Source organism: Pseudoxanthomonas sp. F37 (genome assembly GCF_022965755.1).
Taxonomy (GTDB): domain Bacteria; phylum Pseudomonadota; class Gammaproteobacteria; order Xanthomonadales; family Xanthomonadaceae; genus Pseudoxanthomonas_A.
This window is the reverse complement of sequence record NZ_CP095187.1, coordinates 3,752,672-3,808,501: the sequence shown is the minus strand read 5'-3', so window position 1 is coordinate 3,808,501 and position 55,830 is coordinate 3,752,672. Positions and strand designations below refer to the sequence as shown.

At 69.3% G+C, this 55,830-nt stretch carries 51 protein-coding genes and 2 pseudogenes (2 of these 53 only partly in view); 28 read left to right on the top strand and 25 right to left on the bottom strand.

All coding sequences use genetic code 11. The features are described from left to right. Positions 1-92, bottom strand: the 5' end (the start) of a protein-coding gene (locus tag MUU77_RS17720) for a DegV family protein (RefSeq protein WP_245089741.1). Its footprint begins 856 nt before the window's first position; the window shows 92 of its 948 coding nt (coding positions 1-92); its start codon is at positions 90-92; the stop codon falls past the left edge of the window. A gap of 284 nt (positions 93-376) precedes the next feature. On the opposite strand from MUU77_RS17720, the gene MUU77_RS17715 reads away from it, so the two are divergent. Next, positions 377-2,041 (top strand): diguanylate cyclase, encoded by a 1,665-nt coding sequence (locus tag MUU77_RS17715; RefSeq protein WP_245089738.1) that lies wholly within the window; start codon positions 377-379, stop codon positions 2,039-2,041. Between the two features lie 15 nt (positions 2,042-2,056). Here MUU77_RS17715 and MUU77_RS17710 read toward each other — a convergent pair. Together MUU77_RS17710 and MUU77_RS17705 are read right to left on the bottom strand one after the other, a co-directional pair. After that, positions 2,057-3,288 (bottom strand): annotated as a pseudogene (locus tag MUU77_RS17710) (amidohydrolase family protein). 1,119 nt (positions 3,289-4,407) lie between these two features. Further along, positions 4,408-5,829: an amidohydrolase gene (locus tag MUU77_RS17705; RefSeq protein ID WP_245089736.1), complete on the bottom strand. Its 1,422-nt coding sequence runs from the start codon at positions 5,827-5,829 to the stop codon at positions 4,408-4,410. 114 nt (positions 5,830-5,943) lie between these two features. Here MUU77_RS17705 and MUU77_RS17700 point away from each other — a divergent pair, with 114 nt between their 5' ends. Next, a complete protein-coding gene (locus MUU77_RS17700; protein WP_245089733.1) occupies positions 5,944-6,720 on the top strand; it encodes an AMP nucleosidase in 777 nt (258 codons plus the stop codon). 156 nt (positions 6,721-6,876) lie between these two features. Beyond that, on the top strand, positions 6,877-7,416 hold the full coding sequence (locus tag MUU77_RS17695) for a DUF924 family protein (protein ID WP_245089730.1): 540 nt from the start codon (positions 6,877-6,879) through the stop codon (positions 7,414-7,416). Between the two features lie 182 nt (positions 7,417-7,598). Here the strand turns inward: MUU77_RS17695 and grxD are convergent, their stop codons facing one another. Continuing rightward, complete coding sequence (gene grxD, locus MUU77_RS17690; protein WP_245089728.1) at positions 7,599-8,528, bottom strand: Grx4 family monothiol glutaredoxin; 930 nt, start codon at positions 8,526-8,528, stop codon at positions 7,599-7,601. Positions 8,529-8,582: 54 nt separating this feature from the next. Here grxD and MUU77_RS17685 point away from each other — a divergent pair, with 54 nt between their 5' ends. Beyond that, positions 8,583-9,395: a polysaccharide deacetylase family protein gene (locus MUU77_RS17685; protein WP_245089726.1), complete on the top strand. Its 813-nt coding sequence runs from the start codon at positions 8,583-8,585 to the stop codon at positions 9,393-9,395. Positions 9,396-9,453: 58 nt separating this feature from the next. Here MUU77_RS17685 and MUU77_RS17680 read toward each other — a convergent pair whose 3' ends face one another. Together MUU77_RS17680 and MUU77_RS17675 are read right to left on the bottom strand one after the other, a co-directional pair. Then, on the bottom strand, positions 9,454-10,101 hold the full coding sequence (locus tag MUU77_RS17680; protein ID WP_245089724.1) for an SGNH/GDSL hydrolase family protein: 648 nt from the start codon (positions 10,099-10,101) through the stop codon (positions 9,454-9,456). A gap of 95 nt (positions 10,102-10,196) precedes the next feature. Continuing rightward, positions 10,197-11,477: a pyridoxal phosphate-dependent aminotransferase gene (locus MUU77_RS17675; RefSeq protein WP_245089722.1), complete on the bottom strand. Its 1,281-nt coding sequence runs from the start codon at positions 11,475-11,477 to the stop codon at positions 10,197-10,199. 92 nt (positions 11,478-11,569) lie between these two features. Here MUU77_RS17675 and rsgA point away from each other — a divergent pair, with 92 nt between their 5' ends. After that, positions 11,570-12,703: a ribosome small subunit-dependent GTPase A gene (gene rsgA / locus MUU77_RS17670; protein WP_245089721.1), complete on the top strand. Its 1,134-nt coding sequence runs from the start codon at positions 11,570-11,572 to the stop codon at positions 12,701-12,703. An 81-nt stretch (positions 12,704-12,784) separates the two neighbouring features. On the opposite strand, the gene gltS is transcribed toward rsgA, so the two are convergent. Beyond that, positions 12,785-13,987 (bottom strand): sodium/glutamate symporter, encoded by a 1,203-nt coding sequence (gene gltS / locus MUU77_RS17665; RefSeq protein ID WP_245089719.1) that lies wholly within the window; start codon positions 13,985-13,987, stop codon positions 12,785-12,787. 102 nt (positions 13,988-14,089) lie between these two features. On the opposite strand from gltS, the gene MUU77_RS17660 reads away from it, so the two are divergent. Further along, entirely contained in the window at positions 14,090-15,334 is a 1,245-nt protein-coding gene (locus MUU77_RS17660; protein WP_245089717.1) for a flavohemoglobin expression-modulating QEGLA motif protein, read from the top strand. Positions 15,335-15,346: 12 nt separating this feature from the next. Here MUU77_RS17660 and MUU77_RS17655 read toward each other — a convergent pair whose 3' ends face one another. Then, positions 15,347-16,576 (bottom strand): porin, encoded by a 1,230-nt coding sequence (locus tag MUU77_RS17655; protein WP_245089714.1) that lies wholly within the window; start codon positions 16,574-16,576, stop codon positions 15,347-15,349. 89 nt (positions 16,577-16,665) lie between these two features. Here MUU77_RS17655 and MUU77_RS17650 point away from each other — a divergent pair, with 89 nt between their 5' ends. Then, positions 16,666-17,310 (top strand): response regulator transcription factor, encoded by a 645-nt coding sequence (locus MUU77_RS17650; protein ID WP_245089711.1) that lies wholly within the window; start codon positions 16,666-16,668, stop codon positions 17,308-17,310. Positions 17,311-17,332: 22 nt separating this feature from the next. On the opposite strand, the gene MUU77_RS17645 is transcribed toward MUU77_RS17650, so the two are convergent. Continuing rightward, positions 17,333-19,975 carry a PAS-domain containing protein gene (locus MUU77_RS17645; RefSeq protein ID WP_245094651.1) on the bottom strand — a complete coding sequence of 881 codons (2,643 nt, stop codon included), beginning with the start codon at positions 19,973-19,975 and terminating at the stop codon, positions 17,333-17,335. Between the two features lie 135 nt (positions 19,976-20,110). On the opposite strand from MUU77_RS17645, the gene MUU77_RS17640 reads away from it, so the two are divergent. From MUU77_RS17640 to MUU77_RS17625, 4 genes are all read left to right on the top strand, one after another. Further along, positions 20,111-21,466: a dicarboxylate/amino acid:cation symporter gene (locus MUU77_RS17640; RefSeq protein WP_245089707.1), complete on the top strand. Its 1,356-nt coding sequence runs from the start codon at positions 20,111-20,113 to the stop codon at positions 21,464-21,466. 177 nt (positions 21,467-21,643) lie between these two features. Beyond that, positions 21,644-23,941 carry an NADP-dependent malic enzyme gene (locus MUU77_RS17635; RefSeq protein ID WP_245089705.1) on the top strand — a complete coding sequence of 766 codons (2,298 nt, stop codon included), beginning with the start codon at positions 21,644-21,646 and terminating at the stop codon, positions 23,939-23,941. 425 nt (positions 23,942-24,366) lie between these two features. Then, positions 24,367-24,561 (top strand): hypothetical protein, encoded by a 195-nt coding sequence (locus MUU77_RS17630; RefSeq protein WP_245089702.1) that lies wholly within the window; start codon positions 24,367-24,369, stop codon positions 24,559-24,561. Positions 24,562-24,705: 144 nt separating this feature from the next. Next, on the top strand, positions 24,706-25,230 hold the full coding sequence (locus MUU77_RS17625) for a CPBP family glutamic-type intramembrane protease (RefSeq protein WP_245089700.1): 525 nt from the start codon (positions 24,706-24,708) through the stop codon (positions 25,228-25,230). A 6-nt stretch (positions 25,231-25,236) separates the two neighbouring features. Here the strand turns inward: MUU77_RS17625 and MUU77_RS17620 are convergent, their stop codons facing one another. From MUU77_RS17620 to MUU77_RS17605, 4 genes are all read right to left on the bottom strand, one after another. Then, positions 25,237-25,620, bottom strand: a complete 384-nt coding sequence (locus tag MUU77_RS17620) for an STAS domain-containing protein (protein WP_245089697.1) — start codon at positions 25,618-25,620, stop codon at positions 25,237-25,239. 101 nt (positions 25,621-25,721) lie between these two features. After that, positions 25,722-26,108 (bottom strand): STAS domain-containing protein, encoded by a 387-nt coding sequence (locus MUU77_RS17615; protein WP_245089694.1) that lies wholly within the window; start codon positions 26,106-26,108, stop codon positions 25,722-25,724. Next, complete coding sequence (locus MUU77_RS17610) at positions 26,105-26,542, bottom strand: ATP-binding protein (protein WP_245089691.1); 438 nt, start codon at positions 26,540-26,542, stop codon at positions 26,105-26,107. Before MUU77_RS17610 ends, MUU77_RS17615 begins: the two co-directional genes overlap by 4 nt. Continuing rightward, entirely contained in the window at positions 26,514-28,544 is a 2,031-nt protein-coding gene (locus MUU77_RS17605) for a SpoIIE family protein phosphatase (protein WP_245089689.1), read from the bottom strand. The genes MUU77_RS17610 and MUU77_RS17605 overlap by 29 nt, the downstream gene beginning before the upstream one ends. Positions 28,545-28,776: 232 nt before the next feature. Between MUU77_RS17605 and aceE the strand changes: the two genes are divergently transcribed. The 4 genes from aceE to MUU77_RS17585 all read left to right on the top strand — a co-directional run bounded on the left by aceE (position 28,777) and on the right by MUU77_RS17585 (position 33,109). Next, entirely contained in the window at positions 28,777-31,470 is a 2,694-nt protein-coding gene (aceE, locus tag MUU77_RS17600; RefSeq protein ID WP_245089687.1) for a pyruvate dehydrogenase (acetyl-transferring), homodimeric type, read from the top strand. Between the two features lie 92 nt (positions 31,471-31,562). After that, on the top strand, positions 31,563-31,757 hold the full coding sequence (locus MUU77_RS17595) for a type II toxin-antitoxin system HicA family toxin (RefSeq protein WP_245089684.1): 195 nt from the start codon (positions 31,563-31,565) through the stop codon (positions 31,755-31,757). Positions 31,758-31,762: 5 nt separating this feature from the next. After that, the gene (locus MUU77_RS17590) at positions 31,763-31,975 is read left to right on the top strand and encodes a type II toxin-antitoxin system HicB family antitoxin (protein WP_245089681.1); all 213 of its coding nucleotides are present in this window, start codon (positions 31,763-31,765) and stop codon (positions 31,973-31,975) included. 39 nt (positions 31,976-32,014) lie between these two features. Continuing rightward, a complete protein-coding gene (locus MUU77_RS17585; protein WP_245089678.1) occupies positions 32,015-33,109 on the top strand; it encodes a crosslink repair DNA glycosylase YcaQ family protein in 1,095 nt (364 codons plus the stop codon). A gap of 181 nt (positions 33,110-33,290) precedes the next feature. Here the strand turns inward: MUU77_RS17585 and MUU77_RS17580 are convergent, their stop codons facing one another. Then, positions 33,291-33,536 (bottom strand): helix-turn-helix transcriptional regulator, encoded by a 246-nt coding sequence (locus MUU77_RS17580; protein WP_245089675.1) that lies wholly within the window; start codon positions 33,534-33,536, stop codon positions 33,291-33,293. A 192-nt stretch (positions 33,537-33,728) separates the two neighbouring features. Between MUU77_RS17580 and MUU77_RS17575 the strand changes: the two genes are divergently transcribed. The 4 genes and pseudogenes from MUU77_RS17575 (at position 33,729) to MUU77_RS17560 (ending at position 35,142) form a co-directional block, all read left to right on the top strand. After that, positions 33,729-34,160 (top strand): hypothetical protein, encoded by a 432-nt coding sequence (locus tag MUU77_RS17575; protein WP_245089672.1) that lies wholly within the window; start codon positions 33,729-33,731, stop codon positions 34,158-34,160. 61 nt (positions 34,161-34,221) lie between these two features. Next, positions 34,222-34,425 (top strand): annotated as a pseudogene (locus MUU77_RS17570) (DUF3817 domain-containing protein); the annotation flags it as partial. Positions 34,426-34,523: 98 nt separating this feature from the next. Further along, the gene (locus MUU77_RS17565) at positions 34,524-34,730 is read left to right on the top strand and encodes a hypothetical protein (RefSeq protein WP_245089669.1); all 207 of its coding nucleotides are present in this window, start codon (positions 34,524-34,526) and stop codon (positions 34,728-34,730) included. Between the two features lie 94 nt (positions 34,731-34,824). Next, positions 34,825-35,142, top strand: a complete 318-nt coding sequence (locus MUU77_RS17560) for a DUF3817 domain-containing protein (protein ID WP_245089667.1) — start codon at positions 34,825-34,827, stop codon at positions 35,140-35,142. A 45-nt stretch (positions 35,143-35,187) separates the two neighbouring features. Here MUU77_RS17560 and MUU77_RS17555 read toward each other — a convergent pair whose 3' ends face one another. After that, complete coding sequence (locus tag MUU77_RS17555; protein WP_187574066.1) at positions 35,188-35,859, bottom strand: Fe2+-dependent dioxygenase; 672 nt, start codon at positions 35,857-35,859, stop codon at positions 35,188-35,190. 161 nt (positions 35,860-36,020) lie between these two features. On the opposite strand from MUU77_RS17555, the gene MUU77_RS17550 reads away from it, so the two are divergent. Further along, positions 36,021-36,974 carry an HPP family protein gene (locus MUU77_RS17550; RefSeq protein WP_245089665.1) on the top strand — a complete coding sequence of 318 codons (954 nt, stop codon included), beginning with the start codon at positions 36,021-36,023 and terminating at the stop codon, positions 36,972-36,974. 16 nt (positions 36,975-36,990) lie between these two features. Here MUU77_RS17550 and MUU77_RS18550 read toward each other — a convergent pair whose 3' ends face one another. Further along, positions 36,991-38,043 carry an alpha/beta fold hydrolase gene (locus MUU77_RS18550; protein ID WP_280640354.1) on the bottom strand — a complete coding sequence of 351 codons (1,053 nt, stop codon included), beginning with the start codon at positions 38,041-38,043 and terminating at the stop codon, positions 36,991-36,993. 188 nt (positions 38,044-38,231) lie between these two features. Here MUU77_RS18550 and mddA point away from each other — a divergent pair, with 188 nt between their 5' ends. Continuing rightward, complete coding sequence (gene mddA, locus MUU77_RS17535) at positions 38,232-38,999, top strand: methanethiol S-methyltransferase (RefSeq protein ID WP_245089662.1); 768 nt, start codon at positions 38,232-38,234, stop codon at positions 38,997-38,999. Here mddA and MUU77_RS17530 read toward each other — a convergent pair. The 3 genes from MUU77_RS17530 to MUU77_RS17520 all read right to left on the bottom strand — a co-directional run bounded on the left by MUU77_RS17530 (position 38,974) and on the right by MUU77_RS17520 (position 43,666). Further along, positions 38,974-42,105 carry a discoidin domain-containing protein gene (locus tag MUU77_RS17530; protein ID WP_245089660.1) on the bottom strand — a complete coding sequence of 1,044 codons (3,132 nt, stop codon included), beginning with the start codon at positions 42,103-42,105 and terminating at the stop codon, positions 38,974-38,976. The genes mddA and MUU77_RS17530 overlap by 26 nt on opposite strands. A 136-nt stretch (positions 42,106-42,241) precedes the next feature. After that, positions 42,242-42,619, bottom strand: coding sequence for a DUF4131 domain-containing protein (locus MUU77_RS17525; RefSeq protein WP_245089657.1), 378 nt, complete (start codon positions 42,617-42,619; stop codon positions 42,242-42,244). Between the two features lie 21 nt (positions 42,620-42,640). Next, complete coding sequence (locus MUU77_RS17520) at positions 42,641-43,666, bottom strand: DUF2272 domain-containing protein (RefSeq protein ID WP_245089654.1); 1,026 nt, start codon at positions 43,664-43,666, stop codon at positions 42,641-42,643. Between the two features lie 165 nt (positions 43,667-43,831). Here MUU77_RS17520 and MUU77_RS17515 point away from each other — a divergent pair, with 165 nt between their 5' ends. From MUU77_RS17515 to MUU77_RS17505, 3 genes are all read left to right on the top strand, one after another. Then, positions 43,832-44,671 (top strand): arylamine N-acetyltransferase, encoded by an 840-nt coding sequence (locus MUU77_RS17515; protein ID WP_245089651.1) that lies wholly within the window; start codon positions 43,832-43,834, stop codon positions 44,669-44,671. 78 nt (positions 44,672-44,749) lie between these two features. Beyond that, complete coding sequence (locus MUU77_RS17510; RefSeq protein WP_245089648.1) at positions 44,750-45,718, top strand: polysaccharide deacetylase family protein; 969 nt, start codon at positions 44,750-44,752, stop codon at positions 45,716-45,718. A 101-nt stretch (positions 45,719-45,819) separates the two neighbouring features. Continuing rightward, a complete protein-coding gene (locus MUU77_RS17505) occupies positions 45,820-46,050 on the top strand; it encodes a hypothetical protein (RefSeq protein ID WP_245089645.1) in 231 nt (76 codons plus the stop codon). On the opposite strand, the gene MUU77_RS17500 is transcribed toward MUU77_RS17505, so the two are convergent. Both MUU77_RS17500 and MUU77_RS17495 read right to left on the bottom strand, forming a co-directional pair. Further along, positions 46,047-46,826, bottom strand: a complete 780-nt coding sequence (locus MUU77_RS17500; protein ID WP_245089642.1) for a LytTR family DNA-binding domain-containing protein — start codon at positions 46,824-46,826, stop codon at positions 46,047-46,049. The two genes, MUU77_RS17505 and MUU77_RS17500, sit on opposite strands and share 4 nt — an antisense overlap. Then, positions 46,823-47,929 carry a histidine kinase gene (locus MUU77_RS17495; protein ID WP_245089639.1) on the bottom strand — a complete coding sequence of 369 codons (1,107 nt, stop codon included), beginning with the start codon at positions 47,927-47,929 and terminating at the stop codon, positions 46,823-46,825. The genes MUU77_RS17500 and MUU77_RS17495 overlap by 4 nt, the downstream gene beginning before the upstream one ends. Before the next feature lie 201 nt (positions 47,930-48,130). On the opposite strand from MUU77_RS17495, the gene MUU77_RS17490 reads away from it, so the two are divergent. After that, positions 48,131-48,529: a hypothetical protein gene (locus MUU77_RS17490; protein WP_245089636.1), complete on the top strand. Its 399-nt coding sequence runs from the start codon at positions 48,131-48,133 to the stop codon at positions 48,527-48,529. Here MUU77_RS17490 and MUU77_RS17485 read toward each other — a convergent pair whose 3' ends face one another. The 3 genes from MUU77_RS17485 to adh all read right to left on the bottom strand — a co-directional run bounded on the left by MUU77_RS17485 (position 48,530) and on the right by adh (position 51,632). Next, entirely contained in the window at positions 48,530-48,928 is a 399-nt protein-coding gene (locus MUU77_RS17485; protein ID WP_245089634.1) for a DUF779 domain-containing protein, read from the bottom strand. Between the two features lie 21 nt (positions 48,929-48,949). Beyond that, on the bottom strand, positions 48,950-49,978 hold the full coding sequence (gene adhP, locus MUU77_RS17480; RefSeq protein ID WP_245089631.1) for an alcohol dehydrogenase AdhP: 1,029 nt from the start codon (positions 49,976-49,978) through the stop codon (positions 48,950-48,952). Positions 49,979-50,102: 124 nt separating this feature from the next. Next, positions 50,103-51,632 (bottom strand): aldehyde dehydrogenase, encoded by a 1,530-nt coding sequence (gene adh / locus MUU77_RS17475; RefSeq protein WP_245089628.1) that lies wholly within the window; start codon positions 51,630-51,632, stop codon positions 50,103-50,105. A gap of 242 nt (positions 51,633-51,874) precedes the next feature. Between adh and MUU77_RS17470 the strand changes: the two genes are divergently transcribed. From MUU77_RS17470 to MUU77_RS17460, 3 genes are all read left to right on the top strand, one after another. Continuing rightward, positions 51,875-53,758: a sigma-54-dependent Fis family transcriptional regulator gene (locus MUU77_RS17470; protein WP_245089625.1), complete on the top strand. Its 1,884-nt coding sequence runs from the start codon at positions 51,875-51,877 to the stop codon at positions 53,756-53,758. A 13-nt stretch (positions 53,759-53,771) separates the two neighbouring features. Continuing rightward, positions 53,772-54,167, top strand: a complete 396-nt coding sequence (locus MUU77_RS17465) for a DUF1801 domain-containing protein (RefSeq protein ID WP_245089622.1) — start codon at positions 53,772-53,774, stop codon at positions 54,165-54,167. Between the two features lie 79 nt (positions 54,168-54,246). After that, positions 54,247-55,353, top strand: a complete 1,107-nt coding sequence (locus MUU77_RS17460; protein WP_245089619.1) for an alpha/beta hydrolase — start codon at positions 54,247-54,249, stop codon at positions 55,351-55,353. 21 nt (positions 55,354-55,374) lie between these two features. Here the strand turns inward: MUU77_RS17460 and MUU77_RS17455 are convergent, their stop codons facing one another. After that, on the bottom strand, positions 55,375-55,830 hold the final stretch of the coding sequence (locus MUU77_RS17455) for an EAL domain-containing protein (RefSeq protein ID WP_245089616.1). It continues 2,298 nt past the right edge of the window; 456 of the gene's 2,754 nt are visible here — the last part of the coding sequence; the start codon falls outside the window, past its right edge; its stop codon occupies positions 55,375-55,377.

Sequence of the window (55,830 nt, the reverse complement as noted above, 5' to 3'; positions counted from 1 at the left end):
CGCACCGTGATGGGCAGGATGACGATGTTGTTCCGTTCCAGATACTCCAGCGGCAGGTCGCACGCAGAGTCCACGACTATCCCAATGCGCATCTCAGCCCCTCCCGGCATCCGTCGCATTTGTGCTTATCTCCGCAAAACTAGCGGACAACGGCGGGCAAGTCGTCGCGTAAACGCATGAAGTGTGATACGCATCACCTTTTTGTCGCGGCGGCCCGGAGCCCGAAACCAAGCCTCCATCCCGTTTCCGGGCCGGCCTGTGCCGCAATCTCGATGTGATATATGTCACAAATATGATGCGCGCCGGCTTGTTCGGGGGCCGGCCGCGCCCGACACTCCCACCGAACGCATGGGGCAACATGAAACAGGGGCGGTGGATGCTGCTGCTGCTTCTGGCCTTGCCGGCGGTGGCGGGCGCACGAGGGGAAAACATCGTGCACGTCGACCGCATCCAGCCGCAGGCGCTGGAACGGCAGGCGGGACAGCGCGCCGGATTGTTCTCGGAACGCCGCTTCGAAAGCGGTGGTGCGTCCATGCGCGTGATCGGCAACGGTGAGTGGCGCATCACGCCACGTCCGGGGGTGCGCGAACCGCTGCTGGTGCTCTACCACCCCTACACGGCGCGGGTCAGCGTGCAGGACCCACGGGGCGGGACGGTGCGGCGCCAGGACATCTTCAGCCCCCATCTAGACCCGCGTTACAGCCGGCGGGCGCTGGTGTTCCCGCTGACCGGCGAAGGGCCTGTCCATGTGAAGGTCGAGGGCGCGCGCTATCCCCTGCGGGTGGCCGTGGAGTCGGGCCCGGCCTACGCGGCCGCCGACCTGTGGCACGTGCGCCTGGTGCTTCCGGCGATCGGCGTGGTGTTGGGCGTCTCGCTGGCGGTGCTGCTGTTCTGGGCCATGCTGCGCGATCGCGTCTACCTGCTGTATGCGGGGGCGATGCTGTTCCAGCTGCTGTACGCCTTGTGCTCGTACGGCGAGGCGTACGCGTGGCCAGGGCTCTCGGTGCTGGCGCGTTTCGGTGCCCAGGGCATCTGGGCCGTCGGCACGCTGGCCACCATCCTGCTGGTATACCTGTGGCTGGACTACGCCGGCCTGCGCAAGGTCACGCCGCGGCTGGCGTCGGCCGTGCGTGCCGTCGGCGCCTATGGATGCGGCCTGACGCTGGTGTTGCTGCTGTCGCCGTGGCCCGCCGACAAGGCGTGGTTTCCCGACATCGCCAACGCCCTGTTCCTGCTGACCAATGCGATCGCCCTGGTGACCCTGGTGGTGGCCTGGCGCCGCGGCCAGCGGCATGCCGCCTACGTGCTGATCGCCTGGGTGCCGTTGCTGGCCTTCACCATGGCGCGGGCGCTGCGTTTCAGCGTGGGCGAACGCGCCGAGCCCTGGCTCGAATACGGCCTGCCGTGGGTGCAGGCGTTCACCGCGGTGGTGCTGGCGCTGGGCCTGGCCGACCGCATGCTGACCTTCCGGCGCGAACGCGATCGCGCCAAGGCGCATGCCGAACGCGACGGCCTGACCGGCGTGCTCAACCGCGGCGGCATCGAGCACCGGCTCGACTGGGCGCTGATCGAGCGCGAGCGCGAGCGCATTCCGGTGTCGCTGCTGTTCATCGATCTGGACAACTTCAAGCAGGTCAACGACCGCCATGGGCATGCGCTGGGCGATGCCTGCCTGCGCGCGGTGACGCGCGCGGTGAGCGAGCAGTTCCAGTACGGCGACCAGCTCGGCCGGCTGGGTGGCGAGGAGTTCGTGCTGGTGCTGTCGGGGGTGGAACTGCCGGCGGCCATGCGCATCGCCGAACAGGTGGGCGCGCGCATCCGGCGCGACTGCGCCCGGGTGGATGGCGTGGAGGTGGGTGTCACCGCCAGCATCGGTGCCGCGCAGGCGCGCGACGGGGATTCGGTGGCGTCGCTGATCGCGCGCGCCGACCAGGCCATGTACGTGGCCAAGCGTGCCGGCGGCGACCGGGTGGTGAGGGAAGACGCCCCGGAGCGCGTCCCCGGAAACACGAAGGCGCCCGAGGGCGCCTCCGTGGACTGAACCCAGGCGGGCGGGTTACTTCGAATAAGCGCGCGGCAGCGGGCCCGCCTGCTGCAGGTAGCGGTCGCGCAACTCGGTCTGGCGCGAGCGCATCGGCATCGCGCGCCCCCCAGCCATACCTGCTGCGCCGTGTGGGCCACGTCCAGCGGGTCGCCGCTCCATAGCACCAGGTCGGCCAGCTTGCCGGGCGCGATCGTGCCCACGCGGTCGCCTACGCCGAACGCCTCCGCCGGCACCCGGGTCAGTCCGGCCAGGCCGTCTTCCCACGAAAGCCCGTTGGCGACGGCGTTGCCCGCCAGCTGGCGGATCTTGCGCGCGTTGTGCGAGGCATCGCCGGCCTGCGAGAAGCTGACCGCCACGCCGGCCGCGTCCAGCCGCGCCGCATTCTCGAGCGTGGCGCCGATCTGGTCGAAGTCCGCCGGCAGGTCCGCCAGCGCGTCGACGAACACCGGCACCCTGGCGTGCGCCAGCTGCGGCGCCAGCTTCCAGGCCTCCGCGCCGCCCGCGATGGCGATGCGCACGTTCTCGCGCTGCGCCCAGCGCAGCAGCTGGCGGATGTCGGCGGCACGGTTCACCGCCACCACGATGCGGCCGTTGCCGGCCAGGTAGCGCGCCAGCGTGGCGCGGCCTGCCGGCGTCAGCAGCGCGTGCGGCGAATCCACCGGCACCCGGCCGCGGGCCTCGGCGACCATCTGGTCCAGCAACATCCACTGCGCCGCGCGCGATTTGCCGCTCAGCTCGGACGCGCCGCCGCCCAGGCGTACGAACAGCGCGCGCGGGCCGACCGGGTCGGCGCTGCCGTCCAGCCGCACCACGCCGCCCTGGCCGGCGATGAAGGAGCCGCCGGTCGAGGCCGCCAGCAGGGTGAAGCCGATGCCTTCCACGCGCGCCACCGGGATCACCACCGACGCGGGGTTGTACGCCAGCGTCACGTCGAACTCAGGACGCATGGGCTGGTCCTGCAGCGTCACCGCCGCGTCCACCGTCGAGGATTCGCCGGAGACCTCCTCGATGCCGATCTCGGTGATGCCGCCGAAGAAGGCCGGCGTCAGCGGACGGCCGTTGGCCTCCACCACCGTCGCCGCAGCCGATGCCGCCAGCCCGCTGCCGACGGCCTGCACCACGCCGTTGCGCACCAGCACGTCCGCGTTCTGCAGCGTGCCCTGCGCACCGGCGGTGTGCACGGTGGCGTTGCGGATAAGGACATCCTGAGCGAGCGTGACGAACGAGGTGGACGCCAATGCCATCGCCACGGCCAGCACCTTCACCGTCGTCCCAGCGAACGCGGGGACCCATGTTGACGTTGGGCGGTTGCGGCCAAGCAAAAGCAAGATGGATCCCAGCGTACGCTGGGATGACGGCATGGACACTGGCTGCATGCGACTCACGGCAGCACCTCCTGATAGCCGAAGGCAGCGGAAGAGGCGGACGCCGGCACGGAGGCCAATCCCCACAATCTCACCGTCGTCCCAGCGAACGCTGGGACCCATGTTGACGTTGCTTTTGCACCTGCTTTGGGTTTCAAACCCGACCGCAAAGTGGATCCCAGCGTGCGCTGGGATGACGGCATGGACGCTGGCTGCATGCGGCTCACGGCAGCACCTCCTGATGGCCGAAGGCAGCGGAAGAGGCGGACGCCGGCACGGTGGCCAACCCCCACAATCTCACCGTCGTCCCAGCGAACGCTGGGACCCATGTTGACGTTGGGCTGTTGCGGCGAAGCAAAAGCAAGGTGGATCCCAGCGTGCGCTGGGATGACGGCATGGACACTGGCTGCATGCGGCTCACGGCAGCACCTCCTGATGGCCGAAGGTTGCGGAAGAGGCGGACGCCGGCACGGAGGCCAACCCCCACGATTTCACCGTCGTCCCAGCGAACGCTGGGACCCATCTTGACGTTGAGCGGTTGCGCCGAGGCAAAGGCAAGGTGGATCCCAGCGTGCGCTGGGATGACGGCATGGACGCTGGCTGCATGCGGCTCACGGCAGCACCTCCTGATGGCCGAAGGTGGCGGAAGAGGCGGACGCCGGCACGGAGGCCAACCCCCACGATTTCACCGTCGTCCCAGCGAACGCTGGGACCCATGTTGACGTTGAGCGGTTGCGGCGAAGCAAAAGCAAAGTGGATCCCAGCGTGCGCTGGGATGACGGCATGGACACTGGCTGCATGCGGCTCACGGCAGCACCTCCTGGTGGCCGAAGGCAGCGGAAGAGGCGGACGCCAACACAGTGGCCAAACCCAACGATTTCACCGTCGTCCCAGCGAACGCTGGGACCCATGTTGACGTTGGGCTGTTGCGGCGAAGCAAAAGCAAGATGGATCCCAGCTTGCGCTGGGATGACGGCATGGACGCTGGCTGCATGCGGCTCACGGCAGCACCTCCTGGCCCAGCATGAAGTCGGAGACGGGCTGCCTGCTGCGGTCGCCGCGGTCGTAGAGACGCGCGCCGTCGATATAGACCTGCTCGGCCCTGGCGTACACGCTGAAGGGGTTCTGGTTCCATACCACCACGTCGGCCATCTTGCCGGCCTCCAGCGTGCCGGTGCGCTCGGCGATGCCCAGCGACCTGGCCGCGTTGCTGGTCACCCAGCGGATGGCGCGCTCGGGTGGGATATCGCCCATGCCGGCCCGGCGCGCATTCGCCATCACCTTGGCCGCCTCCTGGTTCAGGCGCTGGATGCCCTCGTCCGAATCCGAATGCACGATGGCGCAACTGTTCGCGGGACGGTCCACCAGCGCGATGTTCTCCTGGATGCCGTCGAACGCCTCCATCTTGAAGCCCCACCAGTCGGCCCACAGCGCCCCGCATACGCCTTCCTGCGCCAGCCGGTCGGCCAGCTTGTAGGCCTCCACGCCGTGATGGAACGCCGCCACCTTGAAGCCGAACTCCTTCGCCAGGTCGAGCATCGTGGTCATCTCATCGGCGCGGTAGCAGTGGATGTGCACCAGGATCTCGCCATTGATCGCGCCCGCCAGCGTGTCCAGCTTCAGGTCCCGCTTGCCGCCGCTGTCGCCGGAGCTGTCGGCCTTGTCGTCGCCGGATGCGCGCTCCCACCAGCGCTTCTTCTTCGGTTGCTGGGGCTTGGGCGCGTTCTTCTTCAGGTATTCGCTGGCGTCGATGAAGGCGGCGCGGTAGCCGGCCACGTTGCCCATGCGCGTGGCCGGGCCGCTCTTGCCGCCGTACACCCGCTTGGGGTTCTCGCCGCAGGCCATCTTCAGGCCCCACGGCGCGCCGGGGAACTTCATGCCCTGGTAGCTGGTGGACGGCACGTTCTTCAGCGTCACGCCGCGGCCGCCGACCAGATTGGCCGAGCCGGGCAGGATCTGCAGCGAAGTCACGCCGCCGGCCAGCGCCGTGTGGAAGCCGGGGTCCTGCGCCCAGATGGAATGCTCGGCCCACACGTTGGCCGTCACCGGCGCGGTCATCTCGTTGCCGTCGCTGTGGGCCTTCACGCCCGGGCTGGGGTACACGCCCAGGTGCGAGTGCACGTCGATCAGTCCCGGCGTCACCCACTTGCCGGTGGCGTCCACGCGGGTGGCGCCCTCCGGCGCGGACAGGCCGCGACCCACGGCCACGATCCTGCCGTCGGCCAGCAGGACGTCGGCGCCGTCCAGGCGTTCGCCGGTGCCGGTCAGCACCGTCGCGTTGGCCAGCAGCACCGGCGCCGACGGGATGGCGCGGTAGGTGCTGGGGTACGGGTCCTGGGTGAAGCGGGAGGCGGGCGTGGCGGCCAGCGCGCCGCCGCCCAGCGAGGCCAGGATCAGCCCGGCCAGCAAGGTCGTTCGCATCGTGTGTTCCCCTGGAAGAGACCCGAAACCTAACCGGCGGCGCCGCGGCTTGCCAAGTGCATCGGTCGCAGTCGTGCCAGAATCGCCGTACAACAACAAGAAAAAGAGGCTTCCATGAAGGACAAGAGCGAGATCGTCGACAACTGGCTGCCGCGCTACACCGGCGTGCCGCTGGACCAGTTCGGCGAGCATATCCTGCTGACCAATTTCGGCGGCTACCTCAACGTGTTCTCGCAGCTGACGGGCGCGCCCATCGTCGGCCTGGACCGGCCGATGGCCAGCGCCACCGCCGACGGCATCACCATGATCAACTTCGGCATGGGCAGCCCCAATGCCGCCACGATGATGGACCTGCTCAGTGCGGTCTGTCCCAAGGCGGTGCTGTTCCTGGGCAAGTGCGGTGGCCTGAAGCGGAAGAACCAGTTGGGCGATCTGATCCTGCCGATCGCCGCCATCCGTGGCGAAGGCACCAGCGATGACTATCTGCCGCCCCAGGTACCGGCGCTGCCTGCGTTCGCGTTGCAGCGTGCGGTGTCCACGATGATCCGCGACCTGGGCCACGACTACTGGACCGGCACGGTGTTCACCACCAATCGCCGCGTGTGGGAACACGACATCGCGTTCAAAGAGCGCCTGCGGGCGATGCGCTGCATGGCCATCGACATGGAAACCGCCACCGTCTTCGCCGCCGGCTTCGCCAACCGCATCCCCTGCGGCGCGCTGCTGCTGGTCAGCGACCAGCCGATGATCCCCGAAGGCGTGAAGACCGAAGCCAGCGACGCCAAGGTCAGCTCCTCGTTCGTCGAGAACCACATCACCATCGGCATCGAAGCGCTCAGGCTGATCCGCCGCAACGGGAAGTCGGTGCGGCATCTGCGGTTCGACGAGTAGGCCGCCATCACCACCTGTACGAGCGCCCCATGGGCGCGATGCCGTTGTCGATATTCGAGAAGCAGAGCATCGCGCCCATGGGGCGCTCCTACATGATGTTGGGCAACGCCCCGGTGCATCGAGGTGTATCCGGCGCAGTCTCCACAGGAGAAGAACATGGACAACAGCAGCGACGTCATCGCCTTCTGGAAGAACGCCGGCTACGAGAAGTGGTTCGCCAACGACGATGCGTTCGACGCCGAGTTCGACCAGCGCTTCCGCGGCCTGCACTTCCGCGCGGCGCGGCGGGAACTCGAAGGGTGGATGGGCGATGCCGACGGCGCGCTGGCGCTGGTACTGCTGCTGGACCAGTTCCCGCGCAACTGTTTCCGCCAGAGCGCGCACTCCTATGCCACCGACGGCCTGGCCCGGCACTACGCCGCGCGGGCCGTCGAGGCGGGCTTGGACGCGCAGGTCGATCCGGCGCTGAAGATCTTCTTCTACATGCCGTTCGAGCATTCCGAGGCGCTGGACGACCAGCAGCGTTCGCTGGGCCTGTTCCGGGCCACCGGTGACGAGAACTACATCAGGTATGCGCAGCTGCACTACGACCTGATCGCGCGCTTCGGCCGCTTTCCGCACCGCAACGAGGCGCTGGGCCGCGTGTCGACGCAGGAGGAGCGCGATTACCTGGCCAGCGGCGGCTTCTCGGGATAGGCGAGCGGCGTGGGTCCGAGGGGTGCGACGCTGGGCGTGAACGAAGGCATCGCGCCCATGGGGCGCTCCTACTAAGCGGGTTCCTCTGTAGGAGCGCCCCATGGGCGCGATGCTCTTGAACAGGTGCAAAAAGAAAACGGGCCGAAGCCCGCTTTCCCGTATGCCCCGTGGAAGGTGCCGGCTCAGTACTTGCCGAGCGTACCGTCCACGTCGTCGGCCCAGGCGTTGATGCCGCCGGTGATGTTGTAGACGTTCGAGAAGCCGAGTGCGCGGAACTCTTCCGCCGCCTGCTGGCTGCGGCCGCCGCTGCGGCACAGGAAGGCCAGGGCCGTGTCCTTCGGCAGCGCTTCCAGTTCGGCGCGGCCGTTGCCGTCGAAGGTCTTGAACGGCAGCTTGACCGAGGCGATGGCGCGCTCGTCGGCCGGGCGCACGTCCACCAGCAGCACTTCGCTGGCGCGCACCTTGGCGTCGGCGTCCATCGGCGACAGCGCCTGCACGGGACGGGGCGCGTTCGGGTTGTCGATCGCCAGGCCCTTGCCGCGGATGTCGTCCACCCAGTCGATGGTGATGCCGTCGGCGCGGCGCGCGCTGGCCAGGTCGAACTGCACGCGCACGCCGTTGGATTCGCTGGCGATGGCGTTGGCGTCGAACTGCGCCAGCTGGAAGTTCGGCTGGAACTGCGCATTGATCGACAGCGCCAGCGCCGCGCCCGGGCCGGCGTCGGCCACCGCGTTCTGCAGCATCTCGGCGGCGGCCGGGGTGATGGTGATCGCCGGCGGCGTGCGGTCCGGCGCTTCCAGGCCCAGCAGCGTGGCCAGCTCGCCGGAGTTGGTCATCTGCTCGATGATGTCGCTGCCGCCGACGAGTTCGCCGTCGATGTACAGCTGCGGGATGGTCGGCCAGTCGCCGTAGACCTTGATGCCCTCGCGGATCTCCTGGTCTGCCAGCACGTTGACGTGCGCGTAGTCCACGCCCAGTGCCGACAGCGCGCCCACCGCCTTGGCCGAGAAGCCGCACTGCGGCATGGCCGGCTGGCCCTTCATGAACAGCACCACGCGGTTGGATTGCAGGAGGGATTCGATGCGCGAGCGCAGGGCGGGATCGAGGGACATGGACGGGTACCGGTCAGCGGGAGGGGAATTCTACGCCCCATGGCATCATGGGGCATGAGCACGACAGGAACACTGCATCGTCCGCCGCGCCGTCCCGGCCTGATATTGGGCCTGCTGGTGCTCTCGCAAGTGGGCGTGGCCTGCCTGTGGTGGCGGTTCGGCTGGCAGATCGGCCTGCCGGTGATGGTGGCCACCCACCTGCTGGTGGTCGCGGCCACGCTGCATCCGCGCGCCACCCTGTTCTGCCCGGCCCTGTCGCGGTTGCCGACGGCCGAGCGGGTGGTCTGGCTGACCATCGACGACGGGCCCTCTGACGAGACCGCCGCGATGCTGGAGTTGCTGGACCGCCACCGGGCCCGGGCCACGTTCTTCCTGGTGGGCGAACGGGCCCGGGCGCATCCGGCGCGGGTCCAGGCCATCCGCGACCGCGGCCATGGCATCGGCAACCACAGCGCCGATCACCCCGATACGCGCTTCTGGCGGCTGGGTCCGGCCGCCATGGAAGACCAGATCGGCCGCACGCAGTCCATCCTCACCGCGATCACCGGGCAGACGCCGCGCTGGTACCGCAGCGTGGTGGGCATGACCAACCCGTTCGTGGGGCTGTCGCTGAAACGGCACGGTCTGGCGCGCGTGGCCTGGAGCGCGCGCGGCTTCGACGGCGTGGACTGCCGGCCCGACCAGGTGCTGGCGCGCATCACCCGCGGCATCGCGCCCGGCGCCATCGTGCTGCTGCATGAGGGCGCGGCGCACGGGCACAACGTGGCGATCCTGGCACAGCTGCTGGCGTGGCTGGACGCACAGGGTTATCGCACGGTGCTGCCGGAGTCGGATGCGGCGCCGCTGGCGGCCATCGCCGCCGCGTAGCCTGCGCCATGCGCACGACGCGCGCTGACGGATTCATGGGTGGTGCGCGCAGCGCACGCTACGCCAGCAGGTGATGGGCCACCGGAAACGCGAGTCGCGTCCACTCGGCGTACATCGCGGCGGACGGATGCAGGCCGTCATCGGCCACCATCCCGGGCTGGGCACCCTGCGCCCGACTGACTGAGGTGATGTCGACGAAGGCCACGCCGCGTTGCGTGCAGGCCTGGCGCGCCGCCAGGTTGTAGGCATCCAGTTCGCGTGCGACCTGTGCGACATCGCGGCCGGACTGCGCCCCGAACGGGGTCACGCCCCAGTCGGGAATCGACAGCACCAGCACCCGTCCGGGCCGGTTGCCCGCCAGGCCGATGGCGCGCCACAACAGTGCGGCGAACTGCGTGCGGTATTCCTCCACGTCGCGGCCGCGGTACTGGTTGTTCACGCCGATCAGCAGGGTGACGAAGTCGTACTGGCCCAGCGGTTCGGCGGCGGTGATGGCGGCATCCAGTTCGTCGGTGGTCCAGCCGGTGGTGGCGATGATGCGCGGGTCGCCGAGCAGCACGCCCTCCTGCCGCAGCAGGCGGGCCAGTTGCAGGGGCCAGCGGCCGGCGTCGTCCACCGCCTCGCCGATGGTGTAGGAATCGCCCAGCGCGAGGTAGCGCAGTTCGGTGGTGAGGGCGGTGGTATGCGGGGCGGAGATCGTGGTCATTGATGCCTACCCTGTAGGTGGGAGCGACGTCAGTCGCGATAGGCCCATTGGAAAACGCTTCGCGACTTGCGTCGCTCCCCCACATGCCATCCGGCTTACGCCGCCGCCGGCCGCGGCTTGCCCTTGATCGGCACCACCTTGGTGGCCGCTTCCGCGCGGCGCGTCAGGGCCCGGTCGATGCGGGCGAAGACTTCGCGCATGGTGGCCGCATCGGGCAACAGGGTGACGCGGAAGTGGTGGCGGTAGGGCACGTTGAAGCTGGAGCCCGGCACGACCAGCACGCCTTCGGTCTCCATCAGTTCCAGCGCGAACGTGTGGTCGTCGAAGCCCTTGGCGGCATCGCCGACGACGGACGGGAACGCGTACAGCGCGCCGGCCGGGTTCACCAGCGCCAGGTGGGTGCTGGCCTCGCAGGCCTCGATCACCGCGCGGCGGGTCTCGTACAGGCGTCCGCCCGGCGCGCACAAGGCACTGATCGTATCCGGGCCGTTGACCGCCGCCTCGATGGCGTACTGGCCGGGCACGTTGGCGCACAGGCGCAGCGCGCTGAGCAGGTCCATCGCGTGCAGGAAGTCGCGCACCACGTCGCCGTGGCCGGACACCACGGCCCAGCCCACGCGCCACCCGCAGGCGCGGTGCACCTTGCTCAGGCCGCTGAAGGTGATGCAGGGCACGTCGCCGGCCAGCGGCGCCACCGGCACGAAGCCCGCGCCGTCGTACAGCACCTGGTCGTAGATCTCGTCGACCATCAGCAGCAGGCGGTGCTTGGCCGCGATGGCGACGATGCGCTCCAGCAGCTCGCGCGGATACGTCGCGCCGGTGGGGTTGTTGGGGTTGATCAGCACGATGGCGCGGGTGCGCGAGCTGACCAGCTGCTCGATCTCGACCGGATCGGGCAGGAAATCGTTGTCCGGATCGCAGCGGTAATACACCGGGCGGCCATCGTTGAGGATGGTGGCGGCCGACCACAACGGATAGTCGGGCGAGGGCACCAGCACTTCGTCGCCGGGGTTGAGCAGTGCCCGCAGCGACAGGTCGATCAGTTCCGACACGCCGTTGCCGACGAACACGCGGTCCGGGTGCGCATCCGGCGTGCCGCGCCGGGCATACACCGCGGCGATGGCGTCGCGTGCGGCGGGCAGGCCCTGCTGGTGGGTGTACGGATCGGTGCGGCCCATGTCGTCGGCGATCGCGCGCTGCAGGTGCTCCGGCGCGCGGAAACCGAAGGCGCCCGGGTTGCCGATGTTCAGCTTGATCAGCTTCTGCCCCTGGGCCTCCAGCTCGCGGGCTCGCCGTGCCAGTTCGCCCCGGATCTCGTAGCGGACTTCGGACAGGCGTTCGCGCGTGGCGAGCGGTTTGACGGGCGGGGTGGGCATGGCGGAACCGCGGAGGGGCGAATGAGTTGGGGAGGGCCAGCTTAGCGGATATTTGGGCCGTCCGGCCCCGTCGGCTTCAGGGGCCGTCTAGAATGCGCGCCATGCCCGAAACCCCCGTCCCCAGCGTGCCCGACGTCACCCTTCTGCGGTCGATCGGCTGGCCTTACACGGGGAAACCGGAGGACAGCGCCTGGCGGGCCGCGATGGAAGCCCATCCCGGCGCCACCCCGGCACGTGTCATCGAGCAGCACCGCTCGGGCTACGTGGTGGCCGATGCGCCGGGCGTGGGCGTCAAGGCCGAGTCGCTTCCCGAATGGCAGCGTCCGCGGTTCCCCGCCCACGAACGCCCCGCCGTCGGCGACTGGGTGCTGCTGGAGGGCGCCGCCTCCCGGCGCCCGCGCATCGTGGCGCTGCTGCCGCGCCATACCGGGATCAAGCGCGGGGCGGCCGGCGAGCACTACCACCAGCAGGTGATCGCCGCGAACGTGGATACGGTGTTCATCGTCTGCGGCCTGGACGCGGACTTCAATCCGCGCCGCATCGAGCGCTACCTGCTGCTGGTCGGTGGCGGCGGCGCGCAGCCGGTGGTGGTGCTGACCAAGGCCGACCGCACCGAATACGCCGAGGACGCGGTGGAGGTGCTGGCCGACCTCACCGCGCAGGGCGTGCCGGTGTTCACCGTCAATGCGAAGGATGCCGGCAGCGTCGCGCAGCTGGCCCCGTGGCTGGAACCGGGCCATACGGTGGTGCTGGTGGGGTCGTCGGGCGCGGGCAAGTCCACGCTGACCAACACCCTGCTCGGCGACGAGCGCATGAAGACCGGCGAAGTCCGCGAAAGCGACTCGCGCGGGCGCCACACCACCACGTTCCGCGCGCTCATTCCGCTGCCCGCTGGCGCCTGCCTGATCGACACCCCCGGCATGCGCGAACTCAAGCCCACCGGTGAGGAAGACCTGGCCGACGGCGGCTTCGCCGACATCGAAGCGCTGGCGGCGCAGTGCAGGTTCCGCGACTGCTCGCACCAGCGCGAACCGGGCTGCGCCGTGCGTGCGGCGATCGAGCGCGAGGAGCTGGACGAGGGCCGCTTCCTCAACTACCTCAAGCTGCGCGACGAAGTCGCCGCGGCGGCCGACAAGCTGGCCTCGCGCCTGGCCGACAAGGCCAATGCGAAAGTGCAGAACAAGGCGTTGAACAAGCGGCTGGCCGACAAATACGGCAAGCGCTAGCCGTATGCCCCTATCGTCATCCCGGCCTTCGCCGGGATGACGGTCGATGAGTATCAACGCTCGTTCAACTCCAGGGATCGATCAATCCCACAGATTGATGAACCCGGTGATGATCAGCGCGTTGGTGAAGTCGATGAAGAACGCGCCCACCAGCGGCGCCACCAGGAATGCGCGCGGCGCCATGCCATAGCGTTCCACCAGGGTGCGCATCACCGCCATCGCATTGGCCGTGGTGCCCAGCATGAAGCCGATGAAGCCGCCGCCCATCACCGCCGCGTCGTAGTCGCGGCCCATCACCCGGAACACCACGCCGCAGAACAGCGCCACCACCACCACCTGCAGCGCCAAGTTGACCAGCAGCGGCGCGGCCAGGCCGGCCAGTTCCCACAGTTTGAGGTTCATCAGCGCCACCGCCAGGAACAGCGACAGGCAGACGTTGCCGATCAGGTCGGTGGTGGCCACCGGCAGGCGGATCCAGCCGGTGCGGTCGTCGAGGTAGCGGATCAGCGCGCCCACCATCATCGCGCCGACGTAGGCGGGCAGGGTCAGGCCCGCCGCGCTCAGCCCGGCGCTGACCCCGGCGCCCAGCCACATCGCCACCAGGATCACCACGATGCTCTTCAGCGCGTTGGATTCGCGGGTGGCGAAGTCCGGCGTATCGCGCGCGCCAAGCGGTTCGGCCGCCGATTCGTCCGGCGCGCCCAGGCGCACGCCGCCATACAGCTTGTGACGGCGGATCAGCACGGTCGCCGCGGGACCGCCGAGCAGGCCGCCGCACAGGATGCCGGCCATCGCCGAGGCCACGGCGATGGATTCCGCACCGCTCACGCCGGCCTGTTCGAACAGCGGCGCGAACGCCAGGCCCGTCGCCGGCCCGCCGGTCAGCGTGGTCGAGCCGGCCAGCACGCCGAACAGCGGGTGCAGGCCGAACCCCATCGCCACCGCCATGCCCAGCAGGTTCTGCACCACCGCGAACACGCTCGCCAGCAACAGGAAGACCACCACCTGCCGGCCGCTCAGCCGCAGCAGCGCCACGCTGGCGTTGACGCCGATGGTGGTGAAGAAGGCGATCATCAGCGGCGCCTGCAGGCTGGTGTCCAGGGTGAACAGGGTGACCTCGCGGCTGCGCGCCACCAGCACGGCCAGCGCCACCACCAGGCCGCCGATCACCGGCGCCGGCAGGTTGTAGCGGTTGAACAGCGGGACCACGCGGCACAGCGCATAACCGAGGAAGAGGGCCAGGCCGGCGAAGGCCAGCGTCTGCACCGCGTCGAGTTCCAGCATGCCGCCCCCGCACCGATGGAAGAGCGCCGAGCATAGTCCAGGCGTGGGCGCTTGTGCCGGCCACCGCATGCGCTGGGCTACAGTGTGCGCCAGGGAGGATCCATGCAGCCCGACATCGCCCATCACGCCGCGCTCGACGAGCGCCTGGTCAAGGCCGTGCGCGGCATCAGGCTGCTCAGCCTGGCCAGTTGGCCGGCCGACGCCCAGACCCGCTTCCTGGCGGGCGTGGCACGCGGCCAGCCGGCGCTGCCGGCGATCGAGTACCCGCGCCTGGACTTCGGCGATGCGCGCCGGGAACTGGCCGCCATCGCCGCCGCCGCGGACCCCGCGCATCCGCTGGGATGCTACCTGCGCGATTCGGTGCACAGCTGGGACACCGCCGCGCAGTTGCTGGAGTCGCTGGGCACGCCGACGGTGACCACGCACTCGGTGGCGCTGTTCGGCACGCCGGAGGAATGCCTGCCCGGCGACGGTCCGACCACGCGCGAAGCGGCCGGGCACTTCATCGCCATCGCCAACGACCTGGACCACGAACTGCTGGCTCCGGAAGAACACATCCCGGTATCGGCCACCGCCCTGCAGCTGCAGTTGCAGGCGGACCTGGACGAGTTCTTCGACGGCCGCGTCATCACCGTCGAGCTGGACCCCACGCTGATCGCCAAGGCGGCGGCCGGCGCCACCCGCATCCGCCTGCGCCACGGCGCCGCCTTCAGCGACTACGACCGCCGGCAGTTGCTGCAGCACGAGGCGCTGGTGCATTCGCTGACCGCCTTGAACGGGCGCGAGCAGACGGTGCTGCCCAGCCTGGCGCTGGCTTCGCCGCGGGTGACCGTCACCCAGGAGGGCCTGGCGACCTTCGCCGAACAGATCACCGGCAGCATCGACATCGAGCGCATGAAGCGCATCAGCCTGCGCATCGAGGCGGTGGCCATGGCCCTGGCCGGCGCCGACTTCATCCAGGTCTTCGACTATTTCCGCGGTGCGGGGCAGAGCCAGGCGGAAAGCTTCTCCTCGGCGCAGCGGGTGTTCCGCGGCGTGCCCACCACCGGCGGGGCGGCCTTCACCAAGGACACGGTGTACCTGCGCGGCCTGATCGGCGTGCACACCTTCTTCCGCCGCTCGCTGCAGCAGGACCGGTTGCGGCTGTGCCGGCGGTTGTTCGCCGGCAAGATGACGCTGGAGGACGTTGCCGCCTTCGAGCCCCTGTTCGAGGACGGCGTGCTGGCCCCGCCGCGCTGGCTGCCGCGCTGGGTCAGCCGCGCCAACGGCCTGGCCGGCGTGCTGGCGTTTTCGCTGTTCGCCAACCGCATCCGCCTGGACCGGCTCGCCGATCCGACGGGCGGCTGAAACCCTCGTGCGTCAGAAGTCCACCTGCAGCCGTCCAGCCACGGCCCGCGTGCGGTCCAGTACCGTGCCCAGCTGCCGGTCGCGGCTGCGGCTGTCGGTGTAGTCCAGCATCAGCCGCAGGTGCGGGCGCGGATACCAGTTCACACCCGCCGTCCAGGCGTCGACGGCGCGATCGCGTTGGGTCGGCCCGCCGTCCACGCGCTGCCGCCCGCCGAGCGCGTCATAGCGCAGTGCCACTTCCCACGCGCCCCCGCGCGCGGCCGGCTGGATGCGGCCGAAGCGCCCATGCTTGGCATCGTAGGGGCGGATCTCGCCGGTCAGCATCCAGGCGGCCTGGAGGTAGGCGGCAGTCAGCCGCCCGGTCTGCTGTCCGTCGGCATACCGCGCGACGGCGGCCTCGCCCTGGTAGGAGAATGCGCCGTTCACGCCGGCCAGCTCCAGCGACGCCTTCGATACCCGGGTGTCCCGTCCGTCGGCGAAGTCGAGCACGGTGAGCCGGCTGTTGTCGGAGAACACGCCCGCCGGACGCACGCGCACGCGCAGCGCCGCAGCACCGCCGGCACCGGGATGGTCGTAGTCCTCGCGTGCCGCCGACACGCCCACGTGCAGCACGTGTCCGGCCTCGCGCCATGGCGCATGGCTGGCGCGCATCGCCGCGGCGCGGCCGCGGGTCTGCCACACGTCGATGCTTTCCAGGCTGTAGACGCCACCGCCCAGCGTGTAGCCGTCGCGTGCCGACAGCCAAGCCGCGCCCAGCCGGTAGGTGGGTGCCAGCGCCTGGCCCAGGTAGCTGCGTTCGACGAAGACGGTATGGTTGGAACTGACGCGGTCGTCCAGGGTGACGTACTGCTTGAACTGGCCCAGGGTGAGGGTGCCGGCCGCGAACTTGCGGGTGAGGTAGACATCGCGCGCGAGCACTTCGTCGCCGGCGAAGTCGGCTTCAAGCTTGTAGCCCAGGCCGTAGAACCTGCCCGACAGGTCCAGCCAGGCCGCGCGCAGGTCCGCATCGTCCGCATTGGGCGTGCCGCGCGCATCGTTGTCGAAGCGGGCGATATCCCAATGCAGGCGACCGCCCACCTTGGCGGTGACGGGCCGGTCCCCGTCGCTGTCCGCCAGCGCAGTCCCGGCAAGCAGCAGGAGGACGGCGGCGAGGGCATAGCGGGATGCGCGCGGATCGGGATGCATGGCGGAGGCGGCGTCGGTGGCGGTGCCCGGCACGATGGCAGCGGGGGTGCCGGCCACCAATAACGCATTGGTACTAGGGCGCCGACGCGCGCCGCGCCGCTGCGCGGCAGCGGCGCAACGCCGGCGTGCCGTGCCAGACTGGCGCCATGACTGCGCACAAGATCCTCATCGCCGACGACCATCCGCTGTTCCGCGCGGCGGTGGTGCATGCGCTGGACGGACTGCTGGGGCCGGTGTCCTGGCGGGAAGCGGCCAGCGCTTCGGCGCTGACCGCGGCGCTGGCCGACGACCCCGACTGCGACCTGATCCTGCTCGACCTGACCATGCCGGGGGCGCGCGGGTTTTCCTCGCTGGTGTACCTGCGCGGCGAACGCCCGGACGTGCCGGTGATCGTCATCTCGTCCAACGACCATCCGCCGGTGATCCGCCGCGCTCAGCAGTTCGGCGCGGCCGGGTTCATCCCCAAGTCCTCGCCGGTGGAGGTCATCGGGACCGCGGTGCGTGCGGTGCTGGACGGCGGTACCTGGTTCCCCCCGATCACCGCCGAACGCTCGGAAGCCGATGCGCGGCTGGCAGCGCGGCTGGCCCAGCTCACCCCGCAGCAGTTCCGCGTGCTGCTCAGCCTGGCCGATGGTCTGCTGAACAAACAGATCGCCTACGAATTCGGCCTGGCCGAGAACACGGTGAAGGTGCACGTCACCGCGATCCTCAAGAAGCTGGAATGCAACAGCCGCACCCAGGCCGCGCTGCTGGTGAAGGCACTGGAGCAGGAAGGGGGCGCCGACCGGTAGTGCGGCCCACGCCCGGGGGCGGCTACCGCTCGCGGCCGCGCAGCAGGGTCTGCATCATCAGTGCGCGCAGGGCGGCCGGCTTCACCGGCTTGGACAGGAAGCCCCAGCCATGCTGCCGGGCCAGCGCGCGCACGGCGTCGTCGCGTTCGGCGGTGACCAGGATCACCGCCACCTCGCGCTTCCAGCGCCTGGCCAGGGCCCCGTACAGCTCGGGGCCCGTGACCGCGCCCAGGCGGACATCCAGTAGCACCAGGTCGGGCACCGCATCGGCGCGCGCCGCCGCCAGCGCTTCGTCCGCGCCCGCGGCCAGGGTGACCCGGCACGACCAGCGTTCGAGCAGCGCGCGCGCCGCCTCGCGAACGCGGGGATCGTCGTCGATGCACCACACCGCGCAGCCCTGCAGCGAGGAGCCGTCGTCCGGCTCGGCAGCGGTGGGCGGAGGGGCGACCGCCGTCGCGGCGTCGCCACGCGGGACGGACACGCTGAAGACACTGCCGCGACCGGGCGAGGAACGCAGGCCGATGGGATGGCCGAGCAGCCGCGCGATGCGCTCGACGATGGCCAGGCCCAGGCCGGCGCCGCGGTCGCTGTTGACGCCATCGTCCAGCCGGCGGAATTCCTCGAAGATCTCCCGCTGGTGCGCGGCGGGAATGCCGGGCCCGGTGTCGTGCACTTCGATGCGGACGCCGTCGGCGGTGCGCCGGCAGCCCAGCACGATGCGCCCGCGCGCCGTGTAGCGGACCGCGTTGGACAGGAAGTTCTGCAGGATGCGCCGCAGCAGGGCTTCGTCGCTGCGCACGACGGCGCGCGTCGGCACGCTTTCCAGCCTCAGTCCGCGGTCGGCGGCGAGGATGCCGAACTCGCGCACCAGCGTCTCCAGCAGCGGCGCGAGCGCGAAGTCGCCCACGCGCGTGGGCAGCGCACCGGACTCCAGCCGCGCGATGTCCAGCAGGCTGTTGAGGATCGCGTCCTGGGCGACCAGCGCGTTGTCCACATGGTCGGCGATGCGACGCGCCTCGTCGTCGGGCAGGCGCCCGCGCAGCGCGGAGACGAACATGCGCGCCGCATTCAGTGGCTGCAGCAGGTCGTGCACCGCCGAGGCGACGAAGCGCGTCTTGTAGCGGTTGGCGTCCTCGGCCGCCTGGGTGGCCTGGGCCAGCGCGCGCGTGCGTTCCTCCACGCGATGCTCCAGCGCATCGGCCAGCGAGCGCAGCTCGCGGGCGGCGGTCTTGTAGCTGGTGATGTCGGCATAGCTGGTGACGAAGCCGCCGTCCGGCAACGGGTTGCCGCGGATCTCCAGCACCACGCCGTCCTCCTTCTCGCTCTCGCGCATGTGCGGCTTGCCGCTGCGCAGGTGGTCCAGCCGGCGTTGGATCGCCTCCTCTACCGGGCCCGGACCCAGCAGGCCCCGACGCGCGTTGTAGCGGAACACGTCCTCGATCCGCCGGCCGACGTGGATCAGGTCCGGCGGGAAGCGGAACAGGTCCAGGTAGCGCGAGTTCCACGCCACCAGGCGCAGGTCGGCGTCGATGATCACCACGCCCTGCGGCAGGTGTTCCAGGCTGCGGCTGAGGCCCGCATCGGCCGAGCGCGCAGCTTCGACGATGCCGTCCTGGGCCGTGCGCAGTTCCTGCGCGTGCTGCTGCAGCACGGCTTCCAGTTCGGCGCGGCTGCGCTGCCGCAGTGCGGCCAGGCGCCGCCGCTGCTGCATGAACAACGCCAGGAACGACAGCGCCAGCCAGCCGCCGCCGGCCGCGACCGCCGCTGTGCGCGCTGCCGCATCGATCGAGGCCGCGTCGTGCAGCAGGTGCAGGCGCCAGCCTTCGCCCGGGAGCGCCACCGACTGCCACAGCACCGGTCCGGCGAGCGGCGGGTCCAGCACGCGCACGCGGCGCGCGCTGTCCGGATCCGAGGACAGCGCCTGCACGCGCAGCGGTGGGAGCGGCTGATGCGCATACTGGCGCGTGGCGGCCATGTCGCGCCGGTCGCGCGCGGTGAGCGGGCGCAGCGTGCGGTAGCGCCAGGCGTCGCCGCTGGCGAGGAAGATCACGTCGTGCGCGTCGCTGACCAGCACGATGTCCGGCGTCTGCAGCCACTCCTGCTCCAGCGCGTCCAGCTCGATCTTGATGACGACCAGGCAGGCGACCCGCCCGTCGCTACCGGTGATGGCCTGGGACAGGAAGTAGCCGGGCTCGCCCGTGGTCAGGCCGATGCCGTAGAACTGGCCGCGCCCGTGGCGCAGCGCCTGCTGCACGTAGGGACGGAAGCTGTAATCCTCGCCGACGTTGCTGGAAGGTCCGCGCCAGTTGCTGGCCGCCAGCGCGATGCCGCGGCGGTCGATCAGGGTGAGCGTGGAGGAGCGGGTGACGCTGTTGGCATCCTCCAGGCGCCGGTTCAGCGCATCGCGGCGCGCGTCATCCACCGGCCCCGACAGCGCGCGGCGCAGGTCCGGATCCTGGGCCAGCACCTGCGGCAGGGTGCGGTAGCGGTCGATGCGTTGCTGCAGCGCCTGCGAGTGCAGGCCCAGCTGGCGGTGCAGCTGGGCCGTCTCGTCGCGCTGGGCGCGCGCGACGGCCCAGCGGTAGGCCATCGTCATGGCCAACACCGCGCCCCCCACGGTGAGCAGCACGATGAGCAGGGTCTGGCGGTGGCGGCGCGTGCGCAGCATGGTGGCCAGTCTACGGGCGCACCGCCGCGGCGTGGGCTAGTACCAATAGGTTATCGGTGCCGCGGCGAAGCGGGGGTACAACATCCGGGCCGCCGATCCGGGCGGCGCCCTGCCCGCACCCGGAGCCTTCCCATGCACCTGGCCGAAGCCGCCGTCCTGCCGCCATCCCGGCAGCCGCTGTACAAGCAACTCTACGTCCAGGTGGTCGTGGCCATCGTGCTGGGCGCGACGCTGGGCCATTTCGAGCCGGCGCTGGCCGAAGCGATGAAGCCGCTGGGCGATGCCTTCATCAAGCTGGTGAAGATGATCATTGCGCCGGTGATCTTCCTGACCATCGTCACCGGCATCGCCGGCATGACCCAGCTGCGCACGGTCGGCCGCGTGTTCGCCAAGACGATGGCCTACTTCCTGTTCTTCTCCACGCTGGCGCTGGTGGTCGGGATGGTCGTGGCGCACGTGGTGCAGCCCGGCGCCGGCATGAACATCAACCCGGCCGACCTGGACCAGTCCGCGGTCAACGACTACGTGCAGAAATCGCACGAACTGTCGCTGGTCGGCTTCCTGATGGACATCATCCCCAAGACCCTGGTCAGTCCGCTGGTGGGCGACAACATCCTGCAGGTGCTGTTCGTCGCCGTGCTGTTCGGCCTGTCGCTGGCGATGGTCGGCGAGAAGGGACGCCCGGTGCTGAACCTGCTGGAGGCGCTGACCACGCCGGTGTTCCGGCTGGTGCACATGCTGATGCGGGCCGCGCCGATCGGCGCCTTCGGCGCCATCGCCTTCACCATCGGCAAGTACGGCGTCGGCATGCTGGTCAACCTGGGGTGGCTGGTCGGGTCGTTCTACCTCACCTCGCTGCTGTTCGTGATCGTCATCCTCGGGCTGGTGTCGTGGTGGTGCGGCTTCTCGATCTTCCGCCTGATCCGCTACCTCAAGGCCGAGTTGCTGCTGGTGCTGGGCACTTCCTCCTCCGAATCCGCGCTGCCGTCGTTGATGGAAAAGATGGAGCGCGCCGGTGCGTCCAAATCGGTGGTCGGGCTGGTGGTGCCGACGGGCTACTCGTTCAACCTGGACGGCACCAACATCTACATGACCCTGGCCGCGCTGTTCATCGCCCAGGCCACCAACACCGAGCTGAGCTTGGGCCACCAGATCATGCTGCTGCTGGTGGCGATGCTGAGTTCCAAGGGCGCCGCCGGCGTCACCGGCGCCGGCTTCATCACCCTGGCCGCGACGCTCGCCGTGGTGCCGGAAGTGCCGGTCGCCGGCATGGCGCTGATCCTGGGCATCGACCGCTTCATGAGCGAATGCCGTTCGCTGACCAACTTCACCGGCAATGCGGTGGCCACGCTGGTGGTGGCGCGCTGGGAGAACGCGCTGGACCGCGACGCGCTGGCGCGCGCGCTGGGCGGGCCTTCCACGCCCATCGCCGCCGCGCCGGACCCCGCCGCCGGGCCGGGCGACCCGATGCGGCTCACGGCCGACTGACGCAGGCGCCGCCGCATCCGCGCAGGCACCACGGCCATGCCTGCGCGTGCGGGGCCGCGACCACCGCCGCACGCCAGACCGTGGTGTGACGTGACGCCGCACCCGCGAAATCCGGCTCTGGCGGGGACCGGTTAGAATTGCCGCTCCCCCGCCTTCACCACAGGCACCATTTCCGCGATGACGAACGACGATTTCAAGCAGGCCGCGCTGGAATACCACCGGCAATCCCCGCCCGGCAAGATCAAGGTCGCGCCGACCAAGCCGATGCTGACCCAGCGCGACCTGGCGCTGGCCTATTCGCCGGGCGTGGCCTATGCCTGCGAGGCGATCGTCGACAATCCCACCAGTGCCAGCGAGCTGACCGCGCGCGGCAACCTGGTGGCCGTGGTCACCAACGGCACCGCGGTGCTGGGCCTGGGCAACATCGGCCCGCTGGCCGGCAAGCCGGTGATGGAAGGCAAGGGCGTGCTGTTCCAGAAGTTCGCCGGCATCGACGTGTTCGACATCGAGATCGACGAGACCGACCCGGACAAGCTGGTCGACATCATCGCCTCGCTCGAACCCACCTTCGGTGGCATCAACCTGGAGGACATCAAGGCGCCGGAGTGCTTCATCGTCGAGCGCAAGCTGCGCGAGCGGATGAACATCCCGGTCTTCCACGACGACCAGCACGGCACCGCGATCATCGTCGGCGCGGCGGTGGTCAATGCGCTGGAGGTGGTGGGCAAGAAGATCGGCGAGGTGAAGCTGGCCACCAGCGGCGCCGGTGCGGCGGGCATCGCCTGCCTGGACATGCTGGTGGCGCTGGGCCTGAAACCGGAGAACATCCTGGCCTTCGACCGCGACGGCGTGATCTACACCGGTCGCCCGAACCTGGACCCGGACAAGGCGCGCTACGCGCGCGACACCGGCAAGCGTTCGCTGGCCGAGATCGTCGACGGCGCGGACATCTTCCTGGGCCTGTCGGCCGGCGGCATCCTGAAGCCGGAGATGGTCGCCACCATGGCGGACAAGCCCGTCATCCTGGCGCTGGCCAACCCCAACCCCGAGATCTCGCCGGCCGACGCCAAGGCCGTGCGCCCGGACGCCATCATCGGCACCGGCCGCAGCGACTACCCGAACCAGGTCAACAACGCGCTCTGCTTCCCGTACATCTTCCGCGGCGCGCTGGACGTGGGCGCCACCGTCATCAACGAGGCGATGAAGGTGGCCTGCGTGCATGCCATCGCCAACCTGGCGCGCCGCGAAGCGTCCGACCTGGGCAGCGCCTACGGCGACGACGTGCCCTGCTTCGGCCCCGAATACCTCATCCCGCGCCCGTTCGATCCGCGCCTGCTGGTGGAAGTGGCCGCCGCGGTGGCGCAGGCCGCCATGGATTCCGGCGTGGCCCTGCGGCCGATCGCCGACATGTGGGCCTACCGCGAGAAGCTGGGCCAGTTCGTCTACCGCACCAGCCTGATGATGAAGCCGGTGTACGACCGCGCCCGCGCCGACATCAAGCGCGTGGTGTACGCCGAAGGCGAGGAAGAGACCGTGCTGCGCGCCGTGCAGACGGTGATCGACGAAGGCCTGGCCTTCCCCATCCTGATCGGCCGCCCCGAAGTGATCGACGCGCGCATCCAGCGCCTGGGCCTGCGCATGCGCGCGGGCGTGGATTTCGAGCTGACCAACCAGAACGACGATCCGCGCTTCAACGACTACTGGCAGCACTACCACGCGCTGACCGCGCGCCGCGGCGTGACCCCGGCGGCGGCGAAGAACCTGATGCGTTCGCGGCCCACGCTGATCGCCTCGGTGATGGTGGCGCGCGGCGAGGCGGATGCGCTGATCACCGGCATCGTCGGGCGCTTCCACAAGAAGCTGGGTTATGTGCGCAGCATGATTCCGCTGGATCCGGGCGTGCAGTCCACCTCGGCCATGACCGGCGTGATCAACAACCAGGGCGCGTACTTCTTCCTGGACACGCACGTGCAGGACGACCCCACCGCCGAGCAGATCGCCGAGGCCACGCTGCAGGCGGCCTACCGGCTGAAGCTGTTCGGCATCGAGCCGCGCATCGCGCTGCTGTCGCACTCCAACTTCGGCAGCCACGAAACCCCGGGCTCGCTGAAGATGCGCAAGGTGCGCGAGCTGCTGCTCAAGCGCAAGCCGGACCTCAACGTGGACGGCGAGATGCAGGGCGACACTGCCTGGGACGAAGTGCTGCGCAACCGGATCATGCCGGGCAGCACGCTGAGCGGGCGCGCGAACCTGTTCGTGCTGCCCAACCTGGATGCGGCCAACATCGCCTACAACATGGTGCGCGTGGTCACCGATGGCGTGGCCATCGGCCCCATCCTGATGGGCATCTCCAAGCCGGTACACATCCTGACCACCAGCGCCACGCCGCGGCGGGTGATCAACATGACCGCCATCGCCGCCGTGGACGCGCAGATCCGCCAGCAACGCGAGGCCGAGCGCAGCGGGCCGGGTTGAGGCACGGCGAATCGCCGGAACGGAAAACGCCCCGCATGCGGGGCGTTTTTTATTGCGGATGCTGCAGGAGCGACATGAGTCGCGACCGTCTGCCATCAGAGGCCAGGACGCCTGATTCATGCCGTCGCGACTCACGTCATTCCTACGACAACCAGGTTTCTTCCTTGGCTCCCGGCATCCGCGGCTGCTGCGTTGATCTCGGGCGAGTGTCAGCAATTCTGACTGAACTTGTACAGTCCTGCTGACAGGGAATTCCAAGAGACTGAATTGCAAAGGGTACTTGTTGTGAGATGACACGAATTGTCACGGAATGCCATCTCGCGCGCATGGTTTTCCGAGAGGTGGACTGATACGTTTGAACGCCCGATAGATTCGGGGCGCGCCTCGCAATGGAGTGGGCGCGACTACACTGAAGGAGATTCAAGATGCGTACGCTGAAAATGAAAGAGCTGGATTGCGTCGAAGGGGGAGAGATGACCTGTACCGTGTCCGTCGGTACGGATACGTCGGTTTCATGCACGGGTACCGGAGCTGACTGGGGATACGCAGCAAAGGCTGTTTGGTCCTTTCTGGCAGTGAGCCCGATCACTGTCCCTGGCATCATCACGCGCGTCTTCTGAGTGCGTCGGAAAGGGGTGGCTCCGCTCTCCTCCTTCTTCGGTCCCGTGCGAAGCAACATGACAGTGCTTTCGAGATCGGAATCCGCTGGGCTATTCCTTGCCGGAAGCCTCGGCTCCCTGTTGTGCGGTGCCATGGTTGCACTGATGAGCCACGTCGGTGCAGTGGGTGCAAAGCCCCTCGCGGAGCTACTGGTGGCGCTGGTGTTGATGAAGCTCTATCCCGAGGTCAATATCGTTCGATGGAGCAGCAGGCTTTTCCTGCTTCTATGTGCCATCGGCGCTGCCTTGGCGCTTGCTTGGGTGGCAATATTCGCTTGGGGCAACACCCAGTTCTTCGATATTGCGAATGCAAGTGTGATCGCACTTGTAGTGGGATGTTCCAGTGCCGTGCTGACGGCGCCGATCTTCGAAGAAAAAGTGGTGCGCCATCTCCTGCTGCAGGGGGCAGTGGGGATTATCGGTCGTTGGTGGGCGTCGCTGTTTGTTTCCGCAGTTTTTGCACTGGTTCACACAGGCGCGATGATCTGGGCATTCGCCGTGTCAATGGTCCTGTGCTGGTTCGCACTGGCGAAGGGGTTCAGCTCGGCACAGAGAGCCGTAGTTCATGGTGTCGTCAACGCCATCATCATGCTGTGGTACTTCACCCGGGGCTTTGGACTTGCCGGCTAGCTAACGTCACTGGTCTTCCTCGCCATCGAGAATGCGCCGCTGCAGCGCGTCGAGGTAGGCGTCGGCGTCGGCGGTGGACTCGAAGATCTCGTCCATCGGCACGGCCTGCACGATCTCGATCACCTTGCGGATCTGTTCCTGCGGGTGCACCACCAGCAGCCGCCCCTCGTGCGGGGCCAGCGCCTTGCGTGCCTTCAGGATGCTGCGCACGCCGGCGCTGCTGATGTAGTCCAGGTGCGCCAGGTCCAGCACCAGCGCCTGCGGGCGCGCGGCCAGCATCGGGGCCAGCGCCTGGTCCAGCTGCGCGTGGCTCAGCGTGTCCAGCCGGCCGCCCAGCATCACGTACTGGTTGCCGTTCACCGGTGGGTAGACCTCAATCTCCAATGTCATCGGGCATCTCGGTGCAGCGGATGTGCCGGGTGGGGGCGGCCCGGGGAGGAGGGGGGAGGTCGGATCGTAATGGAAAAGTGAGACGGGGCGGCCGGCGTTCGTCAGTCCTCGTCTTCGCCGGCCTCCAGCACCCGGCGCTGCATCAGGTCCAGGTAGGCGTCGGCCTCGGCGGTGGACGAGAAGATTTCGTTCAACGGCACCGCCTTGACCATGTCCAGCACCTTCTGGATCTGTGGCTGCGGGTTGACCAGCAGCACCTTGCCGCCGTGCGGGGCCAGCGTCTTGCGTGCCTTGAAGATGGAGCGGATGCCCGCGCTGCTGATGTAGTCCAGCCCCGACAGGTCCAGCACCAGCGAGTGCAGTTGGCGGGTGAGCAGCGGCGCCAGTGCTTCATCCAGGTCTTCGTAGGTGTGGGTGTCCAGCCGTCCTCCCACCGCGACGCGCTGACTGCCCTTGCCCGGCGGCAGGATCTCGATGCGCAGGCTCATGCTCCGTTCTCCTCGGTGGGGATGCGCAGGGTCAGGCGCACCACGTTGTAGTTGCCGACGCGCTGGTAGGTCGCCTGTTCCGATACCTGCCGCACCAGGTGCAGGCCCAGTCCTCCGGTGGGGCGGTCCAGGATGTCGGCGTCCAGGTCCGGGGGCGGCTGCTCCAGCGGATTGAAGGCCGCGCCGCTCTCGCGGAACTCCAGCGTCAGCAGGTGTTCGCGGATGGCGATGTCCACGCACAGTTCGTGTTCTTCCGCGTCCACGCGCGCCAGGTCGCCGTGTTCGATGGCGTTGCTCGCCAGTTCTTCGACGATCAGGCGCACGTCGCCCTGGATGGCCCGGCTGACGCCGTTGTTGGCCAGCACGGCCTCGAGCGACGCATTGAGGTCGTCCACGCGGGCGTGCTCACGGGGGATGAACAGTCGCATCTGCATGTGCGGTCTCCTGTGGTGGCGGAGCTTCGGGGGAAGCGGCGGCGTTGTCCAGCCGGCGACGGAGGGCGAGCGCGGTGATGTCGTCGGACTGCGACGCGGCGCCGGTAAATGCGTGAACCTGTGCGATGAGGCCTTCGCATTGTTCGCGCGCGGTCGCGCCGGGCTGCAGGGCGCCCGGAATGCGCTCGGCGCCGAAGGCGCGGTCTTCGGCATCGAAGGCCTCGGTGATGCCATCGGTCCAGGCCAGCAGGGTGGCGCCGGAGGGAACCGTTCCGGACCACAGCGGGAACACATCGCCCACCTCGAATCCCAGCGGCGGCCCGGGCTGCACGGGCAGCGTCTCGACGCGTCCGTCCGCGTGCAGCAGCAGGGGCGCGTCATGGCCCGCGCTGGCCAGCACGCAGGCGCCCGTGCGCACGTCCACGCGCCCGCACAGCACGGTGGCGAACATGCAGGCGTCGTTGCCCTGCACCAGCCGGCGCGAGGCCTCGGCCAGTACGCGCTCGGGCGAATCGTGCGTGCTGGCCGCCACTTCCAGCACCGTCACCGTGCGCGCCATGAACAGCGCCGCCGGCACGCCCTTGTCGGACACATCGCCGATGGCGAACCACAGGCCGTCCGGATCGGTCTGGATGAAGCAGTAGAAATCGCCACCCACCGCCTTGGCCGGTTCCAGCCGTGCATAGGCTTCCAGGTGCGCGTGTTCGCGATCGATGGCCAGTCCGGGCGGCAGCATGGCCTGCTGGATCTCGCGGGCGATCGAAAGTTCGCTCTCCAGCTTCTGGCGCGCGGCCGTCATGTCGGCGATCTCGCGCAGCTGGCGCTGGATCGAACCGCGCGCATGTTCCAGCGTGCGCGCCATCTGCCCCACCTCGTCGCGCCGCGCCACGTAGGGCACCGGCATGTCGTACTCGCCGCGTCCCAGCCGCGCGGCGGCCGAGGACAGGCCTTCCACCGGCTGGCTGACGTGGCGCGCCAGCTTGCGCACCACCAGCATGCAGGCCAGCGCCAGCAGCGCGCCGACCGCGGCCAGCCGCCACAGCGCGTCGGTCAGGCGGGCCATGACCAGTTCGTAGGACTGCGCCACCAACAGGGTCCAGCCGCTGTCGCCGACCGGTTCCACCACGGTGAAGCGACGTTCCAGGCTGATGGCGTCGGTATGCGCGTACTGCAGCGGCTGGCGCTGGCGCACCGCGCGGGCCGCCTCGCCCAGGTCGTGGCGGCCGGCGCGGGCGATGTAGTCGTCCAGCGCCTCCCGCCGCTCCACGCCCACCTCGGGATTGAGCGCCAGGGTGCCGGCCGGGGCCACCAGCGAGACCCGCCAGCCCGGCAGGTGCGCCAGCGAGTCGACCATTCCGGTCAGGTTGGCCAGCGGCAGGTCCAGGCTGACCATGCCGCGCGTGAGCGCGCCGCGGCCCGGATCGCGCAGCGGCATGTTGTAAGTGACCATCCACACGCCGCCGGCGGTCTGGTTGAGGTAGGGCTCGGACCACCAGCCGCCGGGCGAGGCGACGGTGCGCTGGTACCAGCCCTGTGCGCGGAACGGGTAGCCGTCGGCGATGAAGTCACGGTCGCGGCCATCGGCGGCCACGTAGCGGGCGAACGGCAGGTCGCTGCGCGTGCGCGGCTCCAGGATCAGCAGGCCGCCGGCACAGCCGGGCGTGGCCTTCACCATGGCGCGCAGGGTGGCCGTCAGTTCGTCCGGCGACAGCTGCGCGCCCCCCACCAGGTCGGAGATGCCGTGGGTGGTGATGGTCACCACGTGCAGCGCGCCGTCCAGCCGCTGCGCGGCCTCCTGGGTGGTGGCATGGGTGTCGCGGCGGGCGTCGTCCAGGATCAGCCGGCGGGCGAACCAGGCCGTCCCCAGCACCAGCAACAGCAGCAGCGCCACGTTCACCAGGCCGGCCCACAGCGCAATGCGCGTGCGCAGGCTGCTGCGCCAGTGCGCGGCGCCGGCGGCCTCCTTCTCTGGCACGACATCGTTGGGCACTGTGTCGCGCATGCCGACCCTGATCGCAGCCTTCCCCTGGACGGCGATCATACGCCGGCGGGGCATGCTGCAATGCAATAGCGCAAAGGTCTGATTTTGGTGTGGTCGCTGTCCCGGGACAGGCACGCAATGTCCCTTCCATACGCCTGCGTAGCCGGGTTGGGCGCGGGGTGCGTGCGTTACACTTCAAGGCTCTACAAGAACGGCAACGCCGTGCCCCACGCGCGGCGCAACAGGAGTGGGAATGAACTGGTTGAACGACATGTTGCAGAGCGATCCGGATCCGCAGGAGACCCGCGAATGGATCGATTCCATGCAGGCGGTGATCGACAAGAACGGCGCCCTGCGTGCTCACCAGTTGCTCGAAGGCATGGTGGAAGTCACCCGCCGCGCCGGCGCCTACCTGCCGTTCTCGCCCACCACCGAATACGTCAACACCATCGCGCCGCAGAACGAGGCCAAGAGCCCGGGCGACGCCGCGCTGGAATGGCGCATCCGTTCGATCATCCGCTGGAACGCGATGGCCACCGTGGTGCGCGCCAACCGCAAGCCCGGCGACCTGGGCGGCCACATCGCCAGCTTCGCCTCCGGCGCCACGCTCTACGACGTGGGCTTCAACCACTTCTGGCGCGCGCCCAGCGACAACCACCCGGGCGACCTGCTGTTCATCCAGGGCCACAGCGCGCCGGGCATCTACGCGCGCTCGTTCCTGGAAGGCCGCATCAGCGAACAGCAGCTGGACAACTTCCGCATGGAAGTCGACGGCCAGGGCATCTCGTCCTACCCGCACCCGTGGCTGATGCCGGACTACTGGCAGACGCCCACCGTATCGATGGGCCTGGGCCCGCTGGCGGCCATCTACCAGGCGCAGTTCATGAAGTACCTGGAGCACCGCGGCCTGATCGAGAAGTCCGACCGCAAGGTGTGGTGCTTCATCGGCGACGGCGAGAGCGACGAGCCGGAAACCCTGGGCGCCATCGCGCTGGCCGGCCGTGAGGGCCTGGACAACCTGATCTTCGTGGTCAACTGCAACCTGCAGCGCCTGGACGGCCCGGTGCGCGGCAACGGCAAGATCATCCAGGAACTGGAAGGCGTGTTCCGCGGCGGCGGCTGGAACGTCATCAAGCTGCTGTGGGGCAGCTACTGGGATCCGCTCCTCGCCCGCGACACCGGCGGCGTGCTGAAGAAGCTGATGATGGAAACCGTCGACGGCGAGTACCAGAACTGCAAGGCGTTCGGCGGCAAGTACACGCGCGACAACTTCTTCGGCAAGTATCCGGAGACGGCGGCCATGGTCGCCAACCTGTCCGACGACGACATCTGGCGCCTCAACCGCGGCGGCCACGATCCGCACAAGGTCTACGCGGCCTACCACGAGGCGGTGAACACCCAGGGCATGCCCACGGTGATCCTGGCCAAGACGGTGAAGGGTTACGGCATGGGCTCGGCGGGCGAATCGCTCAACCCGACCCACCAGACCAAGAAGCTGGACGACGAGGCCATCCGCACGTTCCGCGACCGCTTCAACATCCCGGTCACCGACAAGCAGCTGGAAGAAGCGTCGCAGGTGCCGTTCTACCACCCGGGCGAGAACTCGCCGGAAGTGCAGTACCTGAAGGAACGCCGCGCCGCGCTGGGCGGCTACCTGCCGCAGCGCCGCCGCAAGGCCAGCCAGTCGTTCGAGACGCCCAGGCTGGAAGCCTTCGACCGCCTGCTCAAGAGCACCGGCGACCGCGAAATCTCCACCACCATGGCCTTCGTGCAGGGCCTGAACATCGCCCTGCGCGACAAGCAGGTGGGCCCGCGCCTGGTGCCGATCGTGGCCGACGAGGCGCGCACCTTCGGCATGGAAGGCATGTTCCGTCAGATCGGCATCTACGCGCCGTTCGGCCAGAAGTACAAGCCGGTCGATGCCGACCAGCTGATGTACTACCGCGAGGACCAGTCCGGCCAGGTGCTGCAGCAGGGCATCAGCGAGCCGGGTGCGATGTCGTCGTGGATGGCGGCGGGCACCAGTTATTCGGTCAGCAACGTGCCCATGCTGCCGTTCTACATCTACTACTCGATGTTCGGCTTCCAGCGCATCGGCGACATCGCCTGGCAGGCGGCGGACATGCGCACGCGCGGCTTCCTGCTGGGCGGCACCGCGGGCCGCACCACGCTCAACGGCGAAGGCCTGCAGCACGAGGACGGCTTCAGCCACGTGGTGGCCGGCGGCATCCCCAACGTGCGCAGCTACGACCCGACCTTCGGCTTCGAAGTGGCGGTGGTGCTGCAGCACGGCATGCAGAAGATGCTGCAGGAGCAGGTGGACGAGTACTACTACGTCACCCTGATGAACGAGAACTACACCCACCCGGACATGCCGGAAGGCGCGGCCGAGGGCATCATCAAGGGCATGTACCTGCTCACCGACGCCGGCAAGCCGAAGAAGGGCGAGCTGCGCGTGCAGCTGCTGGGCAGCGGCACCATCCTGCGCGAGGCGATCGCCGCGGCCGAGCTGCTGGACAAGGATTTCGGCGTGACCGCCGACATCTGGTCGTGCCCCAGCTTCAACGAGCTGCGCCGCGATGGTTTCGACGCCGAGCGCTGGAACCGCCTGAACCCGGAAGCGAAGTCGCCGCGCAAGGCCTACGTGACCGAGCTGCTGGAAGGCCGCCAGGGCCCGGCCATCGCCGCCACCGACTACGTGCGGGCGTACGCGGACCAGATCCGCGCGTTCGTGCCGATGGCGTACACGGTGCTGGGCACGGACGGCTTCGGCCGCAGCGACACCCGCGCCAACCTGCGCCGCCACTTCGAGGTGGACCGCTACTACATCGCCCACGCCGCCATCGCCGCCCTGGCGAAGGAAGGCAAGATGACCGCCAAGGACGTCTCCCGCGCGATCAAGCAGTACAAGATCGATGTGGAGAAGGCGAACCCGATTGGGGTTTGAGGTCATACACTCCCTCTCCCGCCTGCGGGGGAGGGAGTCTCGGAACGGAATGTGAGCAGGGACGATGGAATCCCTTCGCAAGGAATGCGAACGTGCCACCCAAGATTCGCGATGTGTTGCAACAACTCAAGGACGCGGGCTGGCAGCAGGTGGGCCAGACCGGCAGCCACCGGCAGTTCAAGCACCCCACGCTTCCAGGCCGCGTGACAGTCGCCGGCAAGCCGGGTGATGATGTGGCGCCCGGGACATTGGCCAGCATCCTGAAGCAGGCCGGGATCAAGAGGTGACTTCCATGCGCTACGCCATCGTCATCGAGCAAGCTGGCGGCAACTATTCCGCGTATGTCCCGGACCTGCCGGGTTGCGTGGCCACCGGTGCCACCAAGGCCGAGGTGGAAGTACTGATCCACGACGCCATTGCGTTGCATCTGGCCGGATTGCGCGAGGACGGCGTGGCCATTCCGGTGCCTTCGAGCCAGGTGGAGTACATCGACGTCGCGGCATGAGCGCGTGGCGAAGGGTGATGCGGTGATGGGCCGCGCCGCATGACGCTCACCCTCGATCACCTGCGCCGCTATGCCGTCGCCCGCAGCTTGTTCAAGCCGACCACGCTGTCGCGGGCGATCCAGCGGCTGGGCTTCGTGCAGGCTGATCCGATCCGGGCGCCGGCACGCGCGCAGGACCTGACCCTGCGCCACCGCGTCGCCGGCTATCGCGCCGGGGACCTGGAAAGGCGGTATCCGCGACTGCCGCTGGAGGAAGATTTCTTCGTCAATTACGGCTTCCTGCCGCGCGAGCATCACCAGCTGATGCATCCGCGCAAGGCGCGCGAGGTGTGGACGCCCGCGCGCTGGAAGCAGGCGCAGGCGGTACTGGCCTTCGTCGGCGAGCGCGGCACGGCGCATCCGCGCGACGTGGATGCGCACTTCGGGCATGGCAAGACGACCAACTGGTTCGGCGGTTCGTCCAACGCGAGCACGCAGCTGCTGGACGGCATGCATTACCGCGGCCTGCTGCGGGTCGCGCGCCGCGAGGGCGGTACGCGCGTGTATGCGCCGCGGATCGGTGATGCGTCACCGGTTGCGATGTCGGATGCGGAGACGCGGCTGGATGCGTTGCTGGACATCATCGTGCGCAAGTACGCGCCGTTGCCGGCGGCCAGCCTGGGCCAGTTGCTGGCCTATCTGCGCCGCGGGGTGCCGCAATGGGAAGGCCTGCGCGCGGCGGCGTTGAAGCGGGCGCGCCAGCGGCTGGGCACGGCCCGGGTGGAGGGGGTGGACTGGTACTGGCCGGCGGACGAGGATCCGCGCTCGCGGCGCTGGAAGCCGGATGACCAGGTGCGGCTGCTGACGCCGTTCGATCCGGTGGTGTGGGACCGGCGGCGGTTCGAGATGTTCTGGGGCTGGACGTACCGCTTCGAGGCGTACACGCCGGCGCCGAAGCGAAAGCTGGGGTATTACGCGTTGCCAGTGCTGTGGGGTGACCGGGTGATTGGGTGGGGGAATCTGAGTGTGGTCGAGGGGGAGTTACGGTCGACGTTTGGGTATGTCGAAGGGCATGGGTACAGGGATGCCGCTTTTCGTGCCGGGCTGCGAGAGGAGCTAGAGCGAGCTCGCCTGTTTTTATCCTTAAGCGGATGATGCTGTCGATCTTGTGGATAAAGAGAGGCAAGATTGTTGCAAGGATGTGGCTTAAGTCATTCTGCAGGGCCAAGCTCCCTAGCAGATCGCGTCGATGCTACTGGTGTATAGGCAAAGCTACAGGAATTTCTTGCCTGTGAAATGGCGCTGACCTTTGCTTCATACGCGTTCATGCGCACGCCTACTTGAGCTCCCCCTCAAGCGCTTTCACGAAACTTGGCAGCGTAGTCTCGCAGGCAAGGCAATAGTCCCTGATCTGCAACAGATCCATCCGGCGGATTCCTCGCTCCACATCACTCACATAAGACTGCGGGCGCTCCAGGGCGGCCGACAGCTCGGCCTGCGTCAGACCCGCTTTCGCACGCATCTCCCGCAGCAACCGCAGCAGGATTTGATACTCGTCTTTATGGATCGACTTGGGTGACATGCGGGTCGCATTCGCGAGACCGCACCTAAGCTATATCGGAGTTGCAGATATCTGTAAAACAGATATATTGAGAGTGCGCTTTGCTCGTGGGCCGTCGCGGTTCAAATGTGACTCGTACTGCGAAACGCATAGGCGCAGAGCTAAGGCGGCGGATCGATTCCGCTGCGGCCAATCACAACCGGAGGATTCGACATGGAAGCGAACCGCAACACAGAGGGCACACGTTATGAGCCCATGGAAGCATCGTTTGGCCGAGACGTCGGCGATGTCAGCCAGACCTCGCTGCAGCGGCTGTTGGATCTGCTGCAAGGCGAAGCGGGCACCACGCTGGCGGACGTCGGCATCGCGCCACGCGAGAGGGACGAGCTTGACCGCATCAGTCTTGCCGCTTATCACGAATCCGAGACCTGCCTGGACCGGATACGTTGCATGCTGGAACTGCTGGACGGCTACCTGGCCGGTCAAGCTACTCCGCCGGACGAGGTGGTGATCGCCGCCATTGCCGACCTGCGCCGCGTGCTGTCCGACTACGAGCGGTGGCACGCCTTGGCGGACAACGCCGCCTACTACCGAGACAACCCGGATGTCGCCCGCAGCGTTTCCCGCACGAGCCAAAGCCCGTAGCGCTGCATCGTCGGCTAAGCCCACGCGATACCAGCCCGAACTTTCCCTGCAAAACTCCCCCACGTCAGCGAGCGCCGTCAAAGTGTTTGGCCTGCTGCATGGCGGCACCTTCCTGTTCTACGCCGTCGCCACCGTGCTGTCCGCCCTGCGACTGCGCTGGCCGTGGTGGGCCACGCTGCTGGCGGTCATCGCCGCCGCGCCGCCGCTGGTGGCCGTGCCGCTGGAAATGGGGTTCCGCCGCATGGGATTGCTCAGCGCTCGCACCTGGCATGTTCCAGCTTCAACGAACTACACGGCGACGGCTTCGACGCCGAGCACTGGGACCGCCTGGACCCGGAAGCGCCGCCGCCGCGCAAGGCCCACGTGACCGAGCTGTTGGAAGGTCGCCAAGGCCCGGCCATCGCCGCCACCAACTACGTGCGGGCGTACGCGGACCAGATCCGCGCGTTCGTGCCGATGGCGTACACGGTGCTGGGCACGGACGGCTTCGGCCGCAGCGACACCCCCACGGGGCCGTGGATGGGTCGCGGCCGACCTGCATCGCATTACAAACCATGTCGGTGGGCGTGAGCGCAGCCTTCGTATCTTCCGATGTGGCTAGAATCCCCCAGCTAGCCAGCGCCGCCGCCATCGCGTCGCGGCATTCCCTCACTGGAGTTCCTCCATGTCCCGATCCCTCGCGCCCGCCGGGCGCCTGTTCGCCGTCGCTGCCTTCCTGGAAGGCTTCACCTGGGCCGGTCTGCTGATCGGCATGGCGTTCAAGTACGGCGCCACCGGCAACGACCTGGGCGTCAAGGTGTTCGGCCCGCTGCATGGCGGCGCCTTCCTGTTCTACGTGGTGGTCACCGCGCTGTCCGCCCTGCGCCTGCGCTGGCCGTGGTGGGCCACGCTGCTGGCCGTCATCGCCGCCGTGCCGCCGCTGGTGACCGTGCCGCTGGAAATGGGGTTCCGCCGCATGGGATTGCTCAGCGCCCGCCCCTGATACCCGCAGACGGCGGGCGAGCCCCCTACGCAGGATGGCCGCGTCCTAGGGCTCGGCGTTGCGCCGCAGGAGATTGGAATAGCACTTGTTGACCAACTCCAGCGAACGCTCCACCCCTTCCTTGCCCACCAGCAACTCGCGCGCCGTGGACAGATCGTGCAGCAGCTCGCGCATGCCCGGGTCGCGCACCAGGCTCTGCACCCAGCCCACGACCGCCAGCCGCTCCCCGCTTTCCACCGGCCGCACCCGGTGCAACTGCCCGGTCGAATAACAGATCGCCGACCGCGCGGGCAGCTTGAACGACACCTCGCTGCCGGCCACCTCGAACGCAAGCTCCCCGCCCTCGTACGTGTCCGGCTCGCTGAGGAACAGCGTGAACGACACATCGCTGCGCACATGGTGCGGCGCCCCCATCACCGCCGAGTCCACGTGCGACCCGTAGGCCATGCCCGGCCCGTAACGGCTCACGAGCATCGCCGCCAGCCGCCGCGGCTGGGCGGCGCTCATGAACGCATCGTGGCGCCCCAGCGCCTGCATCACCAGGTTGGTGATGTCCTTCATCACCGGATGATCCCAGGGGATCTGCTGGTTCTGCTTCTTGGCGTGCAGCAGTTCCCCCGCCGTCGCCTTGCCATCGGCGAACGGCACCGCCGCCAGCTTCTGCTTGATCAGCACGAGCTCCTCGGGCGTGATCAGATCGGGAAGCGTCAGAATCATCAGCCTGGTCCCCTGTTGCATTCGGCCCGTGCCCCCACGGCCTGCCCCGAGTGTAGGCCCCGCCGCGGCCCGGGGGAAACCCGGCCCACCGGGACCGATCCGCGCCCCGTGCCCCGGGCGGATTCGCATAGACTGCGGCGCCCCTCCCCACCCTGCTGCCCATGAGCCCCCATTCCCCCCTCACCGAGCTGCGCCTGCTGCTGGGCATCGAGCGCAACACCACGCGCCATGGCGAGAAGTGGATATCGGGCATCGGCGCGCTGCTGGGCATCCTGGCGGTGTACGGGCTGACGCGGTGGACGTTCCCCACCGAAGCCGCATCGGCCGTCGGCGGCGCGCTGATGGTCACCTCGATGGGTGCCTCCGCCGTGCTGCTGTTCGCCGTGCCCCAGGGCGCGCTGTCGCAGCCCTGGGCCGTCGTGGGCGGGCACCTGCTGTCCGCCTTCATCGGCGTGAGCTGCCAGAAACTGGTCCCCGGCCACGCCTGGACCGCCGCCGTCGCCGTGGGCCTGGCCGTGCTGGGCATGTACTACCTGCGCTGCATCCACCCGCCCGGCGGCGCCACCGCCCTGGCCGCGGTGATCGGCGGCCCGGACGTGCACGCGCTGGGCTACGGCTACCTGCTGATGCCCGTGCTGGTCAACGTGGCGGCCATCCTGTCCATGGCCATCGCCTTCAACGCGCTGTTCCCGTGGCGCCGCTACCCGGCCCACCTGCACCGCCGCCGCCAGGCCTCGCGCATCACCCAGCCCGCGCAGCGCCAGTTCGAACTGACCCAGGAAGACTTTTCCGCGGCGATGGAACAGCTCAACTCCTACGTGGACATCACCACCGAGAACCTCACCGAACTGCTGGAACTGGCCAAGCAGCACGCCGAGCGCAACATCACCCACCCGGACGCGATCATCCGCGGCCGCCACTACAGCAACGGCAAGCTCGGCCGCCTGTGGAGCGTGCGCCACGTGCTGGAAGGCGAAGGCCCGGCGTTGCAGTACCGCGTGGTCGCGGGCGAACAGGCAGGCACGGCCGGTGTCGCCAGTCCCGACGAGTTCCGGCAGTGGGCGCGCTTCGAAGTGGTGCTGCAGGACAATGGACGATGGGTGATCGCGGACTAGCGTTCCTGGTGCCGGCTCACTCCACCACCGCCCCCCGCAACAGCGCCATCGCCTGCGTCCGCGACTGCACGCCCAGCTTCTCGTAGATGCGGGTGAGGGTGTTGCGCACGGTCTTGTCGCTGATGAACAGCGAGGCCGCGATCTGCGCATTCGTCTGCCCGGACACCAGCGCGGCGACGATCTCGCGTTCGCGCGGCGTCAGCGCGGCCAGGCGGTCATCGCCGCGCGGCGCGCCGCCCAGGAACGCCAGTGTTTCCTGGCGGAAGCGCTGCCACGCCGGCTCGTGCTCCAGCAGCACATGGTTGCGCGAGTCCAGCTCGACGAAGCGCGCACCGGGAATGCCCGCGGCCAGCAGGCGACCCTCCTCCAGCGGCACCACGCAGTCCTGCCGCGCGTGCAGGACCAGGGTCGGCGCCGCGACCTGGCCCAGCAGGGCGGTGACGTTGATGTGCGCGCGGGCTTCCAGCAGGCAGCCTGCCGCCTCCGCGGTGGTGGTGAGGCGCGCGAGTTCGTTGAACCAATGCACCTGGGCCTCGCTGGCCCCGGGAATGAAGCGCGAAGTGAAGACCTGGCGGAAGACCGGGTTCTGATCGGTCCAGCCGACCCGTGCGATGTCGATGATGGCGCGGTACAGGCGCGCCGCTTCCTCATTGCCCCGCTCGTACGGGCCGCGCGCATAGGCGCCGTAGAGCAGCAGTTGGGAGACGCGCTGCGGATGCTTCACCGCGTAGGCGATGCAGGCGGCCGCGCCCTGCGAGACGCCCATCAGCGCGAAGGGTTCGCGCAGGTCGGCCGCGTCGATGACGGCTTCCAGGTCGCCCAGCCAATGGTCCAGGGTAAGGCCGCGGGCGTCGCCGCCGGTCATGCCGCAGCCGCGTTCGTCGTAGCGCAGCAGGCGGTAGTGTTCGCCGAAGAACCGGTACCAGTGGCGCCAGATCGGGCTTTCCAGGTCGTATTCCAGGTGGCTCAGCCAGTTGGCCGCCTTCACCAGCACCGGCCCGCTGCCGAGCGAAGCCCACGCCAGGCGCGTGCCGTCGCCGGTGGTCAGGTAGCGGATCGCCTGCTGCATGCGGCCGTCCCGGAGGGAACCGGTCCGCAGTGTAGCCGGGACATTGCTCCCCTGCGGTGCGTGCGCGGGGCCACACGTCGGGACATTGTTCCCCTGCCGTGGCCGGCGCAGGCGGGCGACGCTGGCGCCTCCCGTCCCGCGCAGGCAGCGCTCCCCCGGCCCTGCCGCGCATGCATCGCGAGGTTCCGATGAAACGCACACTGATCCTGCTCTACGGCGTGGTCTGCTACGCCGTGTTCTTCGCCACGTTCCTGTACGCCATCGGCTTCATCGGCAACCTGTGGGTGCCCAAGGGCATGGACTCGGCGCCGACCGCGCCCTTGGCCACCGCACTGCTGATCGACCTGGGCCTGCTGGCCCTGTTCGCCGTGCAGCACAGCGTGATGGCGCGTCCGGCGTTCAAGCGCGCGTGGACGCGGCTGATCCCCGAATCCGCCGAACGCAGCACCTACACGCTGCTGTCCAGCCTGGCGCTGATCCTGCTGTTCTGGCTGTGGAGTCCGCTGGGCGGTACGGTGTGGGAGGTGCGGGACCCGGCGGCGCGCGCCCTCCTGTACGCCCTCTATGCGTCCGGCTGGGCGCTGCTGCTGTACACCACGTTCCTGCTCAACCACTTCGACCTGTTCGGCCTGCGCCAGGTCTGGCTGCAGTTCCGGGGCAGGCCCTACACCGCGCTGCCCTTCCGCACGCCGACCGTGTACCGCTGGATCCGCCATCCGCTGTACCTGGCCTGGCTGCTGACCTTCTGGGCCACGCCGACCATGACGGTGACGCACCTGCTGTTCGCGGTGACGACGACCATCTACATCCTGCTCGCGATCCGCTGGGAAGAACGCGACCTGGTCGCCGCGCTGCCGGAGTACGAGGACTATCGCCGGCGCGTGCCCATGCTGGTGCCGGGAACGCGCCCTTCGAGCGGATCGCCGGGACTCACCAGGTCGCGACCAGTTCCTTGAACGGCGTGGCAGTGCGTAGGCCCTGATCGTCGAAGTCGGCCACGGCCTTGCCATCCACGGTCACCTGCGAAGGCTTCGTGCGGTTGGGCCAGCGGACCGTCAGCGCGGTGTCCTTGCGCAGGCCCGGGCCGAGCGTGACGCGCAGGGTCCGGCCCTGCTGGCGGGCGGTCATGGCCAGCGTGCCGTAGGCCGTCGGCAGGCCGTCCACGCGCAGGCCGTCGCCCGCCACCCACGCGGGCGGCGTGCCGGGCAGCAGCGACAGCGCCTGGTCGCCTTCGTGCATCAGCATGCCGAAGATCGCGCGTGCGTATTCCGAACCGATCCAGGTATGCGGCATGTCGCCCAGATAGATGGCATGGCGCGCGTCCGAGTACACCACCTCGGCCAGCACCTGCCACGGCGCGGGGCGACGATGGCCCAGGAAGCGCATCAGCAGCTCGTGCGCTTCCTGCGGCCGGTTGAGATGCACATAGGTCAGCACATTGCGGATCTCGTACGGCGTGTACGCGTACAGCGCGCCGGGCGTATCGCGCTTGCGCACGTCGTCCAGGTAGCGGTCGAAGGTGGTCGTCAGCGCGTCGGCCGGCATCACGTCCTGCTGCCCGGCCGGATCCAGGCCGATCGACAGGCTGGTCGGGTCGCTGCCGCCCATGTCGGCATCGGCGGGCACGGTGTCGATGCCCTTCCACTTCATGGTCGCGCGAATCGATGCGGCCATCGACGCGCGCAGCGCCGCGTACTGCCCGCGTGCCCAGGCGGCGGTCTTCGCATCGCCCCACTGCTCGGCCAGCCACGCCCCGTCGTGCCAGCCCTTCAGCGCCCAGTAGTCGTCCCAGTAGCTATGCGTGGGCACCGGATAGCCCTCGTGGCTGATCGAGGGCGCGAGGATGCCGTGGAAACGTTCCGGCGCCGGCTGGTCGGCGAGATAGCCGGGCACCATCGTGCGCTCGCGCAGTGCCTGCATGAACTTCATCGCGCGCGTCACCTTGTCCTGGTAGTCGCGCACGCTGCGCGCACCGCCGTCCAGCCGCGCCAGTTCGGCGACCAGCCAGATGAACTGCCCCTGGCTGTCGTACTCGATGTCGGAACCGAAACCGGTGTTGACCGATCCGTCATCGTTGAGGATCGGCGAGACCAGGCCGTTCTCGTGCACCGCATGGCCGGCGTACCACTGCAGGTAATCGCGCGCGGTCTTGGCCATGCCCATGCGCACCAGCGTGGCCGCCGTCGCCGCACCGTCGCGGATGAAGGAACGGTTGTAGTTGCGCGGGCCCGGCTGCATGGCGTGTCCGCTCTGGTTGATCAGCATGTACGCCGCCTGCGCCCGCAGCATGTCGACCAGCGACGCGTCCGGCAGCGACAGGCCGATGCGGCCCAGGCGCGCCTGCCATTGCGCGGCCACCTGGTCGCTGAGCGTGTCGAAGGCCTTCGGGCCGGTCAGCGCGGCAAGGTCGAGCGCGGGCGCGTCCGGCAGCGGCTTGGCCGGATCGATGCGTGCCTCACCGAGGGCGAAGGCGATGACGATGTCCTGCGTCGCGCCCGGCGCCAGCGCCACGTCGTAGCCCAGCTGGCCGGCCGCCAGGCCGCTGTCGTCGTGCGCCTGCTGCGCATCGGGCAACGCATCGGCCATCAGCAGGCCGGTGATCTCGCCCTCGCCATGGGCACCGAACGCCGACGCGGAGGCGCGCGCCACCGGCGTCAGCGACTGCAACAGCGTGCGCCCGTTGACCGTCACCTGCGCGGCATCGCCGCGGCCGACGGTGATGTCGCGGATCGGCGAGGGCCCCCCGTTCTGCCACGGCGGGCTGACCTGCATCGGCCGGGTCAGCAGATTGAAGCTGCCTGACACGGGCGTGGTACCGGTGTTGCGCAGGCGGTAGCGCACCAGCGTGACCGGCGCGCCGCGCTGCTCGATGGCGATCGCTGCGGTGGTCAGTTCCAGGCCGGGCTGCGGCGACCACTGCACGGTGGGCATCGGCATCCAGCCCTCGCGCAACGCGTGGGTGATCGGCGTGTCGGCATTGGCCGCGCTCGCTCGACCGCCGGCATCGCGCCACACCGGCTGCACCAGAGGCGCGCCCTTGAAGGCTTCCACGTGGCCGAACTCGTCCAGTACCGACTTCTGCCGGCCGGCGGGGATGCCCACCGCCGTCCAGTACACCTGCTGCTGGTGCAGCGAGGAGGGGAACAGCGCACGGTGCTCGCGCGAAGCGGCGAGTTCGTAGCGCTTTATCGCCGTCATCACCCGCGTCGGCCCGATCAGGCGCAGACGCTGCAAGGTCGGCGCCTGCAGGCCTTCACCGCGCACGCTCAGGCGCAGCGCCGACAGCGTGCGCGCCTGGCTGTCGGCGAGGAACGCGGTGCTGCCGTAGGCCTTGGGCTCTTCCGCCAGCACGATCCAGCGGTCCGAACCGGCCTGGCGGCCTTCCAGCCGCGCCGCACGGGGCGTCCGCTGCCAGGCCACTTCCAGGCCGGCGAGCGACATGGGCCTGGGCAGGTCGATCTGCAGCTGTCGCATGCCGTCCGCGGCGGGTTTGGCGTTCATCGCATGCGCCGGGCCCGCGCCGGACCACAACGCCGCGGGGTCGCCGTCGACGCCGCGGATGCGCGGTGCCTCGCTGCCCGCATAGGGACGGAACTCGAAGACCGACACGCCCCAGTCCGCCGAGCGGTCGGGCGCGGTCAGCCGCAGGTAGCGCGCCTGCACGGTGGGGAACACGTCGTACTCGATGCCGCCCACGCCATCGCGCGTTTCGAACGCGGTGCGCCAGTGCCTGCCGTCGTCGGAGGCCTGGAGGGAATACGCGCGCGCGCCGCCCCATTCCCAGTGCAGCTCCACCGCGCCGACCGATATGCGCTTGCCGAAATCCACCTGGTACCAGTGCCCGGGCGAGAACGCGCCGCCCCACTTGGTCGCCGGGTCGCCATCGATGCCCTTGGCCGGGGCCATCTCCACGGTGGTGCTGGCCGAACTGGTGGCCGTCCAGCTGGCGCGCGGCGGGAGGGCGTCTGCCGCATGGGCCAGCGGGCTGACCGCCAACCCGACCGCCAGGCCGAGCAGCGCGAAGGCCAGGGGCGGGCGGACCGCGGGCGCGAAGGGGGGCATGGCAGGGCTCCAGGGGGGCAGGCCGGGCAGGCCACGGGAGCGCCGGATACTAGGGATGAAAACGTTTACATGCTAGTTGCAGCGCACGATCCGCCGCCGCCCGCAGAGGGTGGGGCGCAGGCCCGCCCAGCCGCGCTTACGGCGCGCGGTGCAGCCCGTGCCCGGCGTGCTCGCAGACCACCAGCGTATGCGGTTCGGAGACCGTGCCGGTCGCCCGCACGCGGTCGCCGGCCTTGAGGGCCTGCACGTCGTCCGGCGGCGGTGCCTTGCACAGGTTCCAGCGCGCCGGCAGGTGCACGTCGACGTTGCCGGTCGGCGTGGCCAGCGTGACCACCGCGCTGCCGTCGTAGGTCCAGGGCGTGGTGTCGACGGTGGCCACCTGGCCTTCCACCGTGGCCTGCTGGCCCGGGACCCAGGCGGGGGCGGCCGGCGTGCTGGCGCAGGCGGCCAGCGCCAGGCAGGTGGCCAGCGTGGCGGTCAGGCGGACGATCGGTGCGGTGCGGTGTGGCTTCATCGAAGGGCTCCGGGGCGCGGCTCAGGGATGGGCGGCAGGTTCGGTGGCCTGGGGGGCCGCCGCAGGGCAGCGTGGCACGCCGGAACCGACCACGCAGTTCACGCAGCATTCCTGCTTCTCCGGCGATGCGTCGGGCGCGTCCTGCACGGGCGGCAGGTAACCCGGCAGTCGGGCAAGTGCCGCCGGCGATTTCAGGCGCAGGATCGCCGCCCAGTCCTGGCGGTTCATGTTGCAGGCCGTTTCGTTGTCGGGCGCGCACAGCGTGCCGTCGCCGATCCGCAACGGCAGCCCGCCCCAGAACTCGCCATTGCGGTTCAGCGGCAGCATCCGCATGGTCACGCTCTGCTGCACGTTGCCACCGATCGCGTACGCGGTGCTGTCGTTGCCGGGGTTCACCGCCACCACGATATCGCAATGCATGTCCAGCCCGGTGCCGTTGCGCAGCAGCGGCAGCAGGCCTTCATGGCCGAACAGGCGGTCGTACTGGCGCACGTAGCAGATCAGGTCGCCGACCATGGGCTTGGCGCGGGCCACGTCGATGACATCGAAGGCGTTGGTCGTCGGGTCCTGGTAGGCCGCCCGCACGTAGCTGAAGTGGCGGCTGGAACCACGGAAGCCCGGCACCCTGGCTTCGCGCATCACCCACGAGATGAAGGCGGCCGACCAGGGCGTGTCCACCACGAAGCCGCGGCAGGCGTCGGCCTGGGGACCGGTCGCCGACGCGTACAGGCAATCGGTCGCACCGCGGCGATGGCCGATGGCGCCCAGCAGGCCGCTGTCGCGCCAGTAGCGCGCCACCCGTTGCCAGGCACGGTCGTCGCCGATCGACAACAGCGACGATTCGGCTTCCATCATCGGTGCGTTCGCCATCCGGCCTTCGCGGTCGATGAAGGGGCGGTACCACATCAGGTGCTCGCGGCAGGCGACGGCGGCGATGCGGGTGGCGACGTCGGAGGGCGTCTGCTGCGCCAGCTGCGGGCAGGGGTCGGCCGCATGCGCGGCCAGGGAGGTCAGCAGCAGGAAGGGCAGCAACAGCCATGCACGCATCGGTGATCCTCGGAGTCGGTGGTACTTGCTTACGCATCATGCCGCAAGCGCAGGACAGTCTTCCTCACGTGGGATGAAGGTATGGAAAAGGTCTGCCCGGCATGCGTGCTTGACCTCAAGTGCCCTCGAGGTCGCAGGCTGGCGTCCCCCCTTCCAGGAGTCCACATGCCTGCCAAGCTCACCGATCCCGCGCTGTACCTGCGCCGGCTGGGCTACGACCAGCCCCCGGCGCCCACCCTGGCCACCCTGCGCGCGCTGCAGGCACGCCACACCGCCGCCTTCCCGTTCGAGACCCTGTCCACGCTGCTGCGGCAGCCGGTGCCGGTGGACCTGCCGTCGCTCGAGCGCAAGCTGTTGCACGACGGCCGCGGCGGCTATTGCTACGAACTCAACCGCCTGTTCCTGGCCCTGCTGCACACGCTGGGCTTCGACGCACGGGCGATCGCCGCCCGCGTGCTGATGGGCGAGGCGGAGGACGCCGTGCCCGCACGCACCCACCTGCTGGTGCTGGCGACGGTGGACGGCGAGCGCCATGTCGTCGATGTCGGCTTCGGCGGCATGGTGCCGACCGCGCCGCTGCGCCTGGACACCGAGGCGGTGCAGTCCACGCCGCACGAGCCGTACCGCATCACGCGCCACGGCGACCAGTACACCCTGCAGGCGCAGGTGGCCGGGCAATGGCGCCGACTGTATGTGTTCGATCTGCAGCCGCAGGCCGAGATCGACCATGTCGTCGGCAACTGGTACGTCAGCACGCATCCGGACTCGCCGTTCATGGGCCAGCTGCGGGTGGCGCGCACGGGCCCGGGCTGGCGCAGGACACTGGGCAGCGGCGGGGTTGCGCTGCATCGCACCGGCCTTGCCAGCGAGCGCTGGCCACTGGCGGATGCGCACGCGGTGGTCGCGGAACTGCAGCAGGGCTTCGGCATCCGCGTGCCGGAGCATCCCGGCCTGCATGCCGCCATCGCGGCGTGGCTGGGCAGCGCCACCTCACCGGGCGCGTGATGGGCGCGCGTTGTGCCGGTGACCGGGCCGGTGGGCGCGGGTAAGCTCGCGTTCTTCCCTCCCGACACCGGCCGACGCATGCGCCTCCCGTTCACTGCCTGGCTGCTGGTGCTGCTCGCATTCGGCGCGCACGCCGCCGAGCCCGACCGCCGCATCGCCATCACCATCGACGACCTGCCCTGGCAGCGCATGGACAAGACCCCGGCGGCGGACCTGCCGCTGCGCCATGCCCAGCTGATGGCGCAACTGAAGCAGGCCGGCGTGCCGGTGGTCGGATTCGTCAATGAAGGCAAGCTGGAGAGCGCCGGGCAGGTGCAGCCGGCGCGGGTGGCGATGCTGCGCGACTGGCGGGATGCCGGCTTCGAACTGGGCAACCACACGTACGGCCATGTCGACCTGCACGCGGTCGGGCTGCCTGCGTTCAAGCAGGACATCCTGGACGGCGAGCGCGTGCTGCGTCCGCTGTTGGCCGAACGCGGCCAGGTGCCGCGCTGGTTCCGCCATCCCTACCTGCGCGCCGGCCGCACGCCGGAAGACCGCGCCGCGCTGTCGGCCTTTCTCGGCGAGCACGGCTACCGCATCGCGCCGGTCACCATCGACAACGGCGAATGGGTCTGGGCCTTCGCCTACGCCAACGTGCTCGACGGCCCGCCCGACGCGCCAGCGCGCGCGGCCACGCTGGAGCGGCTCAAGCGCGGCTACATTCCCTACATGCTCAACAAGGTCGATTACTACCAACGGCAGTCGCAGGCCCTGCTGGGCTACGCACTGCCGCAGGTCTGGCTGCTGCATGCGAACGAACTGAACGCCGTCGCCTATGCCGACCTGGTGGCCGGCGTGCAGCGGCGCGGCTACCGCGTGGTGACGCTGGACGAAGCCATGCGCGACCCGGCCTACGCGCGTGGCGAGGACGGCTACAACGGCCGCTACGGTCCCAGTTGGCTGCACCGCTGGGCGATGGCGGAGAAGAAGCCGAAGGATTTCTACGCCGGTGAACCCGAGGTGCCGGCCTGGGTGCTGCAACTGGCAGGCGTGGCCTCGGAGTGACTGGCCCGCGTGGGCGGCTTTCCGCGTTGGCCGGAATGGACCAGGGCGGACCGGAACGCAGGCCAGGCAGGGCGCACCTTCTTTCCGCCGGGGACCCGTGCATGCAGAAGAAAGTGGACCTCTCGACCTGCCAGGGGCATCTGGTCGAAGTGGTGATCGAACGTGCCGACGACCACCAGCCCTGGTCGCTGGCGGTGCGCGTGCGCGCCCCGCAGGGCGGCGCCTGGAGCGAGGTGTGGCGCGACGGGCGGCGCGATTACTTCACCTGTTACGACGCCCTGGCCGCCGGCAAGGCGCAGGCGGCACGCATGATCGCCGGCGGGGCTGACTAGTCCCCGCGGCCCAGCGTGGCCAGCCGCAGGAAGGCCTCGTGCTGGTAACGGCTCATGCGCAGCTGCTGCCCGGTGTCCATGGTGACCACGTGGTAGCCGTTGAACCAGGGATGGATTTCCCGCACGCGACGCACGTTGATGATGGCCGAGCGGTGCACCCGCGCGAAGTGGCGCGGGTCCAGGCGCGCGGCCAGCGCGGTCATGGTCTCGCGCAGTTCGTGCACGCGGTCGGCCAGGTGCAGGCGAACGGTGTTGCCGCTGGCCTTGATCCAGACGATCTGGTCCACCTCGACCAGCACCACCCGCTCGTCCTCGCGGACCGGTATGCGCTGCAGGTAGTCCTCCCGCCGCTGCAGCGCGGCCAGGGCCTGCATGACGCGCGCCGTCGTGTCCGCATCCGCCCCGCGCGCGGCGGCCAACCGCTGCTTGGCGCGCCGCAGGGTCTCGGCGAAGCGCTCGCGGCTGAACGGCTTCACCAGGTAGTCCACCGCGTTGGCTTCGAACGCGCGCACGGCGAACTGCTCGTAGGCGGTGACGAAGATGGTGGCGGGCATGCGCGGTGCGCCGATGGTGGCCACCACGTCCAGGCCGGTGATCGCCGGCATCTGGATGTCCAGGAACACCAGGTCCGGCGACAGGTCGCGGATCGCCGCCACCGCGGACACGCCGTCCCCGCATTCGCCGGCCACGGCGATGTCCAGGTCCTCGCGCAGCAGCCGCACCACCGCGTGGCGCGCGATCGGTTCGTCGTCCACCACCAGCGCGGAGAGCTTCATGCGGGCACGTGCTCCGGTGGCAGCCCGTCGTCCAGCTCGCGGAACGGCAGCCGCAGCCGGCAGGCGACGCCGCGCGGGACCATCATGTCCAGGCGCAGGCTGGCCTGGTCGCCGTAAAGCTCGCGCATGCGCAAGCGTGTGTTGGACAGGCCGATGCCGTGGCCCCCCGCCTGGCCGCCCTCCATGAGCGTGCTGTTGTGGTTGCGGACATCGATGCACAGCATGCCGTCTTCGCGACGGCAGTCGATCTCCACGCAGTCGTCGCCGACGTGCCGGCCTATACCGTGCCGGATGGCGTTCTCCACGATCGGCTGCAGCACCAGGCTGGGCACGGCCGCGTCCAGCACGTCGGGCGCGACATGGATGCGCGTGGCCAGGCGGTCCCGGAAGCGCCGCCGCTGGATGCCCAGGTACAATTCCAGCAGTTCCAGTTCGCGGCGCAGCGGGATTTCCTGGCCGTCGTAGTCCTCCAGGAAGGCGCGCAGCAGTTCGCTCAGGCGCAGCAGCATGTCCTCGGCCGACAGCGTGTCCTCGTCCAGCAGGGTGACGATGGCGTGCAGCGTGTTGAACAGGAAGTGCGGCTGCAGCTGGGTCTTCAGCACCTGCAGGCGCGACTGCGCCAGTTCGCTCGCCAGCCGGGTCGCTTCCAGTTCGCGCCGCGACTTCTCGGCCTGGAAGTGCAGCAGTTGCTGCACGGCGAGCAGCGCCCAATACGCCAGCAGGCCGGTGGCGAAGTGCTTGCTGACGAACTGCCACAGTTGCTCGCCGAAGCCGGAGGGCTCGAACAACGACGACACCAGCGCGCCGATCACCATCGCCAGCAGGGTGACCCCGATGCTGTAGCCGATGTGCCGCAGTAGCGCGCGGAGGGGCAGGGGGAACGGGAGCGGGTGCCGCTGGCCCAGCCGGAACACCAGCGGCGCCAGCCCGGCCCACGTCAGCCACTGCACGCCGGACCAGCGCAGATAGGTGACCGGCGACCACACGCGGGCATTGACGGCGTCGTCGACGCAGCCCTGCATGGCGAACACCACCACCACCAGCGACCACAGGCCCAGATACCGGGACAGGCGGACTTCCAGCGAGCCAAGACGGATCTTCATGCGCAACTCCCGATCGGCGAGCGCATCCTAGGACGCGACGGGGAGCACGGGAAGCCGGCATGGCCGCGCACTACGATCCGCACCGCCGACACGACGATTCATCCCAGAACCGTTGCCGCGGGCGCCTGGCGGGCGCGTGATGCCGCCGCCCCGCGCACGCTCCCGTGCCGCGGCGGCGCCCTTCCTGCCGGAGATCACGCCATGTGCCGCCTGTCCGTCTTCGCCCTGTGGGCGACCGTCGTTGCCGTTCCCGCCGCCTGCGCGGGGGAACGCACCCATTACCTGTACCTGGTCAACCGTGCGCACGATGCCATCGTGTCGGTCACCGTCTCGCCGGTCGATGCCGAAAACGGGCGCGAACTGCTGGCTGGCAGCCGGCTGGCCGGCGGTGGTGATGCCGTCACCGTCCAGCTCGAGAGCGACGCCTGCGTGCACGACCTGCACATCGCCTTCGCCAATGGCCGCCGCGCCCTGTACCCGGCCTTCGACCTGTGCCGCCAGCGTGGACTGCGCGTCATGCCGTTGCCGGCCCGAAGCAGCGAAGCCAGGCTGGCTGATGGCACCAAGCGCGCGCAGGGCGAAACCGCGGCGTCGGACTGATCACACCCGCCCGGCGGCGCGCAGGGCCGCGAACTCCTCGTCGGTGAACAGCCGCGACCGCACCAGGAAGCGCACGCCTTCGCCGTTCTCCAGCGAGAACATGCCGCCGCGCCCCGGCACCACGTCGATGATCAGCTGGGTGTGCTTCCAGTACTCGAACTGCGGCCTGCTGATGTAGACGTCGGCCCCGCCGATCGCGCCCAGCCGTACGTCGTGGTCGCCGACGATGAAGTCGGCGACCGCGAAGCACATCGGCGAGGAGCCATCGCAGCACCCGCCGGACTGGTGGAACAGCACCGGTCCGTGCCGGCCGCGCAGCGTGTCGATCAGCTGCAAGGCCGGCGCCGTCGCGATCACCTGCAGGGGCGGGGCGACCGCAGGCGGCGATGCCTCGGACACGGACGCTGCCATCCGGGGCCGTCAGGCGGCGAAGTCCAGCACGATGCGGCCTTCGATGGCGCCGGCGTGCATGCGCGCGAACACGTCGTTGATGTTCTCCAGCCGGTCGGTCGCCACCGTCGCGGCCACCTTGCCCATCGCCGCGAAGGCCAGCGACTCCTGCAGGTCCAGGCGCGTGCCGACGATGGAGCCGCGCACGGTGATGCCATTGAGCACCATGCCGAAGATGTCCAGCGGGAACTGCCCCGGCGGCAGGCCGTTGAGCGACACCGTGCCGCCGCGGCGGACCATGCCGATGGCCTGTTCGAAGGCCTTCGGCGACACCGCGGTCACCAGGGCGCCGTGCGCGCCGCCGATTTCCTTCTTCAGGTACGCCACCGGGTCGGTGGTCCTGGCGTTGACGGTGACGGTGGCGCCCAGGCGGCGCGCGAGCGCCAGCTTCGCGTCGTCCACGTCCACGGCCGCCACGTTCAGGCCCATCGCCCTGGCGTACTGCACGGCCATGTGGCCCAGTCCGCCGATGCCGGAGATCACCACCCAGTCGCCGGGCTGCGTGTCGGTGACCTTCAGGCCCTTGTAGACGGTCACGCCCGCGCACAGCACCGGCGCGATCTCCACGAAGCCCACGTTGTCCGGCAGGTGGCCGACATAGCCGGCGTTGGCCAGGGCGTACTCGGCGAAGCCGCCGTTGACCGAGTAGCCGGTGTTCTGCTGCGTCTCGCACAGCGTCTCCCAGCCCCCCAGGCAGTGCTCGCAGTAGCCGCAGGCCGAATACAGCCACGGCACGCCCACGCGGTCGCCCTCCTTCACGTGGCTGACGCCGGCGCCGACGGCCACCACGTGGCCGACGCCTTCGTGGCCGGGGATGAACGGGGGATTGGGCTTCACCGGCCAGTCGCCTTCGGCGGCATGCAGGTCGGTGTGGCATACGCCACAGGCTTCGATCTTGACCAGGATGTCGCCGGCCGCGGGGCGCGGCACCGGTACTTCCTCGATCACCAGCGGCTTGCCGAATTCCCGCACGACGGCGGCCTTCATGGTGCTGTCCATCTGTTGCTCCTGTAGTGGCCCGGCAGGCCGCCAACGTACGTGGATGGCGCGCCGGGCACGTTGATTCCGATCAATTCCGCGCAAACGCGCGGCGCCGCCCGTCGGACGGCACCGCCGCCGTGGTTCAGAAGAAGCCCAAGGCCTTGGGCGAATAGCTGACCAGCAGGTTCTTGGTCTGCTGGTAGTGGTCCAGCATCATCTTGTGGTTCTCGCGGCCGATGCCCGACTGCTTGTAGCCGCCGAACGCCGCATGCGCCGGGTAGGCGTGGTAGCAGTTGGTCCACACGCGGCCGGCCTGGATCGCGCGGCCCATGCGGTACAGGCGCGATGCATCGCGGCTCCACACGCCGGCGCCCAGGCCGTACAGCGTGTCGTTGGCGATGGCCAGCGCCTCGGCTTCGTCCTTGAACGTGGTCACCGACACCACCGGCCCGAAGATCTCCTCTTGGAAGATGCGCATCCGGTTGTGGCCCTTGAACACGGTCGGTTTCACGTAGTACCCGCCGGCCAGGTCGCCGTCGAGCGCATTGCGCTCGCCGCCGGCCAGCACCTGCGCGCCTTCCTGCCGGCCGATGTCGATGTAGGACAGGATCTTTTCCAACTGCTCGCCCGAGGCCTGCGCGCCGACCATCGTGTTGGGGTCCAGCGGGTTGCCCTGCCTGATCGCGGCCACGCGCTTGAGCACTTTCTCCATGAACCTGTCGTAGATCGATTCCTGTACCAGCGCGCGCGAGGGGCAGGTGCAGACTTCGCCCTGGTTGAAGGCGAACAGCACGAAGCCTTCCACCGCCTTGTCCAGGAAGTCGTCGTCCTCGGCCATCACGTCGGCGAAGAAGATGTTGGGCGACTTGCCGCCCAGCTCCAGCGTGACCGGGATCAGGTTCTGGCTGGCGTACTGCATGATCAGCCGGCCGGTGGTGGTCTCGCCGGTGAAGGCGATCTTGGCGATGCGCGGGCTGCTGGCCAGCGGCTTGCCCGCTTCCAGGCCGAAACCGTTGACCACGTTCAGCACGCCCGGCGGCAACAGGTCGCCGATCACTTCCAGCAGCACCAGGATCGACGCCGGCGTCTGCTCGGCCGGCTTCAGCACCACGCAGTTGCCGGCGGCCAGTGCCGGCGCCAGCTTCCAGCAGGCCATCAGCAGCGGGAAGTTCCACGGGATGATCTGCCCGACCACGCCCAGCGGCTCGTGGAAGTGGTAGGCGATGGTGTCGCCGTCGATCTCCCCGATGCTTCCTTCCTGCGTGCGGATGGCGCTGGCGAAGTAGCGGAAGTGGTCCGCGCACAGCGGGATGTCGGCGTTGAGCGTCTCGCGGATCGGCTTGCCGTTGTCCCAGGTCTCGGCATGCGCCAGCAGGTCCAGGTTCTGCTCGATGCGGTCGGCGATCTTCAGCAGCACGTTGGCGCGCTCGGTGGTGGAGGCCTTGCCCCAGGCGTCCTTGGCCGCATGTGCGGCGTCCAGCGCCAGTTCGATGTCCTGCGCGTTCGAGCGCGGCACCTGGGTGAAGACCTTGCCGGTGACCGGGGTGAGGTTGTCGAAGTACTGGCCCGAGCGCGGCTCGACCCATTGCCCGCCGATGTAGTTGGCGTAGCGCCGCTTGAAGATGGCGGAAGGATCGACGGCCTGCGGGCGGGGGGTGGCGACTGCGTTCATCGGTGGCTCCGTGGAAAGTGGGACCCGGTGCGGGTGCGACCCTCCGACGCAGGCCGCGTGCCAACGATGCGTGCTGCGGTGCGCCATGGCGCGAACGCCGTTGGCAAGGCGCATGGGGTCCCGTGGCTGCGGCGTTGCAGCATGGGAGGGGGTTGCAGGGTGTCGCGGGCTGTGGTGTGTATCGGGACAGCGGGCGATCGGGCTGTCGCAAAATGCGACACGTCGCCGGCAGGGTCAGGGCGATGGCACGTGTACACGACTTCCAGGGCGGCGATCCCATCGTCGCGGCGCGGCGCGCATTCTTCGAGGGCGGGCGCACGCCGGTGGGCCAGGTGCCCGGTGCGATCCTGCAATCGTGGCGCCGCTGCCGCGGCCTGGGCCTGGCCGCGAATGCCCGGCCCGCGATCGAGCCGATCGACGCCCCGCGCCTGCGGGCCATGCGCGAGCAGCACGAGCGCCTGTGGCGGCTGGCGCGGGCGGAGGTGGAGATGCTGGCCGCCGATGCGGCCAACACCGGCAGCATCGCCATCCTCACCGATGCCGAGGGCTGGATCCTGGATGCCGAAGGCAGCGCCGCCTTCCTCGACAAGGCCGGGCGCGTGGCATTGATGCCCGGCGCCTGCTGGAGCGAGGCCCGCGTGGGCACCAACGCCATCGGCACCGCCATCGCCGACGCCCGCGCGGTGGAGGTGCGCGGCGGCGAGCACTACGCGGCACCGCACCGCATCCTCAACTGCGCGGCCTCGCCCATCTTCGACCCCTACGGACGCATGGTCGGCGTGCTGGACATCTCGGGCGATGCGTCGGTGGCGCAGGTGCATGCGCTGGGCCTGTCGCAGCTGGCGGTGGCGCACATCGAGCACCGCTACTTCGACGAAGGCATCGCCGATGCGGACCTGTTGCGCGTCCACAGCCACCGCGCGCTGCTGGGTACCGCGCGCGAAGGGCTGCTGGCGTTCCGCAACGGGCGCCTGGTCGCGGCCAACCGCGTGGGCCTGGCGCTGTTCGGCCTGGAGCGCACCGACCTGGGCCGCGCCTCGTACGACGCCCTGTTCGACGGCGCGGTCTCGCGCCTGCGCGACGACGGGGCGCTGCACGACCGCAATGGCCGGGTGCTCTACGGCCACGTGGACGAACCCACGCGCGCGCGCCGGGCCCGCGCGGCCACGCCGATCACCGTATCCCCCGCCACCTCGGCCCTGGACGCGGACGCGCCGCTGTTCGACGCCGCGCAGGCCGCGGATCTCGAACGCGCGCGCCGCGTCCTGGATGCCGGCATCCCGGTGCTGGTGCTGGGCGAGACGGGCACGGGCAAGGAGGTGTTCGCGCGCGAACTGCACCGCCGCTGCGCGCGCGCGGGCAGGGCCTTCGTCGCGGTCAACTGCGCGGCGCTGCCGGAAGGACTGATCGAAGCGGAGCTGTTCGGCTACGAGAGCGGCGCCTTCACCGGCGCGCGCAAGGAGGGCAGCACCGGCCTGCTGCGCCAGGCCGAGGGCGGCGTGCTGTTCCTCGACGAGATCGGCGACATGCCGATGGCCCTGCAGCCACGCCTGCTGCGCGTGCTGCAGGACCGCGAGCTGTCGCCGCTGGGCGGCGGCAAGCCGGTGAAGCTGGATTTCGCCTTGATCTGCGCCACCCACCGGCATCTGGAGGAGGCGGTGGCGGAGGGACGCTTCCGTGCGGACCTGTACTACCGCATCTCCCATCACATCGTCGCGCTGCCAGCACTGCGGGCCTCGGACGCGCGCGACACCCTGGTGCGCATGCTGTGGGAGCGCATCGGACAAGGGCGCCGGCTGTCGGGCGCGGTCCAGGACGCCCTGGTCGGTTACGACTGGCCGGGCAACCTGCGCCAGCTGGTGGCCAGCCTGCGCACGCTGGTGGCGTTGAGCGAGCCGGACAGCGAGATAGGCGAGGACGCCTTGCCGGCCTACCTGCGCACGCGGCTGCCCACGGCGATGCCATCGCGGCCGGCGACGGCGGCCGACCTGGATGCGATCACCCTGTCCAGCATGCGTGCGGCGGTGGAGACCTGCGACGGCAACATCGCCCGCGCGGCACGCCAGCTGGGCATCAGCCGCAGCACGTTGTACCGTCGCCTCGGCGCGGATCCGCGTGCGTCCTAGCCAGGGAGCACCGATGCCTGCGAAGAAGTCCGCCGCGCCCGCCGATGTCGACGCCTTCCTCGCCGCGTTGGCGCATCCGCAGGACGCCACCCTGCAGCGACTGCGCACCGCGATCCGCGCCACCGATCCCTGCATCGGCGAAGACATCAAGTGGAACGCACCGAGTTTCCATGTGGAGGGCCGCCATTTCGCCACGATGCAGTTGCGGCGGACGGACAGCGTGCTGCTGGTGCTGCACCTGGGCGCGGGCCGGCGCGTGCTGCCGGAGGGCGCGATCGCCGATCCGAAGGGGCTGCTGACATGGCGGGGTGCCGATCGGGCGACGCTGGCCTTCGGTCGCCCCGCGGACGTGGAGGCGCATGCAACAGCCCTGCAGGCCCTGCTGCGGCAGTGGATGGCGCACCTCTGATCGCCGACAGGGACGAACGGCACGGTCGTCTCCACCGGGCATGGCCGACAATGCCGGCGTCCCCCGGATGGAGATGAGGATGAAACACGCATTCGCCGCCTTCCTGCTGGCCTGGCTGCCGCTGGGCGTGCAGGCGCAGGAAAGCTGCCCGGACCGTTCGGCCTACGCGCCGGCACGCGAGATCATCGCCGACCTTGGCCGCATCACCGCGCCCACCGGCGTGCAGGATGAGTACGCGGTGGAGATCGGCGGCATCCGCCAGTGGGTGAACGTGCGCGGGCAGGATCGCGACAACCCGATGGTGCTGTTCGTCCACGGCGGCCCGGCCTCGCCGATCATCCCCACGCTGTGGCAGTTCCAGCGCCCGCTGGAGGAGTACTTCACGGTCGTCAACTACGACCAGCGCGGCGCCGGCAGGACGCTGCTGCTGAACGACCGCGACGCGGTCGCCGATACCCTGCACATCCAGCGCTATGTCGACGACGCCATCGCGCTGGCCGAACACCTGCGCACGCGCTACCACAAGCGCAAGCTGGTGCTTATGGCGCACAGCTGGGGCACCGTGGTGGCCATGCATGCGGCACTGCAGCGCCCGGACCTGTTCCACGCCTACGTGGGCATCGGCCAGGTGATCAACGTGCGCACCAACGAGCGGGTCAGCTTCGAGTACGGCCTGCGTACCGCGCGGGAGAAGGGCAACCTGGAGGCGGTACGGGAAATGGAGACCATCGCGCCGTATCCGGGCGACCAGCCGATCACCCGCGACCGCATCGTGATCGCGCGCAAGTGGCCGCAGTTCTATGGCGGCCTGACCGCCTACCGCGACAGTTCGGACTACTTCTACCGGGGCCCGCGCCTGTCGCCGGACTACGACGATGCCGCCCGCTGTGCCATCAATGCCGGCAACGTGTTCACGCTGGGACGCCTGCTGGACGAATTCCTGCGGGTCGATTTCGACGCGGTGGACGCGTTCCCCATCCCGGTGGTGATGTTCTTGGGCAGGCACGACTACACCACGCCCTCCGAACCTACCGCGGCCTGGCTGGCGAAGGTGCGGGCGCCCTACAAGCAGGGCGTGTGGTTCGAGCATTCGGCGCACATGATCCCGTGGGAGGAACCGGGCAAGACGCTGGTCAGCCTGCTGGAGCACGTGCGGCCGCGGGCGGTGGAGACGCCCGCGCGCTGAACCGCGCCGTGTGGGCGGCCGTCAGCGCACCACGGCCAGCCGGCGCGGGGGAGGCTGTTCGCGCTGGAACAGCACCCGCTCCGGGCGGTGCAGCGCGAAACCCTGGCCGTAGTCCACCCCCAGCGAACGCAGCGCATCGCAGATCCTGGGGCTGGCGACCCATTCGGCCACCACCTTCAGGCCGCGCTGGTGGCCGATCTGGGCGATGGCGCTGACGATGGTGCGGCTCATCGGATCGGTTTCCAGGTCGCGGATGAAGCTGCCGTCGATCTTGATCAGGTCCACCGGCAGGTTCTTCAGGTAGCCGAAGGACGACATGCCGGCGCCGAAGTCGTCCAGTGCGATGCGGCAGCCGGCACGGCGCAGGCGTTCGATCACGCCGACCACCTTCAGCAGGTTGCGCACGGCCACCGTCTCGGTGATCTCGAAGCACAGCTTGTGCGCCGGCACCGCGTATTCGGTGATGCGGGCCAGGAT

Bases quoted from the DNA above. Each gene is read 5' to 3' on its own strand.
- MUU77_RS17715 (WP_245089738.1), top strand. From the start codon at position 377: ATGCTGCTGCTGCTTCTGGCCTTGCCGGCGGTGGCGGGCGCACGAGGG.
- MUU77_RS17705 (WP_245089736.1), bottom strand. From the start codon at position 5,829: ATGCGAACGACCTTGCTGGCCGGGCTGATCCTGGCCTCGCTGGGCGGC.
- MUU77_RS17700 (WP_245089733.1), top strand. From the start codon at position 5,944: ATGAAGGACAAGAGCGAGATCGTCGACAACTGGCTGCCGCGCTACACC.
- MUU77_RS17695 (WP_245089730.1), top strand. From the start codon at position 6,877: ATGGACAACAGCAGCGACGTCATCGCCTTCTGGAAGAACGCCGGCTAC.
- grxD (WP_245089728.1), bottom strand. From the start codon at position 8,528: ATGTCCCTCGATCCCGCCCTGCGCTCGCGCATCGAATCCCTCCTGCAA.
- MUU77_RS17685 (WP_245089726.1), top strand. From the start codon at position 8,583: ATGAGCACGACAGGAACACTGCATCGTCCGCCGCGCCGTCCCGGCCTG.
- MUU77_RS17680 (WP_245089724.1), bottom strand. From the start codon at position 10,101: ATGACCACGATCTCCGCCCCGCATACCACCGCCCTCACCACCGAACTG.
- MUU77_RS17675 (WP_245089722.1), bottom strand. From the start codon at position 11,477: ATGCCCACCCCGCCCGTCAAACCGCTCGCCACGCGCGAACGCCTGTCC.
- rsgA (WP_245089721.1), top strand. From the start codon at position 11,570: ATGCGCGCCATGCCCGAAACCCCCGTCCCCAGCGTGCCCGACGTCACC.
- gltS (WP_245089719.1), bottom strand. From the start codon at position 13,987: ATGCTGGAACTCGACGCGGTGCAGACGCTGGCCTTCGCCGGCCTGGCC.
- MUU77_RS17660 (WP_245089717.1), top strand. From the start codon at position 14,090: ATGCAGCCCGACATCGCCCATCACGCCGCGCTCGACGAGCGCCTGGTC.
- MUU77_RS17650 (WP_245089711.1), top strand. From the start codon at position 16,666: ATGACTGCGCACAAGATCCTCATCGCCGACGACCATCCGCTGTTCCGC.
- MUU77_RS17640 (WP_245089707.1), top strand. From the start codon at position 20,111: ATGCACCTGGCCGAAGCCGCCGTCCTGCCGCCATCCCGGCAGCCGCTG.
- MUU77_RS17635 (WP_245089705.1), top strand. From the start codon at position 21,644: ATGACGAACGACGATTTCAAGCAGGCCGCGCTGGAATACCACCGGCAA.
- MUU77_RS17630 (WP_245089702.1), top strand. From the start codon at position 24,367: ATGCGTACGCTGAAAATGAAAGAGCTGGATTGCGTCGAAGGGGGAGAG.
- MUU77_RS17625 (WP_245089700.1), top strand. From the start codon at position 24,706: ATGAGCCACGTCGGTGCAGTGGGTGCAAAGCCCCTCGCGGAGCTACTG.
- MUU77_RS17620 (WP_245089697.1), bottom strand. From the start codon at position 25,620: ATGACATTGGAGATTGAGGTCTACCCACCGGTGAACGGCAACCAGTAC.
- MUU77_RS17615 (WP_245089694.1), bottom strand. From the start codon at position 26,108: ATGAGCCTGCGCATCGAGATCCTGCCGCCGGGCAAGGGCAGTCAGCGC.
- MUU77_RS17610 (WP_245089691.1), bottom strand. From the start codon at position 26,542: ATGCAGATGCGACTGTTCATCCCCCGTGAGCACGCCCGCGTGGACGAC.
- MUU77_RS17605 (WP_245089689.1), bottom strand. From the start codon at position 28,544: ATGCGCGACACAGTGCCCAACGATGTCGTGCCAGAGAAGGAGGCCGCC.
- aceE (WP_245089687.1), top strand. From the start codon at position 28,777: ATGAACTGGTTGAACGACATGTTGCAGAGCGATCCGGATCCGCAGGAG.
- MUU77_RS17590 (WP_245089681.1), top strand. From the start codon at position 31,763: ATGCGCTACGCCATCGTCATCGAGCAAGCTGGCGGCAACTATTCCGCG.
- MUU77_RS17585 (WP_245089678.1), top strand. From the start codon at position 32,015: ATGACGCTCACCCTCGATCACCTGCGCCGCTATGCCGTCGCCCGCAGC.
- MUU77_RS17580 (WP_245089675.1), bottom strand. From the start codon at position 33,536: ATGTCACCCAAGTCGATCCATAAAGACGAGTATCAAATCCTGCTGCGG.
- MUU77_RS17575 (WP_245089672.1), top strand. From the start codon at position 33,729: ATGGAAGCGAACCGCAACACAGAGGGCACACGTTATGAGCCCATGGAA.
- MUU77_RS17560 (WP_245089667.1), top strand. From the start codon at position 34,825: ATGTCCCGATCCCTCGCGCCCGCCGGGCGCCTGTTCGCCGTCGCTGCC.
- MUU77_RS17555 (WP_187574066.1), bottom strand. From the start codon at position 35,859: ATGATTCTGACGCTTCCCGATCTGATCACGCCCGAGGAGCTCGTGCTG.
- MUU77_RS17550 (WP_245089665.1), top strand. From the start codon at position 36,021: ATGAGCCCCCATTCCCCCCTCACCGAGCTGCGCCTGCTGCTGGGCATC.
- MUU77_RS18550 (WP_280640354.1), bottom strand. From the start codon at position 38,043: ATGCAGCAGGCGATCCGCTACCTGACCACCGGCGACGGCACGCGCCTG.
- mddA (WP_245089662.1), top strand. From the start codon at position 38,232: ATGAAACGCACACTGATCCTGCTCTACGGCGTGGTCTGCTACGCCGTG.
- MUU77_RS17530 (WP_245089660.1), bottom strand. From the start codon at position 42,105: ATGCCCCCCTTCGCGCCCGCGGTCCGCCCGCCCCTGGCCTTCGCGCTG.
- MUU77_RS17525 (WP_245089657.1), bottom strand. From the start codon at position 42,619: ATGAAGCCACACCGCACCGCACCGATCGTCCGCCTGACCGCCACGCTG.
- MUU77_RS17520 (WP_245089654.1), bottom strand. From the start codon at position 43,666: ATGCGTGCATGGCTGTTGCTGCCCTTCCTGCTGCTGACCTCCCTGGCC.
- MUU77_RS17515 (WP_245089651.1), top strand. From the start codon at position 43,832: ATGCCTGCCAAGCTCACCGATCCCGCGCTGTACCTGCGCCGGCTGGGC.
- MUU77_RS17510 (WP_245089648.1), top strand. From the start codon at position 44,750: ATGCGCCTCCCGTTCACTGCCTGGCTGCTGGTGCTGCTCGCATTCGGC.
- MUU77_RS17505 (WP_245089645.1), top strand. From the start codon at position 45,820: ATGCAGAAGAAAGTGGACCTCTCGACCTGCCAGGGGCATCTGGTCGAA.
- MUU77_RS17500 (WP_245089642.1), bottom strand. From the start codon at position 46,826: ATGAAGCTCTCCGCGCTGGTGGTGGACGACGAACCGATCGCGCGCCAC.
- MUU77_RS17495 (WP_245089639.1), bottom strand. From the start codon at position 47,929: ATGAAGATCCGTCTTGGCTCGCTGGAAGTCCGCCTGTCCCGGTATCTG.
- MUU77_RS17490 (WP_245089636.1), top strand. From the start codon at position 48,131: ATGTGCCGCCTGTCCGTCTTCGCCCTGTGGGCGACCGTCGTTGCCGTT.
- adhP (WP_245089631.1), bottom strand. From the start codon at position 49,978: ATGGACAGCACCATGAAGGCCGCCGTCGTGCGGGAATTCGGCAAGCCG.
- adh (WP_245089628.1), bottom strand. From the start codon at position 51,632: ATGAACGCAGTCGCCACCCCCCGCCCGCAGGCCGTCGATCCTTCCGCC.
- MUU77_RS17470 (WP_245089625.1), top strand. From the start codon at position 51,875: ATGGCACGTGTACACGACTTCCAGGGCGGCGATCCCATCGTCGCGGCG.
- MUU77_RS17465 (WP_245089622.1), top strand. From the start codon at position 53,772: ATGCCTGCGAAGAAGTCCGCCGCGCCCGCCGATGTCGACGCCTTCCTC.
- MUU77_RS17460 (WP_245089619.1), top strand. From the start codon at position 54,247: ATGAAACACGCATTCGCCGCCTTCCTGCTGGCCTGGCTGCCGCTGGGC.